The following is a 55421-nucleotide window of genomic DNA, read 5'->3' on the forward strand; positions in this document are numbered from 1 at the left end:
AGCGACGGTGCCGAAGCCGCCAAGTGGGGCGGCTAGCAGCCGCATAGCCGGACCAGAGACAGACCTAGATGAACTCGACGCCCAATGCCGTCGAGCTGACGGTCGACCAGGCGTGGTTCATCGCGGAAACCGTTGGGGCGGGCAGTTTTCCGTGGGTGCTCGCCATCACCATGCCCTACCGTGATGGCGGGCAACGAGCCGCGTTTCTCGATCGTCAGCGCGACGAGCTGACCCGGATGGGGTTGATGACGCCGGATGCGGTCATCAACCCGAGCGTCGCCGGCTGGATCAAAGTGGTGTGCTTCCCGGACCGATGGCTCGATCTGCGGTACTTGGGACCCACCCGCCCCGACGGCGCCGGCGACATGCTGCGCGGCATCGTGGCGCAGCGCGCCGGTAAGACAGTGGTCGCGCTGCGCAGCGCGCAGCTGGTCACCTTCACGGCGATGGACATCGACGACCCGCGGGCGCTGGTCCCGGTGCTGGGGGTCGGTTTGGCGAACCGGCCGCCGGCCCGGTTCGACGAGTTCAACATGCCCACCCGCGTCGGGGCCCGGGCCGACGAGCGGCTGCGCGCCGGTGCTCCGCTAGCCGAAGTCCTTGACTACCTGGGCATCCCGGCTTCGGCGCGACCGGTGGTGGAGTCGGTCTTCGCCGGATCGCGCAGTTACGTCGAGATCGTCGCGGGCTGCAACCGCGACGGCCGGCACACCACCACTGAGGTCGGCATGAGCCTGGTCGACACCGCAGCGGGCCGGGTCCTGGTCAGCCCGACCCGCGCGTTCGACGGCGAATGGGTTTCGACCTTCGCGCCCGGAACGACGTTCGCCACCGCCGTGGCGATCGAACAACTGACCTCCTACCTGCCGGACGGGGAGTGGTTCCCCGGGCACCGGCTGGCCCGAGACTTCTCCGCCCAGACCAGCTAGCAATTCACGACCCCAAGAGATGAATCAGAAAGAGAGCACGATGCTGCAGCAACGGCCCCCACACAGTTCGGTGGTCCAGTGACGGCCGGGACCGTCATGCCGATCGTTCGCGTCGCCATCCTCGCGGACAGTCGTTTGACGGAAATGGCATTGCCCGCCGAGTTGCCGCTGCGCGAAATCCTGCCTGCGGTACAGCGTCTGGTGGTTCCCGCGGCCGGCAACGGGCATGCGGGTGAGTCCGCCGACGCCGGGGCGGCCACCCACCTGAGCCTGGCGCCGATCGGTGGCGCACCGTTCAGCCTGGACGCCAGCCTGGACACCGTCGGCGTGGTCGACGGTGATCTGCTGGCGCTGCAGCCGGTGCCCGCCGGTCCCGCGGCGCCGGGCATCGTCGAGGACATCGCCGACGCGGCGATGATCTTTTCGACGTCGCGGCGAAACCCCTGGGATATCAAACACATCCGTCGTGGCGCGCTGGCCGCGGTCCTCGTACTGACGCTGGTGGCGACCGGCTTGTCGGTCACCCACCGGGTCGCCACCGGGGCGTTGGCGGGTCTGGTCGCGGTCAGCGCGGTCGCCGCACTGATCGCCATCACCGGCCTGCTGACCACGACGCGTTCCCCGCGCACCGGGATCGCGTTGTCGATCACCGCGCTGGTGCCGATCGCGGCTGCGCTGGCGCTGGCGGTGCCGGGCCGGTTCGGACCCGCCCAGATCCTGCTGGCCGCGGCCGGCGTGGCCGCGTGGTCGCTGGTCGCCCTGATCGTGCCCAGCACCGAGCGGGAGCGCGCCGCGGCATTCTTCACCACGACGGCGGTGGTTGGTCTGGCGGTGGCATTGGCGGCCGGTGCCGAATTGCTCTGGCACTTACCAACTCTGACGATCGGCTGCGGGCTGATTGTCGCGGCGCTGTTGATCACCATTCAGGCGCCCCAGCTTTCGGCGCTGTGGGCGCGGTTCCCGCTGCCCGTCATCCCGGCACCGGGTGACCCGTCGCCGGCTCCGCCGTCGCTGCGGGTGCTCGAGGATCTGCCGCGGCGGGTGCGCATCGGTGACGCACACCAGAACGGATTCATCGCCGCCGCCGTGCTGCTCAGCGTCGCCGGTTCGGTGGCCATCGCGTTGCGTCCCGAGACGCTGAGCGTCGCCGGCTGGTACGTGGTGGTGGCGACCTCGCTGGCGGCCACGCTGCGGGCCCGGGTGTGGGATTCGGCGGCCTGCAAGTCCTGGCTGCTCGCGCAGCCCTTCCTGGTGGGCGCCGTGCTGCTGGTGTACTACACCGCGACCGGCCGATACGTCGCCGCCCTCGTGACGGTGCTGGTGCTCGCCGTGCTGGTGCTGGCGTGGGTGGTGGTGGCCCTGAACCCGGCCATCGCCGCGCCGGACAGCTACTCGCTGCCGCTGCGTCGCCTGCTGGGCTTCGTCGCGGTGGGTCTGGATGCCTCGCTGATCCCGGTGATGGCGTTCCTGGTGGGGCTGTTCGCCTGGGTGCTCAATCGATGATGCGTGCCGGATCAGCCTGCCTGGCAGCCAGCCTGCTGGCCTTGCAGGCGGGCCTGGCGGCGCCACCGGCGCTGGCGGTGAGTCCGCCGGTGGTGGACGCCGCCGCGCAACCGCCCAGCGGTTCCCCGGGACCTGTGCAGCCGATGGAACAGCGCGGCCAGTGCAGCGTCTCCGGGGTCATGCCGGGCACCGACGCGGGCAACCCCACCCCGAGTCAGACGTCGCTGAATCTTCCGGCGGCCTGGCAGTTCTCCCGCGGTGAAGGTCAACTGGTCGCGATCATCGACACCGGGGTGCGGCCGGGGCCGCGGCTGACCAACGTCGATGCCGGCGGTGACTTCGTGGAGTCCACCGACGGCCTGACCGACTGCGACGGGCACGGCACCCTGGTCGCCGGGATCGTCGCCGGCCAGCCCGGTGACGACGGCTTCTCCGGGGTCGCTCCGGCGGCCCGGCTGCTGTCCATCCGGGTGACATCGGCCAAGTTCTCGCCGCGCACCTCCGGCGGTGATCCGGCCGCGGCGCGCGCCGCCATCGACATCGAGGGGCTGGCGAGGGCCATCGTGCACGCCGCCGACCGCGGCGCCCGGGTGATCAACATCTCCGCGATCACCTGCCTGCCCGCAGATCGCCCGGTCGACCAGGCCGCGCTGGGCGCGGCGATCAAGTACGCGGCGGTGGAGAAGGACGCGGTGATCGTGGCCGCCGCCGGCAACACCGGGCCGACCGGCTCGGTCGCGGGCGGAACGTCCTGCGACTCCAATCCGCTGACCGACCTGAGCCGGCCCAACGACCCGCGCAACTGGGCGGGCGTCCGGTCGGTCTCGGTGCCGTCCTGGTGGCAGCCGTATGTGCTGTCGGTCGCCTCAGTGGGCTCCGACGGCCGTCCGTCGAAGTTCACCATGTCCGGACCGTGGGTGGGGATCGCCGCACCCGGTGAGAACATCGCGTCGGTGAGCAACGGTGACGGTGGCGGCCTGGCCAACGGGTTGCCCGACGACCACCAGCAGCTGATCGCGCTCAGCGGCACCAGCTATGCGGCCGCCTACGTCTCGGGCGCGGCGGCATTGGTGCGCGCGAAGTATCCCGGACTGCCGGCCGGCGAGGTGGTGCGCCGCCTCACCGCAACCGCGCAGAACGGTCCCCGAGACCCGTCCAACGTCGTCGGCGCCGGCACCCTGGATCCGGTAGCGGCCCTCACCTGGCAGTTGCCCGAGGGACCGGCGAACCCGCCGCCGTCGGTGCGGCCGGTCACCGTGCCGCCGCCACCGGCCGCCGAGGACACCACCCCCCGCAACGTCGCATTGACCGGAGCCGGCGTGCTGACGTTGCTCGTCATAGTCACCGCCGCAACGGTGGCGGTAGTGCGCCGCCGAAAGGAGCCCACCCCGTGAGCCGACTCACCGGATCCACCTGGAAGCCGGGCAGTGGCCGGATCACCCTGGCCCTGCTGGCCGCGGTGCCCGCCGTCATGGCCTATCCCTGGCAGTCCTCCCGTGCCTACCTGCTGATCGGCATTGCCGTCGTCGCACTGATTCTGCTGTTCGGCCGCTGGCGCGGGCTGTACTTCACCACGATCCTGCGTCGCCGGCTGGCGATCCTGCTTCGGGGCGGCGGTCCGGCGCCCGACCCGGACGCCGACACCCGCACCACGGCCCTGCTGCGGGTCGGTCCGGGCCCCTCGGAGTCCGACGCGCTGCCGTTGCCGCTGATCGCCGGTTACCTGGACTGCTACGGCATCCGCGCGGACAGCATCCGGATCACCAACCGGGACACTGCCTCCGGCCGCCGGGAGACCTGGATCGGTCTGACGTTGTCCGCCGTGGACAACCTGGCGGCACTGCAGGCCCGGTCGTCGCGGATCCCGTTGCACGAGACTGCTGAGGTGGCCGCCCGCCGCCTCGCCGACCACCTGCGCGAAATCGGGTGGGAAGCCGCCACGGTGGTGCCCGAGGACGTTCCGGAACTGCTGCCCGCGCCGGCCGGGAAGGGAACTCGCGAGACGTGGCGTGCGGTGCAGCTGGGCGCATCGGATTATGTTGCAGCATACCGGGTTACGGTTGACGGTGAGCTGGCCGAGGTGTTGAGCGAGGTGCGCGCGCAGGCAGCGCGCGAGACCTGGTCGGCGCTGGAGATTGCGCGCGGCGGCCACGGCAGCCCGTACACGGTTGCCGCGGCGTGCGCGTTCCGGACCGATCAGGCGCCGGGCAGCGCGGCACCCGCAGCCGGATTGACCCTGGAACGCGGGAACCAACGGCCGGCGCTGGCGGCCCTGGATCCGCTGTCCACGCAGCGCCTCGCCGGGCACACCGAAGAACCCGCCGACCTGCTGGCCGGCTTGGCCTGGACCACGCGGGCCGCCGGCGCGCACCGCGCGCCCAACAGCGAGGCCGCCACCCAGGTCATCGCGGTGGGGCGCAACTGACGGCTCAGTCGTACATGAACTGGTGCAGGAACGGCGTCATCCGGCGCAGGTAGTCCAGCTGGCTGACGTGCAGCACGTGGCTGCCGGGGAACCAGTGCAGCGCGCACCGGTCCCAGTGCTCCCACAGCGCCACCGCGTGCTCGGGCGGTGCCATCCGGTCGCCCAGGCCGGTGATGATCATCCGGCGGTTCTTGGGCAGCAGCGGCTGGTAGTTCAGCGGACCGTGATAGGCCAGGCCGGCGCTGAGTTCCGCGCGGCTGATGCCGGTGAGTCGCAGACCCAGGCCCATGAGGGTGCTGGCCGGGAACCATTCGGCGAACAGATCGCCGGGTGTGACGACGGGGCAGTTGGGGATGACGGCCTCGAGCCGGTCGTCGACCGAGGCCACCAGGGCCGACGTGTAGCCCCCCAGTGACAGTCCGGTCAGCGCGATCCGCTCGACACCGGTGCCCTGCAGGTAGTCCACGACCGAGCGAAAGTCGTGCACCGCCTGAGCCATCGCCTCGGCAAAGCCACTCAGCCCGCCGGCGAAGTAGCCGTAACCGCTGAAAGGTGAACATCTTTCGGCCCGTTTGCCGTGAAAAGGCAAGGTGTACAACAAAACATCGTAACCGGACCGGAAATACCAGGGCAGCGAGAAGAACAGTCCGTTGAACACGTACGACGAACCCATGAAGCCGTGGATCACGCACAGCGTCGGTCGCGGCCCGTCGTCGTGCCGCCAATGCTGGGCGTGCACGATGTTGTTGGCGGACAACGCACTCCACCGCTTGCGCAGCGCGGGGTTGACGGCCCGGAAGCTGCTGGGGAAAGCGATGTTGTCGATGGTGGCCAGCGCGACCCGTTCGGCGAGCCGGCTGGGCTGCCGTCGCACGTTCTGCGGCGGTGCCGCCGGCGCCGGGAACGACTTGCGTGGATCCTGCTCGGCCCCGAGTTCGGCATAGAACCTCAGGTTGCTGCGTTCACCGGCGGAATTGACGCGGCGCAGGTTGGCGCTGACCACGGCCGGCGCCACCGTGGTGGCCAGCAGCGAGGACGCCGCGGTGCGCAGCGCCACATCGCCGATCGCCGAGGCCTCCACCACCAGGCGCTGGCGCAGCGAGAGTGCCGAGCGAGCGGGCAGTCCCTCGACCGTGGCGTCGGCCCCGGGCACATCGGGAACCGGGACCGGCGGGCTGATCGGATCCGCCTCGGCGGTCACCTCTGGGATCTCGGACATCTCGCCGATCGTAACTCGGGCGCGGTCGGTGACCGCGGTGGGAAACGACCCCGTTGATATCGACAATTTCCCCCCGGCTGCTGCGATGTGTGGTGGGGTCCGGTAATACGGTTTGTCTAAGACACACCCGGACACGCTCGACGGTGTCGATCAGGAGGACCGATATGTGGGATCCCGATGTCTACCTGGCTTTCGCCGATCATCGCAGCCGTCCGTTCTACGACTTGCTGTCCCGGGTCGGGGCCGACCGGGCCCGCCGGGTGGTCGACCTGGGTTGCGGTCCCGGTCATCTGACCCGCTACCTCGCCAAACGCTGGCCCGGCGCGGTGATCGAGGCGATCGACAGCTCCCCGGAAATGGTGACGGCCGCCCGGGAACGCGGAATCGATGCCACCACCGGCGACCTGCGCAACTGGAAGCCCCAGCCCGACACCGACGTGGTGGTCAGCAATGCGGCCTTGCACTGGGTGCCCGAGCACTCCGAATTGCTGGTCCGGTGGACCAAACAGCTGCCCTCCGGATCCTGGATCGCCGTGCAGGTGCCGGGGAACTTCGAGACGCCGTCACACGCCGTGGTGCGGGCCCTGGCGCGTCGTGAGCCGTACGCAAAAATCATGCGGGACATCCCGTTTCGGGTGGGTGCCGTGGTGCAGCCGCCGTCGCACTATGCCGATCTGCTGATGGACGCCGGTTGCCGGGTCGACGTCTGGGAGACCACCTACCTGCACCAGTTGACCGGTGCGCACCCGGTTTTGGAGTGGATCACCGGCACCGCGTTGGTGCCGGTGCGCGAACGCCTGGACGACGAGGGCTGGGAGCAGTTCCGCGCCGAACTCGTCCCGCTGCTGGACGACGCATACCCGCCGCGGCCCGACGGCACGACGATCTTTCCGTTCCGGCGGGTGTTCCTGGTGGCCCAGGTCGGTGGCGCCGCCCGCTCAGGTCGTTAGCCCGGGCTCGACCTCGTCTTCGATGCCGCGGTCCACCGCGATCGCCGACCGGCTGGTGGCCGGGGTGCGATGGATCTGCAGGTAGGTCTCGGTGTATCGCTCGGCGATGCGGGTGCCGGCGAAGTCCGACGGAATCACGTCACCGGTGCGCTGACGCCAATCATGCAGCCGAACGGCGAGATCCGCCGCGATGGAATTCCGTTCGCCGCCGCCGTTCGCCCCGGCCAGCAGGTTCGTGGTCTCGGTGGGATCGGCTCGCAGGTCGTACAGTTCGCGTTCCGGGCGGGGTGCGGTGACCAACGGGGCGATGGCCAGTCCCGACGGGCTGGCCTCGATGTCCCACGGCAGATCCAGCAGCGGGCGCGGGACGTAGTTCTCGATGTAGCTGTATTCCTTGGTGCGGATGGCCCGAATGGGATCGAACGAGTCGTGGTAGGTCTTCGTGGTGTACACGTGGTCGCGCACCGGTGCGTGCGCGTCCGCCGCGGTCAGCGCATCGGCATGTGAGATGCCGTCGATGTCGGCGGGCGCGTCGACACCCAGCAGACCCAGCAGGGTGGGCAGCAGATCGACGCCGCTGAACAACTCGTCGTAGACGCGCGGAGTCACCGCCGTCCCGGTGGGTGGCCGGACGATCAGTGCTATGCCGGTACCCGCGTCGTACAGGGTGGATTTCGCCCGCGGGAACGCCGGGCCGTGGTCGGTGAAGAACACCACCCAGGTGTTGGTGTCCAGCCCGGTGTCGGCAAGCGTGTCCAATATCGTGCCCACCGCGGCGTCCGCGGTGCTGATCGACCCGTAGAAATCGGCGAGGTCCTGCCGCACCTCGGGTGTGTCGGGCAGGTAGTCGGGTAGTTCGACGGCCGCGCTGTCCGCCGGCTCGTACCGGTCGTGCGGGTAGGGCCGGTGCGTTTCGAAGAACCCCGCCGTGAGCAGGAAGGGCCGCCCGACGGTGTCGGCGGTACGGTCCCGCACCCACTCGTGCAGCCACTGCCCGACCTTGTCCACCACGTACTCGCAGTAGGAGTTGGATACGTCGAACTCGTCGAACCCCAACCGCTTGGGATACGACGTTTCGTGCTGCATGCCGAAGAGGGCTGAGTACCAGCCTGCTTCGCCCAGGAATTGGGGCAGGGTGCGCACGTCGCCGCGGTATTCCCAGCCGTGGTGCGCCAGGCCGATCAGGCCGTTGCTCTGCGGGTAGCGACCGGTGAACAGCGACCCGCGCGACGGCGAGCACAGTGGCGCGGTGGCGTGCGCCCTGGTGAACAGAATGCCCTCGGCGGCAAGGCGATCCAGCCGCGGACTCGATACGTCCGGGTGGCCGTACACCCCGAGGTGACGTCCCAGGTCGTGCCAGTGCACCAGCAGGATGTTCTGCCGGTTCTGTGCTGCGTGCGCCTCGGTCAACGTGGCCTCACCCTCCTGCCGGCCCTTCCACGGGCAGCGCCGGACTCCATTGGTTCACTGCGACGAACTCGTGCAACGGGCGCGCCACCGCCCAGCGGTCCAGTTCCAGCGCGGGCCGGTCCGGGAACTCCGGTACCGGTCCCAGGCACAGGATCGCCACCGGTTCCGCGCCGGGGGGCATCTGCAGCAGCCCGGCCAAGCGCTGCGGGTCGAACAACGACACCCAACCCATGCCCAGGCCTTCGGCCCGCGCCGCCAGCCACAGGTTCTGAATCGCGCACGAGGCCGAGGCCAGGTCCATCTGCGGCAGCGTGCGCCGGCCGAAGATGTGCGCGGCCCGTCCGTCGGGCAGCGCCACCACCAGCAACTCAGCACAGTCCAGGATGCCCTCGACCTTCAAGGCCAGGAACTCGGCTTCCCGCGGGCCCAGTGCCGCACCGGTGAGTACCCGTTCCGCCTCGACCAGCGAGTGAATGCGCCGGCGCAACCGGTCTTCGGTGATCCGGATGAAACGCCACGGCTGCATCAGGCCCACACTGGGGGCCGCGTGCGCAGCGTGCAGCAGCCGGGTCAGCACCTCCTCGGGCACCTCGCCGCCGGCCACGAAGCGGCGCATGTCCCGTCGCTCGGCGATCGCGCGGTATACGGCACGGCGTTCTGCCACGGTGAACGCGTGATCGGTCACCCCGCCATCGTAGGAACTATGGGCTGTAGCTGACGCCCACCGCGCGGAACACGTACTCGGGTGGCACGTCGAACGCCAGCGACCGCCGGGGCAGCCGGGCCAGCACGTCCTCGCCGATGGTGTCTTTGAAATGCAGCGAGAGATGCCCGTGGAACCGCTCGTCGACCGCGGCGGTGTCCAGGTCGAATTGCAATCCCGTCGCGGAGATCTCCGCGGTCGCCGCTCCGCGGTCGGCCGCGTCCCAGCACACGTCCACCGCGCGTCCGGCGAGCTTGGGCACCACCGACAGCGTCGCCAGCACCCGCTGCGAAGTGAACGCCAGTGCGCCGACATAGCCGGCGACGCTGCCCTGGGACCGGATGCCCGGAATGGCGCCACTGAACCTCCTGGTCACCGGGATGCACTCGGCCAGGTGGAGCAAACCCTCGCCGTCGAGCTGAGCCCGTAGCTCGGCAGGCAATTTGCCGACGCCGAACAACTTACGAACAATCACGGCCATGACGCCAGTATGGGGCGGTTCCGTCAGGCCCGCATCGACCCTGGTGCCGGTGTCGCGGTGACCGGCGTGACGATCACCCGGCGTCTGTCGTGGCCAACTTGGCTGGCGGTGGCGGCGCTGGTCCTCTACGCCGCGCTGTGGGTCGGGCACCGCCGGCAGTGGGGCTGGCTGCACGCGTTCGACTGGTCGCTGCTCAATCCGGCGCACGAGATCGGCGTGGCACATCCCGGCTGGGTGTGGTTCTGGGCCGGGGTGTCCTTCGTCCTGGGGCCGGTCCCGCTGCGGTTGCTGGGATTCGCGCTGGCTGTCATCGCGCTGTCCCGGCGCCGGGCGCGCATGGCGCTGCTGCTGTTGTGCTGCGGACCGCTCAACGGGTTCGTGACCTTGGTGGCCAAGGGCCTGGCCGGCCGGCCGCGACCGTCGACGGCACTGGTGGTCGCCCGGGAGACGTCGTTTCCGTCCGGCCATGCCCTCGAGGCGACGGCCACCGTGCTCGCGCTGCTGACCCTGTTGTGGCCGATGTGCACACGCCGGCGGCTGCGCGTCGCCGCGGGCGCCGTGGGCGGTCTGGTGGTATTCACCGTCGGTGTGGCCCGGGTGGCGCTCAACGTGCACCACCCCTCGGACGTGATCGCGGGCTTGGCGTTGGGCTATGTGTATTTCCTGCTGTGCCTGTGGGTGTTTCGACCCGTCCGGCCGGGCACGGCCGAGCCGGTCGGGGATGCCGAGTCACGGCCGCGTGACCCAATCGGGCCTTAACCTTTACTTGACCCTTACCCGCGGCGGTCTGACGATGAAACGATGCGCCGACTGGTTGCTCTGCTGTGTGCTGCGGTGTGCGCCGTCGTGTGGGCCACGGGGTTCGCACAGGTCGCTGCGGCTGCCGGCAATCCGTGGTTCGCCAACTCGGTCGGCAACGCGACACAGGTCGTTTCGGTGGTCTCCACCGGCGGGTCCAACGCGAAGATGGACATCTACCAGCGCACCGGGACCGGCTGGCAGGCGCTGAAGACCGGAATCCCCACCCACGTCGGTTCGGCGGGGATGGCACCGCAGGCCAAGAGCGGTTATCCGGCCACCCCGATGGGGGTCTACAGCCTGGACTCCGCATTCGGCACCGCACCGAATCCCGGTGGCGGACTTCCCTATACGCAAGTGGGGCCGAACCACTGGTGGAGCGGCGACGACCACAGCCCCACCTTCAACTCCATGCAGGTGTGTCAGAAAGCCCAGTGCCCCTTCAACACCGGTGAAAGCGAGAATCTGCAGATTCCGCAGTACAAGCATTCGGTGGTGATGGGCGTCAACAAGAACAAAGTGCCCGGTGGGGGTGCTGCGTTCTTCTTTCACACCACTGACGGCGGGCCCACCGAGGGCTGCGTGGCGATCGACGACGCCACCCTGGTCTCGATCATCAAGTGGTTGCGGCCCGGCGCCGTCATCGCGATCGCGAAGTAGCACAACGCTTTCGGGTCAGTCCGCCGTATCGGCCCGGGCCCGGCCGGGTGTGACGTGGAACTTGAGGTCGGCCACCGACATCGTCGCCTCATAGGTGCGGTCGTAGCCGGTCGCGCTGATCCGCCATCCCGCGGCTGTGCGCCGGTAGGAGTCCCGGTAGAAAGCCGCACCGATCAGCATGAAGTCGAACTCGGCGACGATGACCCGGTCCTGCAGGTACCAGATGCCCGACGCGGTGTCACCCGTCACGGTGATCTCCGGATGCGTCACCCGGTGCTCGGTGACCACACCGGGCCCCATCGCCGAGCTCAGATACTCGACCAGGTCCGTGCGGTTGTCGAAGTGCAATTCCTTGCCCAGCGAGGACCCGTAGGCGCCTACGATGTCCTCGGTCATCGTGTCGGCGAACTCGGTCCAGTTCTTGGTGTCCATCGCGCGCAGGTAACGGTACTTGACCTGTTTGATCGCTTCGACGTCGGCGATCCGGGTTACCACGTCTTCTTCAAGGCTCACCTGGTCATTGCAGCACATCGCTGCCGTGCCGGTGCGGAGTCCCCGGTCCCGGTGGGTTCTGTCAAGGGTGCCGCTCATACCTTTTCGATGACGACACGGCTACGAGGCTATACCAATGAGGTTGGTGCCGAACCATATTCGGTCGTCGCGGATATGGTTGACGCGCTGGCCACCGACCCTGTCGACGAAAGTATTCGCCATATGTTCGACCCGCTGGGGTTGTCGATCGGGACCATGAACTTGGTCGCGGCGGTGAACGGGAAGTCCCCCGTGACCCGTCGTGCCGTGCTCACCCTGTATCCACACTGCGCCCCGAAACTTGTTCCGCCCGAGGCGGATTCGAGCACGCCCGCGCTGGGCATCCCGATGAGTAGCTTCGTGGAACGCATCGGCGATTCGGTCGCGCTGCTCGCACCGGACGGCTCTGCGCACGACCCGGACCTGTTGACGGTCGAGGCGCTGGAGGCCATGGTGGTCGCGATCGGGGCCGATTCCAGTTGCGCGGAGATTGCGATCGCCGTTCCCGCGCACTGGAAGCCGAGCACCGTGCAGGCATTGCGCGACGCACTGCGAACGCACGTCGGCTTCGTCCGCAGTGGGATGGCCCCGCGCCTGGTGTCCGATGCGACAGCGGCGCTGACCGCGGTGAAATCGGAGACGGAACTACCGTCCGCCGGCATGGTGGGGCTGCTGGATTTCGGCGGCTCGGGAACGCAGGTCACCCTGCTGGACACCAAGGACGATTTCGAACCTGTCGGCGCCACAATGCGTTACGAGGATTTTTCCGGCAACCAGCTGGATCAGGCCCTGCTGCTGCACGTGATCGACACCCTCGGTCACCAGGACGCCGATCCGGGCAGCACCGCCGCCGTGGGTCAACTGAACAAGTTGCGGGTGCAGTGCCGCGAGGCCAAGGAGCGGCTGTCCGCTGATGCTGTTACCGAACTGGCCGTTGAGCTGGCCGGGTCCGATACCACTGTGGAGCTCACCCGGGACACGTTCGAGGACCTGATCCAAGACCGGCTGACCGGGTTCATCTACGCATTCGACGACATGCTGGCGCGCAACAACTCCTGCTTCGCCGACCTGGCCGCGCTGGTCACCGTCGGCGGCGGCGCCAGCATCCCGCTTGTGGCCCAGCGACTTTCGGTGCACACCCGGTTGCCGATCCTGACCGCCTCGCAGCCGGTGTGCGCCGCGGCGCAGGGTGCATTGCTGTTGGCCGACCGCGGCGACCTGCTGGACCTGCGGACCCGGACGTCGATCGGGATGCCGGCCAGGAATTCCGGGGCGATCGCGGCACTGGGCACCAGCCTGATCGACCGGCCGGCCGGCGACCTGCTGGTGATCGATCATGATGCGCTGACCGACCGCGAGCTGGCATGGTCGCAAACCGAGTTTCCGGAAGTGCTGACCCGGTTCGAGAAGGAGTCCTACGACGAGGACGGCCCCTGCTTCTCGATGCGGCTGAACGTGATCGACCCGCCCAGGGAACCGCCGTGGCGCCGCTTCCGGTTGTCGCAGGTGCTCATCGGGTTGTGTGCCGCGGTCGCTATGACCGCGATCGGCGGGGTCGCCATCACCTTGACCGCCATCGAACACCGGCAGGCGCCGCAGAAGGCTCCGGTGGTCCCCAGCGCAGTACCCACACCGCCATCCCCCAGCGCCACGCTGCCTAACCCGCTGCCGGCCACTCCGGTCGAACCCAGCCCGCTGCCGCCGCCCAGCCAGGCGGTGGTCCCCAGCCCGGTGCCGCCACCGAGTGCGGACACACCGGCGCCGCCACCACCGCCACCGCCACCCCCGGTGCCGTCGATGACCACCACCAGACCGGCGCCGGTAACCACCACCCGGCCGCCCGCGGCCACGACGCCGCTCACCACGGCGCCGGCCTTGGCGGCGGAGGCACCGAGTGCGGCCGAGGCGCCCAGCGCGGCGGAGGCGCCGAGCCCGTCGGAATCGCCGTCGTCGGTGCGGATGACCACCCAGTGGTTACACGTGCCGCTGCTGCCGGTCCCGATCCCGATTCAGGTGCCGGCCAACGGTGCCCCGCAGAATCAGGTCCCGCAGAACCAGGTCCCGCCGGACCCGGGTCCGCAGAACCCGTTCTCCTCCCCGGGCAGTCCCTAGCGGACGACCCTGCCCACATAGCCGTCCCCTCCGTGCGCGGGTAGGCTTTTAGCTGGCAAACTGCATATAGGCCAATTAAAACCGGTCGCTCCCACGTGGGGCGAAATGTTGTCGACGGCGGCCGCGCGGTGGGTGGTTCGCCTAGACCCTGTAACGAGCTCGACGGCTTGGAGGGGTTGGAGGGGTTATGGACATCGTCCTCGGGGTATCGATGGAGCCCTCGGCAGTCCGAATGCTGCTGATCGAAGGGGTCAACGCCGACGGCGTCACCGTCGAAGAAGAGAGCATCGAAGTCTCCTCGTCACCGGCGGCGCAAGCGGTCGACGCGCTGATCGGAACCCGTGAGGGCGCGCTCGAGGGTGGCTGCCGACTGACTTCGACCGGCGTCACCTGGACCGACCCCGGCCAGGTTCCCGCGCTGCGCACCGAACTCGCTGCCCGCGACATCACTGGCGTGATGCTGGTGTCTCCGCTGCTCGCCGCGGCCGCGCTGGCGCAGACGGTGGGTGCCGCGCTCGACTACCGCCACATCGCGATGCTGTTCGTCGAGACCGACAGCGCCACGCTGGCCGTCATCGACGTCGCAGACGGCTCGATCGTCGACCTGCACCGCCAGCCGTTACGCGAGTCCCTGGCAGCCGAGCTGGTGACGATGGTCGCCGGGCTCGACGGGCCGGGATCCCGCGCCGACGGGGTGTTCCTCGTCGGGTGCGGTGTCGACGTCGTCGCCGTCAAACCCACCCTGGAAGCGGTGACGTCGCTGGTGGTCAGCATTGCCGAGGAGCCGGAGATGGCACTGGCCCGCGGCGCCGCACTGGCTTCGGCGAACGCGCCGCTGTTCGCGGCGTCGACCGCGGCGCTGGCCTACGCGCTGGACCCGGGCACCGGTCAGGTGAACTCGCGCGCACTGACCCCCAGTTATCTCGATGTGTGTGCGATGGCCGGCGTCGACGAGGGTTCCCTGGCCTACAGCGCCGTGGACGACGCGGGCGACATCGAGCACGACCCCGCGGCGACTGGCCTGTTCGCGCGGCACCGGCCGCTGGCGCTGGTCAGTGGCGCGGCGGCCGGCATCGCCGCCGTGGTGGGCGGGATGCTGGTGATGTCGCTGGCCGGCGATGTGCGCCCGACCGCGGCGCAGGAGTCCGCCCCGCGCTCGATTGTGCAGACGCCGCCGCTGCGGGCACCGGCCACCGAGCTGCCGGCGCAGGTGCTGGCACCGGCCTCGAGTGCGCCTCCGGCCGCGGCGCCGCCGACCGAGGTGGCTGCACCGGCCCCGGCCGCAGCTCCGCCACCGGTCGCCGCGCCGCCGGTGCAGACGGTCACCAAACCTGCCCAGGCCCCGGTGAACATGGCGCCCCAGCCCCGCAGGCAGCCCACCCGCCAGGCACCCCCGCCGGTGCAGACGCCGGTGCAGCAGGCTCCGCCACCATCAGCGCCGCCCCCGGCCGCACCCGCGCCGCCGGCTCCGGCACCTGCGGCGCCGACGCCGGTCATGACGGCTTACCTGCACCTGCCGTTCTTCTCGATCCCGATTCCGATCAACCCGCCGCCCCCGCCGCCGGCCCCGCCGGCGCCGGCACCATGACGCCGGGCGGGCACGTGGCACAACCCGCCGGATGAGCGCAGACTGGGTGGTAACCCTTTCGACTTAGGAGGTCGCGTGAGCGGCAGTGGTTCTTCAGGTGGCGGATTCGGCTTCGACCCCGACGACTTCGACCGGGTGCTCAGGGAAGGTGCCGAGGGACTGCGCGACGCTTTCGAGCGCATCGGCAAATTCGTCGGCGGCCCGGGCGCCCGATCGGGCTGGTCGGCGCTCTTCGAGGATTTGTCGTCGTCGCGGCGCCCCCGCCCGGAGCCGGAGACCACCGGCGACATCGGTGACGGAGTGTGGGCGATCTACTCGGTGGATGCCGGCGGCGACGCCCGGGTCGAGCAGGTCTACGCAACCGAACTCGATGCACTGCGCGCCAACAAGAACAACACCGACCCCAAACGCAAGGTGCGGTTTTTGCCGTACGGCATCGCGGTCAGCGTGCTGGACGATCCGAACACCGACGACGCGGCCGGCGACTCGACCGACTGAGCCGGCGCTCAGCCCTGTTCGACCACGTTGTTGCTGCCGGACTTGCTGATCTTCGGCGAGCCGGAGTGGTAGGTGATCTTGTTGTTCAGTCCGGACGCGTCGATGGCGTCGGAGGTCTCGACGGTGACGATGTTCTGCAGGCCGGAGACCGTGACCGTGGCGCAGTGACCGGTGATTGTCACGGTGTTCGAGATGCCGCTGACGGTGATCTCGTTGCCGTCGCAGCTGACCGAGCGGTTCTCGTTGATTCCGGAGATGATGACCGGCTCGGCGGCCGGGACGGCCGCTGAGGACGTCGGTCCCGCGCTTGGTGCGTGGGTCTTGCCGGTGGGCGGATTGCCCCGCGTTGCGCCGGGCGCGGTGCTCACCGCCGTCGTCTCGGCCGGGCCGGCCGGTTCGCTCTCGGACACCTGACGGGCGACGTAGGCGGCGATACCGCCCACCAGGACCAACACGCCGAGCACGCCGACGGCGGCCAGAATCCAGAACCAGCGCATTCCGGACGACGTCCTGGGCGCGGTGCCGGGATACGGCGTGTTGTAGCCGTAGGGCGGCGGCATCGGCCCGGGTGGCGGCGGTGGATAGCTGTAGCCGCCCGCGGCGCCCGATTCGGATGCCCGCGCGGTGTCGGCCAGCGGTTGCTCCAACTCGCGGATCCGGGCTTCCGGATCCTCAGCTGAGTTCATGCCGAGATGCTCCCACACCCGCCGCACGTGGGAATAGGCTCGGCGGCGTGCCCGAGTTGCCGAATCGTCAAATCGTGTTGCGCCGCCGTCCCACCGGGCTGGTCCGGCCCGAGGACACCGAGCTGGTCACCCGCCCGGCACCGGAACCCGCCGCGAGTGAGGCGTTGCTGCGCACCACTTACGTCGGGCTGGACGCCGCGGTGCGGACCTGGCTCGACGACCAGCCCAGCTACCTGCCGCCGGTGCAGATCGGCGAGGTGATCCGCGCCGCCGGGATCGGCCAGGTCGTCGAAACACGTTGCGACGCTTACGCTGTCGGCGACATCGTCACCACGCTCACCGGCTTCCAGGAGTACGTCCTGATTCGCGACGACGTGTTCAGCACGCCGATCCCGGGTGAGGACAACCAACTGGCGATCATGTCCGTGTACGGGCCCACCGGTGCTACCGCCTACTTCGGGATGACCGACATCGGCCGGCCGCAACCCGGGGAGACGGTGGTGGTCTCGGCCGCGGCCGGCGCCACCGGTTCGGTGGCCGGGCAGATCGCCAAGATCGCCGGCGCCCGGGTGGTCGGCATCGCCGGCGGCCCGGACAAGTGCCGGGCGGTGGTGCAGGATTTCGGTTTCGACGCCTGCATCGACTACAAGAACGACGACCTGCCGACCGCGCTCAAACAGCACTGCCCGCGCCGCGTCGATGTCTACTTCGACAACGTCGGCGGACCGATCCTCGACGCAGTGCTCGGCAGGCTGGCCCCCAGAGCCCGGGTTGTGCTGTGCGGCGTCATCTCCAGTTACCTGACGGGGGAGCACCCGGGCCCGGCCAACTACGTGAACTTGCTGTCCAAGACCGCGCTCATGCAGGGGTTCAACGCGTTGGACCAGTGGGGGCGCTTCGACGAGGCCTTCGCCAACCTGCGTCAATGGGAGTCCGAGGGCCGCCTGAAGCACCGCCAGACCATCTTCGAGGGCATCGAGTCCTGCGTCGACGCGCTCAACGGACTGTTCACCGGGGCCAACATCGGCAAGACGCTGGTCAAGGTGAGCGATCCGGGCTGAGCCGGCCCGGGGTCGGCCGACACACCGTCGCTGACCTCCAGGTATTGCGCCACGCGTCGGCGGAGTCCGCGCATCGCCAGGCGGGCTGCTATCTTCCTTGCCATGCCTCAGATGGACCGTCGCCGCATGATCATGATGGCGGGATTCGGCGCACTGGCAGCCGCGATACCGGCTCCGGTCGCGGGAGCCAGCCCGTCCCGCCCGACACCGGCTGCGCCGGCCGCGGGCGCCTCCGGCGGCTTCATCTGGCACGACGAGTTCGACGGGCCGGCCGGCTCGGCGCCAGACCCGTCCAAATGGTCGGTGTCCACCAACCGCACGCCGATCAGGAACCCGGTCGGCTTCGACCAGCCGCAATTCTGGGGGCAGTACCGCGACAGCCGGCAGAACGTGTTCCTGGACGGCAATTCCAATCTGGTGCTGCGGGCCACCCGCGACGGCGGCGGGGTGTTCGGCGGTCTGGTGCACGGGCTGTGGCGTGGCGGCGTCGGCACCACCTGGGAAGCCCGGATCAAGATGAACTGCCTGGGGCCCGGTATGTGGCCGGCCTGGTGGCTGTCCAACGACGATCCCGGCCGCAGCGGCGAGATCGACCTGATCGAGTGGTACGGCAACGGCACCTGGCCCTCCGGCACCACCGTGCACGCCAACCCGGACGGCACCGCGTTCGAGACGCACCCGATCGGGGTGGATGGCGCCTGGCACAACTGGCGGGTCCGCTGGGACGTCACCGGCATGTACTTCTGGGTGGATTACACCGAGGGCGCGGCGCCCTACTTCTCGGTGCCGGCCACCGGTATCGAGAACCTGGACGAGCCCTTCAAGGAATGGCCGTTCAATGACCCGGGCTACACCGTGTTCCCAGTGCTGAACCTCGCGGTCGGCGGGTCCGGCGGCGGTGACCCCGCTGCCGGCAACTACCCGTCGGACATGCTGGTCGACTGGGTGCGGGTGTTCTAAGCGCCGGAATTGCTTAGGTAGAGGTTCCAGAGTCCGTCAGAGCCTTGGCGGCAGTCCCAGTGCGTGTACGCGCCGTCGTTGTGGGTGATCTCGACGTGCGGGCCGTCGGCCTGGCAGGCGGCCTCGGTGGCATAGCTGCCTTCCACCTGCACCTCGTCCGCATTGGCCAAACCCACCGCGGTGCTCATCAATCCGCCGGCTGCCACCAGAATCCCCGCGGCGATAACGGTCCTCATCAGTAGCCCCTTTCCGGAGTTCGTTGGTCGGGGGATTGCCCGAGCGGCGGCCGTCGAAACGTGAGCTACATCCGGTCATTCGAACGTATGATCGACCGATGGGCCGGCTGGCATCGATCGGGTACAACGGGCAGCCGTTGCGCGGCCCGTTCCGGGTGGTGCGCCCGCCCGTCGCGGTGTTGATCGACCTGACGGTGCTGTTCCCGCGCGAACCGCACCGGTCCGGCCGCTACCACCCGAACGGTCTGCAGCTGCACAAGGTGGTGGAGGGCCGGTTGAGCTGCTGGGGCATCTGCGAACAGGGCGACTGGTGGGGGTTGGTGACCTACCCGGTGGAGTTCGGCGCGAAGCGCAAGTCCGTGACGCACTGGGTGCCGGCCTGGACGTTGCGCCGCAAAGGCGCCTGACCGCGGCGCGGAGTCGACGTAACGCCGGCAGTTAATGTTGGCGTGATGAACCTGCGGCCCACGCGACCACTGCACAGCGTCAAACAGATCACCCGCGGGCTGGGCGCCCTGGACCGCGAATTGTTCGAGGCGATCGCCGAGACCCCCACGCCGTTGCTGGATTCCGCCATGCCCCCGCTGACCCGGGCGGCCGATCACTCCAAATTGTGGTTCGCCATCGCCGGTGTGCTGCTGGCGACCGGAAAACATTCCGCGCGGCGCGGCGCGGTCCGCGGTTTGGTGACCCTGGGCGCGGCCAGCCTGTTCACCAATCAGGGCGCCAAGCGAATCCGGCAGCGGCCGCGTCCGCGCTACGAGTCGGTGCCGTTGATCCGGCGGACGCGCCGCCGTCCGACCTCGAACTCGCTGCCGTCGGGGCATTCCGCCAGTGCCGCGGCGTTCGCAGTGGGGGTGGGTCTGGAGAATCCTCCGTTGGGCTTCGGACTGGCCATGCTGGCGGGTCTGGTCGGCCTGTCGCGGGTGGCCACCGGCGCGCACTACCCGGGCGATGTCGTGATCGGCTTCAGCATCGGGGCCGGTTTGGCCGTGACCGGCGGTCGGCTGATTCCGCCGATCGTCGAGGCTTCGCTGCCGAAGACCGAGCCGCTCCTGGTGTCGGTGCCGGAACGGCCCGACGGTGCGGGCGTGGTCCTGGTGGTCAACCCCGCGTCGGGCAGCGGGACCGGCGCGCGGGTGTTGGATCAGGTGCGCGCCGAGTTGCCGGCGGTGGAGATCGTCGAACTGGGACCCGACGACGACCCGGTCCAGGTGCTGCGCGACGCCGCCGAACGCGCCGAGGTGCTCGCCGTCGCCGGCGGTGACGGGACGGTGTCTGCGGGAGCGGCGGTCGCTGCCCAGACCAAGTTGCCGCTGGCGGTGTTTCCGGCCGGAACGTTCAACCATTTCGCCAAGGACATCGGTTGCGAGACGGTGGCTAAGACGGTGCGTGCGATCCGCCGCGGCACGGTGGCATGCGTGGATCTGATGTGCCTCAATGACAGCCAGATGGTGGTCAACACCGCCAGCATCGGCGCGTATCCCGCCTTCGTGCGCAGGCGGGAGAAGATGGAGAAGCGGATCGGCAAGCCGCTGGCCGGTTTCTACGCCATGTGGCGCACCCTGCGCAACGAACAACCGGTCCGCATCCGCTACGACAATAAGACGCTGCAGACCTCGCTGTTCTTCGTCGGCAATTCTCTTTATCTGCCAACGGGATTCGCGCCGGCTCGGCGTACCCGGATGGACGACGGCCTGATCGACGTGCGCATCCTGGAAACCGGTCGCCGCCTGGCGCGGACCAGGATCGTCGCCGCGCTCGCGCTGGGCCGGCTGCAGCGCAGCCCGCTGTACCACGAGATGCAGGTGCCGGAGTTCACCTTCACCGCCGTCGACGGTCCGACCGTGATCGCCCACGACGGTGAGGTGGGGCAGATGTACGACCAGGCCACCTTCATCTCCAAATACCGGGCGCTGCCGGTGTATCGGTCGCTGCGCTGAGCGTCATTCCGCCGGTTGACCGCCGTGGCGGCGGTAGGCCGACGGGGGCCGGCCCCACGCGCCGCGGAACGCCCGGGTGAACGAGCTGGCGCTGTCGAACCCGACCCGGGTGGCGACCTGCAGCACACTCAGCTCGGGATCGGCCAGCAGCGCCGCGGCCCGCATCAGGCGGGTCTGCTGCGTGTACTCGCGCCAGGTCATCTGCAGTTCGCGGTTACACAGCCGGCGCAGCGAGCGCGGCGACACCCCCGCCGCCGCGGCTGCGTCGTCAATAGTGATGTCTGCCAACGTATTACGAGTGTGCCTGAGCGCTGCCGCGAGTTGCGGATGACTGGTCGTCGGCACGCTGAACGGATGCTGCACCTCGAGCAGTTCGGCGAGTAGTTCGGCGAAGCATTGGAAGTACGCGTCCGCGACGTGATCTGACGACCTGCGATCGATGGGCCAGCGGCAGGCGTAGCTGATCATCTGCCGGAGCAGCGGCGAAACCGCCACGATCCCGGCCTCCTGCCGCGCCGGCCGCAGGTGCTTGGTGTGCAGGAAGATCGAGATGGACCGCACTCGAGTATCGATCGTGCTGATGTGCCCGAGCCCGGCGGGAATCCACGCAGCCTGCCGTTCGGACAGCACGTAGGCGCCCGCATCCGTCTCCACTTCCAGCACGCCCTGCACGACGTACTCCAGCTGGTGCAATTCGTGGGCGTGCCGCGGGGTCGTCACCCGATGGCCCTCGTAGACGAATGCGCCGGCAGTCGCGGCACCGCCCTGGCGCATATCCACCAGCACAGTGCTGTCCGCTGCGGAAACGTTCGTGTCCGTTCGTGCAGAGAAAGTCATCGCGGTCCGATGATACGACTGGAAGTCATGTCGACACCGTCATTCACACCAGCCGCCGGGGACCCGAAGTACACGAAGTACTACGACACCGTCGTAGCTCTGATGACCCGCGAGGGCCGCTGGCGCTCGGCCGCCATCGACCGGCTGGAGCTGCAGCCCCGTCACCTTGTGGTCGATATCGGTTGTGGCACAGGGTCATTGGCGATCAGGATCAAGCGGGTGCAACCGGCCGTGCGGGTAGTTGGGGTGGATCCCGACCCGCAGATCCTCGCCATCGCGCGGGACAAGGTGCGCAAGGCCGGCGTCGACGTCGAATTCGTGTCCGGCATGGGCGATCAGGCCGCCGAACTCGTCGGACCCGGCAGCGCCGATCGGGTGGTGTCCAGCCTGGTGCTGCACCAGTGCCCGGTGCCGATGAAAAAGGCCATCATCGCGAACATGTTCGCGATGCTGCGACCCGGCGGCGAACTGGTGATCGCCGACTACGGGTGGCAGCGCAGCGCGCTGATGCGGTTGCTGTTCCGGGGCGTGCAACGCGTCGACGGCAAGGCCGACACCCAACCCAACGCCGACGGCATCCTGCCGCAGCTGATCGAGCAGGCGGGCTTCGCCGACGTCGCCGAAGTGCAGGTGATCCGCACCGTGACGGGATCGCTGTCGATTTACCACGCGCGCCGCGACGGCTAGCCCGGGGTCCGGTCAATTGCCCGGTTTCGCTACTCAAATGGGCCGAAATGGGTAAAGATCGACTTAGCTGAACGCATGCGGGGGTGTGGTTCATGCGCTGTCCCGTCATCCCGCGAAAGGACCTCACCCATGAAATCGATCCTGCGAATCGTCGCTCCCGCCCTGGCGGCCCTCGCCACCGGCGCCGTGCTGGGTGCCCCGGCGGCAGCGGCCGACCCCAACAGCTTCCTGGACGAGCTGCAGACCAACAACGTCCACCTGCCCGGCAAGACACCGGCCCAGACCGTCGCTGCGGGCAACCAGGCGTGCAGCGATCTGCGCGGCGGTGCCTCGGTACTGGATGAGATGACCAAGGTCGAACAGAAGTACGGCTTCAGTCAGGGCACCCTGTTCGTCAGTGCGGCGACGACCAACCTGTGCCCCGACTTCGCCTCGCACTGAGCCCGGCCAACGGCAACCGGTCCTCATGCGCACGACCTGTTTTCGCAAGGTAGCCGTCACGCTCTGGATAGTGGCGCTGGTATGTACCGCCGGCTGCAACAAGGGCGGCACCAGCACACCGGCCAGTGGTTCGAGTTCGGGCTCGGGTTCGAGCTCGGGTTCCCGGCCCAGCGGCGGCAAGCCCGGCGCCGGCGGACCGTTGTTCGACGGTAACCAGCCCTTCACCAACAACATCAGCGGCGTCACAGTATCGGGACGAAGTGCCGCGATCATCGAGGCGCTGAATGGCATGGGCGGGTGGGGCAACGACAACAACTTCCAGATCGACTTCTCCATTCCGCTGTTCTTCGCCGATCGCAGCACCCCGCGCGTAGCGGTCGTCGGCGACGAGAACTACTGCGACGGCGGCCCGGACTGTGACAAGGTTCCGGCCAAGATGCCGGTGCCGGACAACGCCCACTTCGAGGGTTCGCCGAACATGTCCTGTGACGTGACGGGCAACACCGACGGCCAGAGCGACTGTCATCTGCTGGTCGCCGAACGGGACGAGCACAAGCTGTACGAGGTCTACCTGGGCAGCAAGAACGGCGACTCGATCACCGCGCACGCCTTCTTCGTGTGGGACCTGAAGAAGAAGTACCCGGAAACGCTGCGCGGCGACCAGTGCACCAGCGCCGACGCCGCCGGCTTCCCGATAGCCGCGTTGCTGCCCACCGCGGACGAAGTCGCCGCGGGCGCGGTCAACCATCCGCTGCGGTTCATCCTGCCCAATCCCCGGATGAAGGCTAAAGTCTACGTTCGTCCCGCGACGCACGCCGGCGGCCCGGACAGCGAAGACCCGAACGCTCCGCCGTACGGGGTGCGGTTCCGGTTGAAGGCGAACTTCGACGAGTCGCCGTTCTCGGCCTCGGAGAAGGTGATCATCAAGGCGCTCAAGACTTACGGCATGCTGCTGTCCGACGGCGGTCAGATTCCGCTGACCTTCGCCGACGACTCGAACAGCACCGCCAAGTGGGCCAACCTCGGGATCACCGACCAGTCCTTCAGCAAGATCGGGGTGGACAACTTCGAGGTGGTGGAATTGGGTCAGGAAGTTCCGCTCACCTATGACTGTGTGCGTAATCCCTGAGCTGAGACGAGTACGGGAATACTCAGTCGCGGCCGGTGTTGCGGCCGCACGCTGATGTGGTGTCCGATGATCTGGGCGGGATCAGGATCGCCACCGCGGCAGCCGGAAAAACGCGCGCCAGCGGGCAATTCGCCGCCGAAGCGGTGTGCCTGCAGACCGCCGCGCAATTCGGTGACGGTTCGACCGCGGTCCGGCTGCGGGAACTCGAGACCATCGTGGAAGGGCCCCGGGTCGGCACTGCCGCCCGCTTCGCCGGTGCGCTAGCCACCGGCAATGGAACCGAATTATCCTCGGTAGCACAGGAATTCGAGGCGATGGGTGATCTGGTCGCGGCGTTGGACGCGGCGGCACACGCGGCGCTGGCCTACCGGCGCCAGGATTTGCGCGGTTCGGCGCTGGGATGTTCGACGCGAGCCGAGGCGTTGGCCCAGCGGTGTGGTGGCGCGTCCACACCCGCGCTGCGGCAAGCCAGCATGCGTGTTCCGTTCACGCGGCGGGAGCACGAAATCGTGACCCTGCTGGGCGAGGGTTTTTCTAGTCGCGTGGTTGCCGAACGCCTGACCTTGTCGGTGCGCACCGTCGAAGGTCATATCTACCGGGCGATGGCGAAGACCGGTGTGTCAACCCGCGAAGAACTTGCGGCGCTACTGGTGCACCGATGAGCTTCGCCGCAGCTACTGCTCGTCGAGATACGCGTCGGCCCAGGCGCCGATGATGCGACCGGCCCGGCGGGCCTGCCCACGGGCGGTGAGCAGGTGATCGGAGCCCTCCAGCGAGACGAAGCTGCGCGGATGGCGCGCCAGGCGGAAGATCTCGCTGGCGTTTTCGATGTCGACAGTGTTGTCGGTGGGCGAGTGCAGGATCAGTAGCGGCATGCGCAGGCTGCTGATCTTGTCGTGCAGGTGAGCTGCGCGGACATCCTCGACGAAGTCACGCTTCAACGTGAGCGTCCGCCCGCCGACCAGCCACTCGGCGCTGCCCTCCGACAGGCACCGGTCCACCACGGCGTCGTAATGCTTCTCGACATGACTCGGGTCGACGGGTGCCGCGACCGTGACGACCGACCGCACGCCCGGTGCCTGCGCGGCCGCTGCCAGTACCGCGGCACCGCCCCAGGAGTGCCCCACCAGGATGTCGGCCGGGGTTCCGCGGTCAGCCATGAACTGGCATGCCCGGACGATGTCGTCCACCTTGACGGTGAACGAGCCGTCGCCCCAATCTCCTTCTGAGCCACTGAGTCCCAGCGCGTCGAAGCGCAGCATGCCTATCCCGTCGGCGGCCAGCTGCTTACAGATCCGCGCCGCGGCCGGGGACTCCTTGCCGAGGGTGAAGCCGTGCGAGAACACCCCCCAGCCGCGTACTTCCTGTTCCGGCTCGTCGATGATTCCGGCGAGGTTCGGCCCGGTCGAACTCGCGAACGTGACGCGTTCGCCCACCGTCAGACCCGACCCGGGATCGGCCGAAACGGCAGTTCCTCGACGCCGTCGCCGATGATCAGCGCGGCTCCCGGCGGAACTTCCCGCCACATGCCGGGCAGCTCGGTCAGCGGCTCGGAAACCACCACCCGGGCGTCGTCGCCGAAGTGTGCCAGCCGCTCGCTGTCCGGATAGAGCATGCGTACCGACTCCGGATCTTCGCTGACGAACAGCGTGTTGACCTCGCCCGCGCTGGCGTAGCGGACCGCATACAGTCGCGTTCCGTCGCTCACCCCCACCGTCATCTGCAGCGCCGGCTCGTCCACGCCGGCTGCGGTGGCGGCGTCCTCGACGAATCCCGCCATCCGGGCGATGCCGCCGAGCGGATCCTCGGTGAGGCCGAAGGTGAGAGCCAGGTGGAACATCAACTCTGAATCCGTTGAGCCGCCGATATTTTCGAACAGGTCGGGGCGGACGGCCAGCAGCAGCTCCCGACGCAGCCGCTGATAGCCGCCGACATGACCGTTGTGCACGAACAGCCAGTTGCGGTAGCGGAACGGGTGACAGTTGGTCTGCTGCACCGGCGTCCCGGTACCTGCCCGCACGTGCGCCAGGAAAAGCCGGGTGCGGATCTCGGTGGCCAGTTCCAGCAGATTGTCGTCGCCCCACGCCGGGGTGATGCTGCGAAACAGCGCCGGCTCCGGACGGTGTTCGTACCAGCCCAGCCCGGTGCCGTCCCCGTTGGGAATCTCCATGTTCGGCGCATTCCGGCGACTCTGCTCGATCAGCGACCGCTCCGGGTCGTGCAGCAACTCCCGGGGCGCGATCGGCTCACCCAGGTAAGCGACCCACCGGCACATCCGACCTCCCTACCGCGTCTCGCGGATAACTCTATGCACGAAAGCCAGCTTGCCGACCACCGCGGGGGCAATCTCGAACGGGTACAGCGGATTCTTGCCCAGCGGTGTTCACCCGATTCAGGCACAGCGACAACCACTTCCAATCCTCCAGCATCCGCAACCCGAACTCGGTCCGGCAGTCCGGGCAGTGTCGGGATTCGAAGGCGGCGTAGCTGCGGCAGGTCGGGCAGGCGAATGCGAGCATCCCGCTGTTAGGCGGACTTGACGGAGTCGGTCGCGAAGAACCCGTGTAGGGCGGTGGCGAGCTGGGCGCGAATGGGCGCACCGGAGACCACCATGTCGACCATGGACAGCGACAGGTGCGTGTGGCCGCGGGCCCGGATGAGCTCGGTGGGAACGCCAGCTGCGGCGAGCGCTTCGGCGTACGCGACGCCCTCGTCGCGCAGCGGGTCGAAATCCGCCACGACGACCACAGCCGGCGGCAACCCCGACAGATCGGCTGCGCGCAACGGTGCGATCCGCGGGTCGTCCCGTACCTGCGGGTCGGCGTAGCAGTCGAAGAACCACCGCATCATCGCGGCGGTGAGGCCGTAACCGTCGGCGTTCTCCAGATAGGAGGCGCGGGTCTGATCGGAGTCGGTCACGGGGGTCAACAACACCTGCCCGACGATCGCCGGGCCGGCTGCGTCGCGGGCGAGTTGGCTTACCACGGCGGCGATCCCGGCGCCCGCGCTCCATCCGCTCACCGCGAGCTGCCCGGGAATGCCGCCGAGTTCGGCGGCGTGCTCGGCGACCCATTGCACTGCGGCCCAACCGTCCTCGAGCGCGGCCGGAAATCGGTGCTCCGGCGCGTGTCGGTAGTCCACCGAGACGATCAGCGTTTCGCTGCGCACACACAGATCACGGCACAGCGGGTCGTCGGAAACGGAGTCGCCCAGAACCCAGCCGCCGCCGTGGAAATAGACGACGACGGGGTGCGGACCCGGGCTGGCCGGTCGGTAGAGGCGGTAATTGAGGATGCCCCCCGCGCCGGGCAGGGTTCCGTCGACGATCTCGCCGACTTCGGGGCCGGGCGGGCGGGCGAGGTTCATCTCGTCGAGGAAGGCACGCGCCTGCTCGGGCGGCAACGACTCCAGCGGCGGCGGATTCAACAGCGCCATCTGCTCGAGCACCATCTGAACGTCGGGCTGCAGACGGCGCACCACGCCGTCGTTGCACTGCACACCGGCGCTGCCGGATAACCGGAAACCCAGGTAGTCCCGGGCCACCACCTCGTCGCACGCCGCGCGGTAGAAGTCCACTCCGGCGGCGTAGGCCATGAAGGTGCGCGGCTTGCCCGGCACGTTGGCCCCTACGTACCACGAGTTACCTTGGGGGAAAAGCGTTATCGATGCCGCGTCGTCCGAATGCTGCATCCATCCGGCCTCGGCCAGCGCCGTGGGTTCGATCTGGTTCAGCTCGTGCTCGCGCAGATACTGCAGGACGTCGGCGACGAAGTCGACGTGCTGCTCGATCGACACCGCCATGTTCGACAGCACCGACGGGCTGTGCGGGCCGGCGATGAGGAAGAGGTTCGGAAATCCCTCGGTGGTCAGGCCCAGATACGTCGACGGACCGTGCGCCCACTTGTCTGTCAGGGTGAGCCCGCCGCGACCCACCATGTCGATCGCCGCAACCGCGCCGGTGATGGCGTCGAACCCGGTGGCGAAGACGATCGCGTCGAGCTCGAAAGTTTCGGTGGCCGTGTCGATTCCGGTCTCGGTGAGGCCGATTATCGGCTGGTCGCGCAGGTTCACCAACCGCACGTGCGGCAGGTTGAAGGTGTCGTAGTAACCGGTATCCAGACACAGCCGCTTCGCGCCGACCGGATAACTGGTGGGGCACAGCGCATCCGCTGTCTGCGGATCGCGCACGATGCCGCGGATCTTGTCGCGGATGAACTCGGCGAATTCCGCGTTGGCCAGCGGATTGCTCATCAGGTCGGCATAGAGGTTGAGGACTTCGAGCAGTTCTCCTCGCTGCCAGGCACTTTCGTACCGCTGCCGCCGCTCCTCGGCGGACACCGAGAACGCCGGGGTGATGGTGCGTTCGGCCGGTACCCCGCCGAAGGAGTATCTCGCGGCGTTGCGGTACGCCTCGTCGTCGGCCAGTTGGGCGAGCTTCTCCGGCGCAATCGGACCATTGTGGGCCGGGATGGAAAAGCACGGCGTGCGCTGGAAGACGGTCAGCTGTGCGGCCTGGGCGGCGATGAGCGGGATCGACTGGATGCCAGAGGATCCGGTGCCGACCACGCCGACCCGTTTGCCGGTGAAGTCGACGGGTTCGTGCGGCCAGCGACCGGTGAAATAGACCTGCCCGGTGAAGTTCTCGACCCCCTCGATGTCGAGGTCCTTCGGTACCGACAGGCAACCGGTCGCCAGCACCAGGTAGCGACAGGTGATCTGCTCGCCGCGGTCGGTGCCCACCCGGTAGATACCGGAGTCGTTGTCCCAGTGCGCGTGGGTGACCCGGGTGCCGAACTGCATGTCCCGGCGCAGGTCGTGTTTGTCCGCCACGTGGTTGAGGTAGCGCAGGATCTCGGGCTGGGTGGCGTACTTCTCCGACCACTGCCAGTCACGCGACCAGTCCGGATCGAAGCTGAACATGTAGTCGACGCTGGGGATGTCGACGCGGGCGCCGGGGTACCGGTTCCAGAACCAGGTGCCACCGATGTCGTCACCGGCTTCGATGATGCGCATCGAATGGCCCGCACGGCCCAGCCGGTACGCGCAGTACAGGCCCGCGAAGCCGGCGCCGACGACGACGACATCCACATCGGTGTGGCGTACATCACTCATGCGCCTATCATCGCTGCTCGCGCGCCATTTGTTTAGGGGTCTTCTCAGCGGCCCCTGCCGACGATGCCGGTTTCCCGTGCCGCGGCCAGCCAGTCGGGGAACTCCGTCATGACCTTGTCGTAGAACGCTGCGTCGCTCAGCGTCGTCACCTGCTCGACGGCGAAGAACCCCGCGTTGTCGATCTCGCGGCCGGTCAACTCGTCCAGTTTGTGCAGGAACGGGAAGTCGCGTTCGCGGCCGATCGCCATGAACTGGATGAACATCGGCAAACCGGAAGCGCGCAGCACGGCGTCCGTGGCGCTTTTGCGGTCGCTGTTGCCGCCGTCGGTGATGAAGGCGACGTAGGTGGGCAGTGTCGCGCCACGTCGCAGACCGGCGGCGATCTGTTCGATGGGCGGCGCGTACTTGGTCATGCCCCAGATGCCTTTGCGGTTGATGGCGCGGTCGGTCCAGCCCTCGCGGTTGGCCAGAGTGACCGGTTCGCCCTCGTGCACCCGGTGATCGAAGAGGATAGTGTCAACGGTGCCGTTGTCGTCGAACAGCAGGGCCATGGCCAGGAACCGGTCGATGAGTTCCTGGTAGCTGCCGTTGCTGAACAGCGGGCGTGACGAACCGGAGACGTCGAGCACCAAGATGACCTCGGCACGTTCGCCGAGGAAGCCGCGCTTCTCCAGCGAGACGCTGGCGGCGTCGAACTTCTTGAGCAGCACCGGCGACTTCTCCGATACCGTCTTGCGCAGGTTGATCTGCCGCTGCTTGTTCATATCGATGGTCGGTGCGGGTGGCGGCGGCTGGGAAGGTTCGTCGTCGATGGAGATGCCGAACGTCGTCGCGATGCCGGCCAGCCCCGAGTCGAAGCCCTGCCCGACGGCGCGGAACTTCCAAGCGCCCTGCCGGCGGTACAGCTCGCCGAAGATCAGCCCGGTTTCGGTGGTCAGCCCCGAGATGGAGTAGCTCGCTACCGGCTCCCCGCCGGAGGACACCTTGATCGACAGCCCGGGCAGCTGCGCGAAGGTCTGACGCTTGGCGGCGGCGTCGTGGATGGACGCCACGAACGCGACACGGTCGATGCCGGCTGGGACAGCGGCGGTGTTGACGACGAGGCGGTCGCCGCCGGTCGGGATCGAACCGGCGTGCCGAACCGACCCGTCGCGCGAGGCGGGCTGGTTGTAGAAGATGAGGTCGGCGTCGTCGCGCACTTTGCCCGCGGTGGTCAGCAGCAGAGCGCTGGCGTCGGCGTCGACGCCGGCCACGGCCTGCCAGCTGACCTCGACGACAAGTTCGGCGGTGGGCACTGGCGCGTTGGCGCCCTTGGTCAGCTCGGCCATGAACCCTCCGATTCGTCCGATCGTGGCTACAGCGTAGATGGGCCGAGCCCCGTCGCCCCGTCGGCGTTGACTCTGCGGCTGTGCCGACGAAGTGCTTGTCGACGCCGCCCTCAGCGCAGCGTCGACGGCAAGCCGGAGTATCCGAACACCTTCGCCAGCTGGCGCACGGCAGCGCGCCGCCCGTTGACGGTCAGCGCTCCGGTGGCGACCAACTCCGGAAATCGGGCCGGATTCATTGCCGCCGCAAGTGTTTCCGCCGATCCGACCAGCGTGACGTCCGGTTCGGCCGGTGCGGCGTCGACGACGGCGTGCTCGTCGATGTGCAGCGTGGTGGATCCCTCAGGCGTGACCAGTTGCAACACCAGATCGACCCCGGGCCGTTCGTCCCGCGCGTAGGCCCGCACCGCCCTGGCGAGCCATTGAGGGCGGACCAGGTCTTCTGGGTTGCGTGTCTCCAAAAGCCCACGGCCCCAACGCTCGAACGCGTTGATGACGTCCTCGAGTGCGCGGCCCGCGTCGGTCAGTTCGTAGACCTTGGCCGCCGCGGGTGGCGGTAGGGTGCGGCGCGAAACCAAGCCGTTCTTCTCCAACTCGCGCAGCCGCGCGGCCAGCATGTCCGTAGCGATCGGTGCCAATGCGTGCAGCAGATCGACGTAGCGGCGGGGGCCGTCGAGCAGCTCGCGCACCACCAGCAACGTCCAGCGGTCTCCGACCATGTCCAGGCTTTTCGCCAGCGCGCAGTGCTGGCCATATGACTTCGCCGCCACGGAACGATCTTACATTAGCTTTCAATATCCAAGTTGGGACTTGGTAATTCCAAGTATGCGGGTGTAGCGTCTACCGCGTGAGCCGCCCCCCTGCTGCAGATGGCAACTCGAAAACCGGCCTGATCGACGTCGACGCACGCCCGGCGCTGGAACACCTGCTCGACATTCGCATCGAGTTCGATCCGGTGCAGATCTTTTCCACACCCGTCGGCACCCGGTTCACCTATGTGGTCAAACACGGACGATGCGAAGGTCCCCGGATTGCCGGCGACATCCTGCCCGGCGGTGGTGACTGGATCCTGTTCGGCACCGACCGCATCGCACGCCTGGACGTCCGCGCCACCCTGCGCACCGATGACGGCGCGTACATCCACATGACCAACACCGGCAGGGTGGAGATGGATCGCGAGACCGCCGGACGATTCACCAGCGGCGAATTCATCCGCCACGACCAGATGATCGCCCGCTCGAGCCCGTTATTCGACACTGACGATGACCGCTACCGCTGGATCAACGCGATACACACCGTGGCGATCAATGAAGTGTCGCTCTCGGAAGTCCGCTACCGGGTTTTCGCGGTCCGATGAACCGGCTGCACGATCTGTACAGCCGTTACCTGGCCGCCTGGTCCGCCCGCGACGCCGACGCGATAGTGGCGCTTCATGCGAGCGATACGACGTTCTGGTTGCGCCACGGCCGTCGTCCGGTGACGGGGACCGCTGCCGTTCGCGACGCGTTCGCCGCGATGTTCGCCGTGTTGCCCCAGCTCGAATTCGACGTCCACCGCACGGAATTCGGTTCCAGCCATTGGGTTTTGGACTGGACGCTGAAGTGTGTGCTGCCTGATGGCGCCGGGGGAGGACGGGACGTGAGCTGGGACTGCATGGACCTGGTGACGGTGACGGACCACTGGCAGGTGCTGCGCAAAGACACCTTCGTAGACGGGGTCGCGTTCGAGCAGGCACTGACACCGGTGACGCGGAGGCGGCCGACGTAGCGTCACCGTCGCTCGGCCCCGGTGGTGACAATTCAACTGCCGACCAAGACACCTGGTCGAATGTTCGATACTGTGCGGCTACTCGACTGAGTTAGGTGAAGGGCGCCTCATGGTTGAAACGGGCTCGACCGACCGCAGCGTGAACCGTCGCAGATTCCTCACCGCGTCAAGCGCATTGGGCGTCGGTGCGGCACTCGGAGGTGCTGCCGCGTGGCCGGCTTTCGGCGACCCAGCCGCGTCGGGACCAGATTGCGGCGGCCCCAACGATGGCGGCGAACTCTATGCCGCCGTCAAGGATGCGCAACCCGGTGCCAAGACCCTGGCACTGGTCGACTTCCCCACAGCCAACAAGGACCGGGCGTACGGGTACGCGATCAAGACGGGGGCGAAAGGTCCGTGGGACTGGTTGTGTATCCCGCTGATTCGGGTTTCCGGCATCGAATGCGAGAAGTGCTGGAAGGGTCAGATGCTCAACCTGTGGCCCTACGCCGCAGCGTGGGTCAACAACGCACAGAGCAAACTCGCCGGCACCGACTGGGCTCTCGGCATCAACTCCGGGGACCCGCAGGCGCGGACTCAGAACCAGATGCACATCCACGTGACCAAACTGCAGAAGAATGTGCGCGACCAGATCACCGCCGCGGAGAAGAACAAGGTGCCCGTCGCCCAGAGTTTCGGCGACTGGCCGAAGAAGACGATCGAGCTCAACGGTCGACTGTTCCGGTGGGTGCATGTGAAGAATCTGGACCAACCGATCTTCGAGGAAGCCTTCAAAACGGTCGCACAGGGCCAGGCCGGTGAGATGAAGCATCAGTGCATCGCCGTCACCACGGCGGCATCCGGCGGGTTCTACATCATCAACAGCCAGGGGCAGCTCAGCACGCAGGGGCATCACCCGTTCGGCATCAAGACCATCGACGGTCTGTTGTATCGCCAGTAGCTCCAGGAGTACGGCCGGGCAGCCGTCACCAGAGATAGGTTGAGAGCATGAGTGCTGCCGGCATCGTCCTCGTAGCGCTCGCGATCGCCGTCGGAATCATCGGCATCGTGGTGCCGCTATTGCCGGGCACGCTGCTGGTGTTCGTCGCGATCGTGGTGTGGGCCGTCGTCGAGGACAACATCACCGCCTGGGTGACGCTGGGCGTGGTGGCCGCGTTGCTCGGTGCTGCTGTATTGATCAAATACGCCTGGCCCGTGAAGCGGATGCGGGCGGCCGACGTGCGCACGCTGAGTCTGGTGGCGGGCGCGGTGGGGGGCATCATCGGTTTCTTCGCGATCCCGGTGGTCGGCCTGGTGATCGGCTTCGTGCTGGGTGTCTACGTGGCCGAGTTGGCCGTCCGCGGAGACCAGCGATTGGCATGGACCTCGACGAAGCACGCCGTGAAAGGTGTCGCATTATCGATGGGCGTCGAGCTGGCTGCCGCACTGTTCGCCACCGTCGCGTGGGTGATCGGGGTGTTTCTCACGCAGTAAGCGCTTGCCGCCTTCACCTTCTTGCCAGGAAAAGTCGGCGGGACCGCCTTACCGAAGCGCGACACTCGACGGCTTGTCACGCTGCCGAAATTCGGCGGTCAGGTGCTCATCGAGTTGCACGGAGTTTGAACTGCACGTGTGGAGCCGATGACGGGAATCGAACCCGTGTATTCAGCTTGGGATCCGTCCGTCAATTGGAGTGCGCGCAAGGTTGGTCAAAGTGTTGTGGGGCGTGCGATCGACGTCTGATGCAAACTTCGCCCCGCAACTCGTCGATCTTGTCCTGATGCAGAGCCTCGCCCATGCGCTGTGTTTATTGCCTAGGGCGCAGCTGCGGTGATCGCGCGGTAGATCTCTCGGGCGACGTAGTATCGCCCATAGCTGCCATACGGGCCCTCAACTATGCCCAGCGCCAGCAGCTTCTTCACGGCAGTGTCTATGCCCTGCGGTGTCTTGTTGAAGCGCCGTGCGAGTGCTGGAACACGCACAATCGGAGTTTCGACGAGTGATTCGACGATGTCACGCGCAACCCCGCCTCGATACCCGCTGTCTTGGAGAATCTGCACGTAGTTGCGTTGGGCGTCGAGCATCAGATTGACGCGGCGCGCGGTGTCAATCGCGGAGGCCTCGACTCCTTGGGAAAAGAACCGTATCCATGAATCCCATTCACCTGTCTGCGAGACCCGCGCAAGCTCGTCCTCATACTCGCTTCGGCGGATTTCGAACCATGGTGAAACGCTCAGCAGCGGCTCTTGGAGCAGGTTGTCGACCATGAACTGGAGGACGATGAGTAGCCGTCCGATACGGCCATTGCCGTCATTGAACGGGTGCAGGGTTTCGAACTGATAGTGAGTCATTGCGGCAGCGATGAGTGGGTCTCGGTCGCCTCCTGCGGGTATCCATGCCACAAGGTCACGAACGGCGGTTTCAAGTCCGGTGCCCGGCGGCATTGGGACAAACCTTGCCGACTCGATCGTTCCGTCAGGGCTTCCGATCGCGACCTGGCAGCGTCTGATGCGCCCTGCGTCACGCGTCTCGGCGTCCGTTCCAAGGACGAGTTGCTGGTGGGCGTCCAATAGAAGGCTGGTCGTGACGGTCCGATGCTCGGCCACGTAATCGAACGCGACGTCCGCCGCATCCACGTAGTTGAGGACTTCCCTCAACGCGGCGCTTCTGTTCTCGTCGGCGCCGGAGTCGGCAGCCAGGACGTCATCGAGCGGCGCGAATGTACCTTCCAGCGCGGATGTGCTCTGCGCCTCTCGGCTCAACGTTGGTCGTCGGAGTATTCGAGGGTTGCCAACCTGACGTGATGCCTGGTCCAGGTGAGCGAGCGCCCGGCTAGCGCGGGTGACAGCCCGCCATGTGCCGCCTTGAAGGTTGGGCTCCGCCCCGAGCGGGTGAGCAACGTACGCGAAGTGATCGTAGGATCGCCCGTTTCGGCCGTCTGTACCGGAGATGGGCCAAAGGCTGCCGAGCGGGCTCGACGCAAACAGCTCTACCTGCACAAACCAAGTGTACCGCCTCACTGGTTGGTATTACATGCATGAAATTCAGTTCCATTTGGTTTTAGTTGACCAAAAACAACTGACGGCACCTTTCACTTGTTGATGAGGCGATGACAACAAGTTGAATTGGCGTTACCGGGGCGCCGATGCAGTTGCGCGGCGGCAGCGCGGGCCGCAGCAGGCGACGACGAGGGCTGGACGACGACGGGAAGGGTCCGGAACTGTCCGCACCCCGGCGGCGCCCAAAACGTCGACATCAGGGCGACGCGGGTTTCTGCCGATCCGGTCGGCAATCTCGGGTGTGCAGATCAGCCACAACTCGCTCATGTTCTCCGTCGTAACCAAGTCGAACCCCAGGACACCCGCGGCGAAGTCGCGGACGGCCCAATGTGTCAGTACCGCGGTCACGGTGACGTTCTCGGCGGCGGCTTGCGCCTCCCGCGAGCAACGCCGGCCCTGCTGGATTAGCCAGTCCGGCAGGTTCTCGGCCGCGGGGAATTCCGCAACCGTGGTGCCGGAAAGGACCGCCGTACCCCGGCGGTGATTTCCGGTCGGCCGTCCATCGGTTCCTGGCAGAGAAGGAGCCTGGGTGCGGCCATCAGTTCGCTCCCCATCCTTGCCCGCCGCGGCGTTCCAGGTCGCGTTGAGGCGGTTTTCGAGCTCGCCGGAGCCATGCCGGCGTCTTCGATCACGACGGCCGGCGCATTGCGGCTTGCTGGCGCCCTGATTGCCGGCCGGCGCAGCGGCGCCAACAGGACGCGCGTTGGCGCCGGCCGCGGCCGGATTAAGGTCGGCCGGAACGAACGTGTTCGGCCACGCCCCCGGCGCCTGCCGGCGAAGGGTTTCCTCCGCAATCTCGATTTGCTGTTCCCTGCTGGCGAGGTCGGCCCGCTCGGCGAACCGCTTGCCGCCCATCGATTCCCAGGTGAATTGCGTGAATTGCAGGCCGCCGAAGTAGCCGTTTCTGGTGTTCATCGCCAGTTGCCGCCGGACTCTTTCGCCGCGATCGCGTCCCAGTTCGCCCCCGCCTTACCTCTCGCGCTGGCAGCCGCGCGTCCGCCACCCCCGTCAAGACGTATTGCGGGCGCAAGGGTCCGGGACGCCCTCGCGGCTGCTGATCCCGATGGCGTGGTCGACGCCGAGATCGTGACCGAGGGCGCTCAACAGACCGATGCCTATCCGGACGACACCAGTCACCGACGATTCGCCGCCAGGCGAGCCGTTGGGCGGCAGTTTCGATCCGTTCGGTACAGGTGATTCGCCGCCCGACGAACTGTTGCCGCTCAATGAGGCCGTGATCCGCGCGGCTGCGATGAACAGCATGGCGACGGCGGGGCATGCAAAGCTGCACCGACCGCAGCGAGCGTTGCCGCCTGGCCGATCAGGATGAGTCGCAAATCTTTAGTTGTGAGACGACGTTCAGTTGTCGCAATGCCGACCGAAAAATCCTGCTCGGCATGTCTCACAAGTTGAATCAAAAGTATGTGTTCGAAAAACTGTATTTTGCGACTTATGAGACAATGGGACGATGACCGCACCCACCGCTACCGGCACCACGCTTGGCTATGTTCGCGTATCGACCGGACATCAGGCACTAGACGCTCAAGTCGATGCGCTGACATCCGAAGGTATTGCAGCAGAGCGTATTTACCGCGACAAACTGACTGGTATGTCCACCCGCGAGCGACGCCCCGGTCTAACAGCTCTGCTCGACTACGCCCGTCCCGACGACGTGATCACCGTGGTTGGCATCGACCGATTGGGCCGCAATGCTGCCGAAGTCATGACGACAATTCGAGACCTAAACGCACGCGGAATCGTGCTGCGTTCGCTGCGCGAGGGTATCGACACATCCAACGCCACTGGGCGCATGATTGCCGGGGTGCTAGCGAGCTTGGCTGAACTGGAATTGGAGCTAGGTCGCGAGCGCCGCAGTGCAGCGCGTGAAGCACGACGCGCACGCGGCCAATCAATCGGACGCCCGAAGGCGCTCGACGAATCCAAGGCTGCGTTAGCCCGGCGCATGCACGCGGCAGGCGAATCGGTTTCAACCATCGGCAGCACGCTCGGCGTCAGTCGTGCGACGGTGTACCGAGTGCTTGCGGAAACCGAAGGCGAGGCAACCATATGACCGACCCGGAGCAGGGGATTCGTCGCCAGCGAAAGGCGTTGCTTGACGTTGAGATCAAGACGTGTCGGCGTTGTGAGGGGTTGAATCGCCCTCGCGAAACCGAGTCAGCACCTGGCTGGGGCAATTTGGATTCGCCGGTCGCTATCGTTGGGCAGAGCCTCTGTGAACAGTGCATGGAGCCTCAGGAACCGTTCTACGAGGGGAGCGGAAGTCTGCTCAGCCGCAGTTTCGCCAGGGTTCCGATAAGAAAAGACAGACTCTTCATCACGAATGCGGTCCATTGCCATCCGCCCAAGAATCGTGAGTCGTACACCCACGAGATAGCGAACTGCTCGTCGTATCTATACCGCGAACTTGAGATCGTGCGCCCTAGCTTAGTTATTGGACTAGGTGACGACGCCAGCCGCGTCTTGACGTTTCTCTACCCGACTGCGCGGACGGTGCCGTGGCCGTTTGTTGCTCCTCGCAATGTCCGGTCAAAGCTCGTGCCCCGGCTATTCTTCGCAAAGCATCCCTCTTGGATCATTCGCAAACATGACGACGCCCTCGAAGAGGAATGGGTCGACAACGTGAGCGCAGCGTTGAAGTGGGCCATCGCTAAAGGGTCGCTGCGAGGCCAGCCGCCTGCTCGCGTCGAGCCCACGTGCGGAGGCATGGTGCCGGAAGGCATTGCAACTGAGGAAGGTTCGTAATGCACGTCCGTATCCGCAACGCACGTCCCCGCGTCAACGGCAAGCCGGTTGAGCGTTTCGAAGCTACCTGGATTGAAGACGGCACCCGGCACACCGAGACGTTCGATACCCGCGAGGCCGCACAAAAACAAGCTCGATGACGTGAAAACGCTTTTGTTGAAAGGTCAGTCACCGACAAAGCTGCGCGAGCTGGGATCGGCAACCTTCGCCGATGTGGCCGCGCAGTGGTTGGCTAGCCGCCACGATTTGAAGCCGCGCACCCGCGCCGAATACACAACCTGCTAGCCGACAAAACCAGAGCCCGGCGCACCAGTTCCGGTGAATCGACCGCCGATCTGTCGATTGCTTCGACGTTCGGTCACCGCCCGGTCAACGAAATCCGGCGCGCAGACGTGGCCGAGTGGGTGGGTGCGTTGACGAAGGCCGGCAAATCGGTGTCGACGGTGAGGCACCATTATTTCGTTGTGCGACAAGTGCTTTCGCAATGCGTGGCCGATGGCCGGATCATGGTCAACCCGACCGATCACGTGAGGTTGCCGACCGAACGCACCTTGTCAGGCGGCACGCCTGGTGTGGTCGATGATCTGTCGCAGTTCCTCACTGCGGCCCAAGTCTGCGCGCTAGTCGAAGCAACACCGTGGCCGTGTGCGGTGCTGGTGCATCGGGCGGCGTGGTCCGGTCTGCGTGCGGCCGAGCTAGCGGGTCTGTGCGTCGGTGACATCGCCTGGCCGGTTAACCCCAACGGCACGGTGTGGCTGGCCGTTGAGCGCACGGTGATCGACTCAGGCGGCGCACTGGTCTACGACACGACCAAGACCAAAGGTAGCGAGCGCCGGGTGCCGCTGACGGCGGCGACTGCGGACATGCTGCGTGACTACCTGGCGGGCCACCCACGCCGCGACGAGCCGACCGCGCCGTTGTTCTGTGCGGTGACGCTCAAGCCGTCGAAGCCGACCGGCAAGCGCGCCAGCAATGCGCCGTTGTCCGCTGCTGCCAAAGCGCAGCGCCAAGCCACCGCTCTGGCGGATTTGAGCATCGATGCAGCTACCGCACGCCTGGTGCTGGATTGGACGGGGTTACTCCGGCATCAGTCGTTTTATAAGTCGGTGTTTCGGCCTGCGGTGCTTCGGGCGGATCGGCTGGCCGGTGAAACGGTGATTCCTACGGAAATAACGTTCCATTCGCTATGACACACCTACGCGAGCCTTTGCGTCGCAGCCGGGATCGGAGCAGACAAACTGAGCCGCCGACTGGGCCACGCGAAGATCACCACGACGCTGGACATCTACACGCATCTCTTCCCCGACGACGACGCCAGCGGCGACATGGCCGCGTTGGAAGCGATGAACCAGCCAACCGCGCCGAACGTGGTGCCGATGCGGCGTCTGGGTTAGTGTCCTGGTCTGACCGACGATCTAGATTGAAGACATGATCGACTCTGAACGCGAATCTGATCCCATACTTGATGCCGAGTATCGAGAGCTTGTCCGGCTTCTCCACAAAGACACAATTGCTGCCGTCTCTCTTGTTGACGACTGGTGGAATCACCAGGCGTACATGGCAACGATCTCCGGCATGAATGGAAGAGCGGACGCCGCGGAGGTTGACCGCGTCGACAGGCAGTGGCGCGAAGAGATACGCCCCGCATTGCTACGCCTATTGAATGGGCATCCAGATCCCGCCGTGCGCGACGCCGCCGACTTCTTCAATACGCGCCTAGTTGGTGCGATGGTGTTGATGCACCGGCGGCCCGGTGACCCCGAGATGCCGGACAAGGAGCATGTCGACAATAAGACGCTGGACACTTTTACAATCCATCTGGTACATGACGGTTTAACGAAATTGCGCCGCGCCGCTTACCATGCACCGTTTCGTGTTCATCGCCCCGAGCCCGAATGGGAAGGGGTGCCTATTGGAAACTCGGAGGGGTTGCCCGAGGACATTATGGGTCGGATAGAAGAGCGCGGCGAGCACTACGAAGGGTAATCGCGCGGCAACGCAGAACCCGTGAGCCGGTGCGTCGACGCGTTTAATCGTCGTCGTATTCTTCCTGCAAACGCTCGCGTTCAGCATTGAGCGCATCCATAACATCGTCATCCAAACTGAGTGCCACCACGATTTGTTGGTCGGGCGCGGGTTGTTCGCCGTTGATCACCTGTTCGTGAAGATCGTTGACCATTTTCACATACTTATCGATGAATTCATCCAGATCGGACAACGGCCGATCTGTAATCTTCGCCATGAGCTTTACATAGTTCGTCACCGACGGGTGCGGCTGCGTACCGCGCAGGTCTGCGGCGATGTCTAGGAGTCGCTTGTAAACTGATATGAAACGCTCACCGAGATGGATGATCCGCTCGGGATCACCCGACTCACCTGGCGCACCGAACGCCGCGAGATGAACTTCTCGTGACAGAAGCCTTTCGAAATCATCGCTTAATCCCAAAAAATCGCTGAGGGTGTTGAGGTGAAGCTGGACGGCTTCACTCACTTCGGTTACGCGCTTTCCGTTGCGGGGAGCATAACCGATGGAATGATCCAGAATGAGCGGGCGAAGTTCCTCCCGTCCCTGGTACAGCACCGAGGCGTACAGCGCAAACTCCCAAACGGGGGTTTTTTGCGTAATTAAAGCTCGCAATTCTTCTTTCGTTCTCGCAACCTTACCGTGGTAGGGCACAAAGGCCTTGGCTCGTTTATCGCCCAGCTTATGCAAGATGCCGGTTGCGATTCCAGGGACACCTTCACGAATCGCTTCGATATAGATGACTGTTGGCGGCATGCCCGGTAGTTGAGTGTCGTCGATACGAATGGGGAGGACGTACTCGCTTCTTTCGATCAATGCACGTGCCAAAGCGGCGCGCCTTTCCGCGATAGGCCATTCTTTTTCTGCATACTTTTGACTAATGAACATCGCGACATAGCGTGACCGCTTCATATAGACATCTGTAAAATATTCGATGCCATTCTTGCCCCAAGCATCATATTTGTAGTCTTCGTCATAAAAGACGGTAATATCGGGTGCGGACTGCTGGACTGCTCGTACTATTTCCTCAACAAATGCGCGGTTTTCTCCGGCGAATGAAACCGCGATGTCGAAGTCGTACTGCGCCGCTCCGGGATCCGAGCTGCTTTCGTCGGTCGTTGGTCCCTGGGCCTCGGTGCTTCGATCGCTCATCGTCAACGTCTTCCTGCCGTGTGCCTGGTTGCGCCCTGGGTGCGGCCGCCGATAATCGCCGTTGCTTCCTGCCGTGCGTCCGGCCGCGCCCGACGTCCGTACACCCCTGCCGTAAGCCATCGTCGCACTTACCCCGGACGAACCCGGCGAGCGAGCAAACTCATTTTGGGCGAGTCTTGCGCGCGGTGAGCGATGAGACAGCGACAAGTCTCAAGTTTCGGTAAATAGTCTGTGCGCCTCAGCGGGCTATGACCTGCTCTTTCGTGGAGCCGATGACGGGAATCGAACCCGCGTATTCAGCTTGGGAAGTCGAACGGCGGCGTCTGGTCGGCTCTGTCGAGGTTTGCGCTGGTCTGCCGAGCTGGGCGAATCGTCTGGTCCTGTCCGCCCAAGTCCGGGGTTGTGGGCCTCAGTTGTGACATCGGTGTGACAACGAGGTGCTGATTTGCGAGGGGCGTTGGGGTGGGTCGGAAGGAGCATGACCCGCATCCGGTAGCAGTATGGTTCCCGGTCTGGCGACTTCGCCGCTCATCCGTCCGTTCGACCGGCAACTGAGGAGAAACATTCCGATGCGAGTGCTCGTCAGTCACGAGGACGACGACAGAGTCGGCGTTGACCTGCTTGGTCGCGTCGACGGACTCGAGGTCGTCATCTACGACCCCAGCGGGCCACTCTCACCTGAGCAGTGCGACGCTGCGATCCTGATCCCGCCGTACCGCAGCAGCCATCGCCCGATCCCGCTGTTGAAAGAACTCCGCGGCCTCCGCATGGTTCAGCTTCTGTCCGCGGGGGCCGACGAGTGGGCTTCTGACGTGCCGCCTGACGTCATCCTGGCCACCGCCCGCGGGGCACATGCCGGACCCGTCTCTGAGTGGGTGCTGTCAGCGATCCTGTGCCTCTACCGTCAGTGGCCGGCGCTCGTGGATTTCAAGCGGGAGCACACGTGGGCGCATCGTCGCGTTGCCGCCGACACTCTCGCTGGGAGCCGGGTGTTGATTCTCGGAGCGGGTGCAATTGGTGGGGCCGTCGCCGAGCGACTGCGGGCATTCGACGCTCTACCTGTCCTTATTGCCAGTCGGGAACGCGCCGGCGTGCTCAGCCCGGAAGCAGTGCCCGAGATTCTGCCGACGTGCGATGCGGTCGTTATTACCGCGCCGCTGACCGACTCGACGCAGGGCATGGTCGACGTGGCATTCCTCGGTGCACTCCCGGATGGCGCCCTGGTCGTCAACGCCGCCCGCGGCAAGATCGTTGACACCGACGCACTCGTAGCGGAGTTGCAGACTGGGCGACTGCGGGCGGCCCTCGACGTCACTGAGCCTGAGCCGCTGCCGGAAGACCATCGCCTCTGGGATTGCCCAGGCACGATCATCAGCCCTCACATGGCGCGGACCGTGCCAGGAACGAACGCCCTCTGCTACGCCGTGGCCGCAGAACAGATACGCACGTTCCTGAGTGGAGGATCGCCGTCGAACGCGGTGGTTGCCGGTAGCTGACGCGTTGCTCTTAGCGGGGAAGCGTGGCCCAGTGCGCGAATCAGCGAGTACATCGACGCAGCGAAGGATCAGGTCGCAGACTTCATCGCGCCGGGTGTCGTGGCCGGCAACGGCCTGGACGACGGTCCCCACTGACGCGCCACGAAGGCCGACCGCGCGAATTTGGACCCCGCCGCCACGTAGTGGTGGTGGGGCGGTTCGTATCGGAGGAGGGTTGAGGGCGCGGCGTTCCGGCTGATCGGTGCCGAAGCGCAGCAGCGGCAATTGGACCCGGAGAGCAGCAGGCGTGCTGCGGACCGCCGTTGTGGGCGACGAATGCTCGGCGCGATGGCGGAAACTTTGGCCGCAGGTATGAGATGGCAGGAGTTAATGAAGACGCCGCGCCGCGCGGCCGAAGCGGAGCGGCAGGCCGCAGCGAGTGCGGCGGGCGGCGCGCCAGCGCCGCCGTCTTGATCTCTGAGAGCGAAATTCGGCAGACAATCGGTTAATGCGTGCGGTTTGTTCGGTTAATGGTAGATGGGCCGATTCGAAGCTCAGTTGTTTAGCGTCCTGAACTGCAGTTTCAATATGGAACCAATTATTTTGTGCCGTCGGCTGCTCGCACTTTCTTGTGCTCGACAGCACTTGGGTGTGCTTTGCGTTGGCTGCTTTGAGGGGCGAAATTCGCCGCATAAGCCTCGAGGGTGGCTAGGTCGGGGGTTGTGGCCGTTTATGACGTGGAGATTATTGATGAGGTCTGGCGCAGTAGGAGTTCCGTGCCGCGGTCGATCCGCTCTCGGGCTTGGGCTGCGGAGAGTCGGTGGCCACTGAAGGCGGTGAGGTTGGCCAGCCAGACATCAGTGATGAGTCCGGCGAGGTCATGGTGGTGCTCGGTGACGGTGCTGCCGCCCAATGCGTGGGCGAAGAGTTGTTGCAGGATGTCGGCGGTCTGGGTGACGGTGGGCGCGGCGGTCGCGTCGGCGACCACCAGGGCGCGCGTGGTGGCTTCGGTCAGGTTAGGGTCGAGCTGCCATTCGACGTGCAGTCGTGAGGTCAGGGCTGCGACCCGCTGGGCAGGCGTGGTGTCGTTGTGGTGCCATGCGCACTCGGCGGCCAGTCGGTCGAATTCGCGGCGCAACACCGCGACCAGCAGGTGCGGTTTGGACGGGAAATACCGGTAGAGCGTCCCCACACCGATGCCGGCGACATCAGCCACCGCCCGCATCTGCACCGCGCTATAACCGCCGCAGGTCGCTGCATGCAGGGTCGCATCCAGGATCTCACTCGCGTGGGGTGCCTCACCGGCAGGTTGCGCCGCGGTCATGACGTCCCGGCACCGGTTGCGCGAGCCCGCCCCGAGCAGCCCGCTCTTGACGGCGGCCATGCACCATCGGCCCGACAGTCACCCATACCGAACCCCCGCTACGAGCAGTATCCCTGCGCTACCGTTCGTACCACAACGGTGGGCGGTGCGGCGCGAATCCCCGGGTTGCCGACGACGTCGGACCCGGCCGGGCCCGGTGGGGTTTATCGGGTGCGGGCGTGGGCGTGCAGGAAGTCGTCAACGATGTGTTCGCAGTCCTCGCGGTTGATGGCGCGTAGGCCGGTCAGGCGGGCGAAGGCGATCGGGCCGACGAGCTGGCACATGGCGAGGTCGACATCGAAGTCGTCGAGTTCGGCGGCGGCGGCCGGGCTTTGCAGCAGCTCGGCGAAGGGCTGTCGGTAATGGGCGACGACGCGTGTGCGTAGCGCGTGGCGGTCGTGCACCTCGTCGGGGCGCTCCGGTGTCGGCCCGAGGGCGACCCAGGCCAGCGTGGTGGCGTGCAAGGGTGCGTCCTGAAACAGGATCGCTTGCCGGCTGAGCAGTTCGATGAGCTGTTCGCGCAGCGAGCCTTGCGCCGGCGGCAGGCTGACCTGGGGCAGGAGCCGCTCAAAAGTGGCGGCCAGCAGGTGGGTGGAGCTAGTGAAGTGGCGGTAGAGCGTGGTTCTGGCCACTTTGGAGGCCTTGGTGACCGCCTCGATGGTGACCGCTTCGACCCCGCCGGCGCTGAGCAGCTTGGCCGCGGCGTCGAGCAGCCGGGTCCGGGACCGCGCCAGGCGTGGATCCACCTCGTCGCCGTCGATATCGACAGCACGTTCCTCCGCGCCTGGCTCCACCTGTTCACCGTAATCCTCGCCGCCTGGCGTCGACGCCGATACCGCGGACGCAAGGCTGGCATTTAGCGAAACGATACTGTTAGTATCGGAGCGATACCGTTAGTACCTGTATCGCCGTGCAGGCCAACACCGAGGGGGTAAGGCCATGGTGAATCACCAGCAACGCCGGGAGCTCATCCGGCGCCAGATCCAGGACCCGACCGCGGCGACGCCACTGACGCGGCGGCCGGCGCGGGCTGTCGGGCGCACCGGCGCGGTGGTGGCGCGGGCGGCCAAGCGGCTGCTGCCCGGCGTCTTGTTCGAGGAGGTCCGCCACGTTCGCCATGATCTGGCCAAGCTCGGGCACGCCCGGGTTGCGACCGCGGGTGATCGTGTGCGTCCCCGCCACTATCCGCCGCGGTCGTGTTCCTATCTCGACGACGAGCTGATGGGCCGGGAGATGTTGGACTGAAGCTGTCGCGGCCGCTGGGGGCAGGCCGCGACCGGCGGGCGGGCGTATTGCGCTTTGCCGGATGCCGCACAAAGATACCGATAGTACTGTTGCGATACCGACAGTTTCTTTATGCCGCCGGGGGGGCCGGGATGGTAATCAAGGGCTGGGGCGATGCCGGCGTGGCGACGTTGAGTCGCCCCAAGGAGCAGCGTGGCGCCGCGGAAGCGGCACAGGGCCGCGACACCTACAGTGAGCGCCTAGCGCGGCTGTCGGGTTTCGCGATCCGGCACAAAGCGTTGGTGATCGGGTCCTGGATCGCCGCCGCGGTGGTGCTGGCGATCCTTTTTCCGCAACTGGAAACGGTCGTCAAGCACCAGTCGGTGCATCTGATACCGCCCGGGGCGCCGTCGCTGCAGACCGTAGACCGGATGGGCTCGGCGTTCGGTGAACAAGGCTCCAAGACCACGATCTTCGTGGCGATGGAGGATCCCAGCGGGCTGACCCCGCAGGTTAAGCAGCGCTATGACACGTTGATCCAGCGGTTACGGGCCGACACCAGCCACGTCCGGCAGGTCCAAGACCTCCTGGCCGACCCGGTCACCGCCGCGCAAGCTCTCAGCGCCGACCGCAAGGCATGGTACGTGCCGGTGGGGGTGGCCGGAACCCTCGGTGATCCCAGCACCGCGGAATCGGTGCGGGCGGTACGCGGCATCGTCGCCGAGGTTTTCGGGCACTCACCGACCACCGTGCGCGTCACCGGCCCACCCGCCACCTTCAGCGATCAAATCGATTCCGCTGAACAGGATCTGATCCTCATCTCGGTGGCCACCGCCGGGCTGATCGCCATGATCTTGCTGCTGATCTATCGGTCGGTGTTCACCGCGATGCTGCCGCTGCTGGTGATCGGTATCAGCCTCGCGGTCGGGCGCGGGGTGCTCTCCGGACTCGGCGAAGCCGGCATGCCGGTGTCTCAGTTCACCGTCGCGTTCATGACGGTGATCCTGCTGGGCGCCGGCACCGACTACTCAGTGTTCTTGATCAGCCGCTACCACGAACAGCGCCGCCAACAGGTCCCCGCCCAGACCGCGGTCATCCACGCCACCGCCACCATCGGGCGGGTCATCGCAGCCTCGGCCGCCACCGTCGCGCTGGCATTTCTGTCCATGACCTTCGCCGAACTGAGCGTCTTCGCCGCACTCGGCCCGGCCTGCGCCATCGCCGTGATCATCGGGTTCGCCGCCACGGTCACTCTGTTTCCCCCCGTACTCGCGCTGGCCGCCCGGCGTGGGATCGGTGAACCCAACACCGACCGCACCCGCCGTTACTGGAACCGGATCGCGGTGGCCGTCGTACGACGCCCCGTGCCCCTGCTGGCCGCCAGCCTGATCTTCGTCCTAGCTCTGTGCGCAGTGGCGACCACCATGCGCATCAGCTACGACGACCGCCAAGGCCAAACGACCACCTCGGCCAGCAACGAAGGGTATCGACTGCTGGATCGCCACTTCCGCAAAGACATCGTGATCAACGAGTTCTTGGTCGTGCAGTCACCCACCGACATGCGCACCAGCCGAGGACTGGCCGACCTTGACGAAATGGCCTCCCGCCTCGCCCAACTGCCCGGTGTCACCAAAGTCTCCGGAGTCACCCGCCCCGGCGGTAAACGGCTCGAACAAGCCCAACTGTCTTGGCAGAACGGCCAAATCGGTGACCGGCTCGCGGGCGCGGTCAACGACGGCCAATCCCGCCGTAGCGATCTGGGCCAACTCACCAACGGCGCCGACCAGCTCGCCGACGGGCTCACCCAACTCGACACCACCCTGGGCACCGCGCTGACCCCGCTGACTGGGCTCTTAGGCCAAGCTCAAACCGCGGGCATCCAAACCCAGCGATTGCGGCCGCTGCTGCAACAGCTTTCTGCCACCGCACCCGCCGTCGATCACGCCATTGCCGCCGGGCCCGCACTACGCCACCAAGCCGAACAAGCCCAAACCGCCATCACCACCCTTGAGCCCCTCATCGCCGCGATCAGCAACTGGCCCGCGTGCGCCGCCGCCACCGAATGCGCCCAACTACACGACCAAGCCCAACTACTCATCACGTTGCGCGACAACGGATTCTTCGACCACCTCACCACCCTCGCCGACCTCTACCAGCCGGCCACCAACACCGGCGGCGGCACCCTCGCCGACGTCACCCGGCTCATCACCACCCTGGACACCGCCATGGGCGCCGCAGGCTCCGGCGACCTCGCCGCCAACATCGGACGCCTCCAAACCGGCGTCCACCAACTCGCATCCGGTGCTCACTCGCTGGCCACCGGCGTCCACACCCTCGTCGACAGCAACCTCGAAATGCTTTCCGGCATGGGAAAAATCGCCGCCCAACTCCAACAATCCGCACGATCAGCAACCGGATCCGACACCGCCAGCGGCTTCTACCTCCCTAACGACGCCTTCGACAACCAACAATTCGCCGACGTCGCCAAACACTTCCTATCCGCGGACGGCAAAACCGCCCGCTACGCCATCGAGTCCAGCTACGACCCCTACAGCAGCGACGCGATGACCCTGGCCTACCGACTCACCGAAGTCGCTGACGCAGCACGCCCCAACACCTCACTGGCCAACACCACCATCGCCGTCGCCGGATTTCCCGCCGTCAACTCAGACATTCAACGCCTGCTCTCCGCCGACTTCCGCCTGATGGCCATCGCCACCCTGCTCGTCGTCGGCCTCATCCTCATCGTCTTGCTCCGCGCCCTGGTCGCACCGCTCTACCTACTGGGCACCGTCATCCTCAACTACGGGGCATCACTAGGAATCGGCACCCTGATATTTCAATACGGCCTCGGCAAAGAAATCGCCTGGCCCGTACCACTTCTGGCGTTCATCATCCTGGTCGCCGTCGGCGCCGACTACAACATGCTGCTCATCTCACGACTGCGCGAGGAATCCACCCGTAACATCCGCGTCGGCGTGCTCCGCACTATCGCCAACACCGGCTCCGTCATCACCTCCGCCGGACTCATCTTCGCCGCCAGCATGTTCGGCCTCATGATCGGCTCGATAGCCATCATGATCCAAACCGGACTCATCATCGGCTGCGGCCTCCTCTTGGACACCTTCGTCGTACGCACCCTCACCGTGCCTGCCATCGCCACCCTGCTCCGCGAAACCAGCTGGTGGCCACAACGAAACCCACTGCGCCACAAACCCTCTCCAACCCGAACCTAGACACACCCACCGGAATCGACCATGACTACCGCCAACCCCACACCCCCCACCCTCAGAGACCGCCGCCGCACCGAACTACTCACCCACATCCAAACCACCGCACACCAACTCTTCGCCCAACACGGCTACGCCGCAGTCACTACCGACGACATCGCCGCCACCGCCGGCATCTCCATCAGCACCTACTACCGCCACGCACCCAACAAAGAACACCTGCTGACCGCCCCGATCCAACATGCCATCGCCGAAATCATCACCACCTACAACACCCGTCCGCCCACCGAAACAGCAGCCACCTCACTCATCCACCTCCTCGTCGACCACCTCGGCGAAACAGCCGGCCAGCACTCCCCACACTGGAAACACGCCCTGCAGAGCGCACCACACCTGCTCAACAGCTCAACACTGCTCAGCGACAACCAAACCCGCCAACTCACCACCATGATCGCAACCCGCATGAACACCGACCCCACCACCGACATCCGCCCCACACTGCTCATCCACACAGCCCTGAGCACCGCACAAACCGTGCTCCAACACTGGCTCAACAACACCACCACCAACCCACCGCTGCGCACCCAACTGCAGCAAGCCCTGCACATCACCCTCGCCGGATTCCACTAAACACACCGCACTACCCCGGCCCACACCCACCAGGCCATGTGGCCACAGCCTCAGCAGATCAACTGCCGTACACCAACCCACCTCGCCAGCGCACCCCGCCGACCCCCAAAAACCACCTACCCGCGTCGACCCGACCGCCCGCAAGGCCAAATCAATCTCAACGAGCCAACGCCATCAGATACCGACCCACAGTTTACCGAGGCAGTGGAGAACGAGCGCGGTGAGCAAATGCCTTACTGCTGCCCGGCCTGTGCTCGGATGGATTTGATGAAGCTGCGGGCCTGAACCTGCAAGGGTTGGCTGTCGGGGTCATTCTGGATCAGCGTATGCGGCACCGGCGGGGCGAAAGTGGTGTCGACGCTGGCCAGGTAAGTGGGCCAGTTCGCGAGTTTCCATCGGTCACGTGCTGCGGCCCGGCGTCGTAGGTAGAGGTTCATGGTGTCGGCCGCGCAGGTTACCCACACGATGGACAGGTCGGCATTGAGGTCGTCGGCTCGGGCCTGGGTGCGGTCGATCCATGCCCTGTCGGTGAGCTCGTGCAGGTAGGGCGCAGTGGAGACAATGGAGTTGCCGCACTCGATGTTCTCTTCGATTGCCGCGTTGAGTGCTTCGTACTCATGGGGACGAATCTTGTTCATGTAGGTGGGGGATTCGCGGTCATCCAGTGAAGCGCCAAGGTCTTCGAGCCAACGCTGGACGAGCGGCCGGGTGATGGTGTCCTTGTCGAGGATTGTCCATCCGGTCTGGCGGGCTAGGACGCGACCGAATTCGGTTTTTCCGCTGCCGGCGTAGCCGCCGACAAGGACTAATTGCGGGGTGGGCAGCTGCAGACTTTTGGGTGCTGCCGCAGTGTCGGGAGCGGTGATGACGCGTGCCGAGCGGTCCTTGCTGCGCACCAGGCCTTCGGCAGTAAGCAGGTCCATCGCTTGAGTGATCGTGAAGACGCTGACGTTCCACTGCGACGCGAGCTCGCGTGTGGAAGGCAGCCGTTCACCGTCGCGGAGAATGCCGGCCTCGATGTCGTTACGAACGGCTTGGGCGATCTGGCGGTGCATCGCCTGCCGGGGCGTAGTCGGTGAGGTCATGACCATCCGTCCATAGCAGTTGAGATGCCCGACAATATCAGCCGCGATCAGTTGAAAACCAATCGCTCCAGTGCCTCATGGGGCGATTCACATTTTTTCTGACCTATCGATGCATAACAGTTGACCACCAAAAATATCAGTTGATATGTTGTCGTGGTCCAAGTCACACAGACAGGAGAAAGCTGACATGGCGATACAAAAAGGGCACCGGTTCCCGATGCAACACACAGAAGCGTTCCCGAGAGGGTTGATGTTGCTGGGTCCGATCGGCCCGGACATGGAATTTGAGCGTCCGAATGTGCAGAAGGCTGATCCGGCGACAGGTCTGCGGCAGTGGGCTGGCGCAGTGTCGGACCCCGATGAGCCGAAAGCCAAACGGGCGAGCTTCGTGGTGACATTTCTGGCCGAGGTACAGCCAGTGCCATCCACGCCGGAGCTGTTGGCGGGCAGCGGAATTCGCATGATCGAACTGGAAGGCCTGACCGCCGAACCGCGGCGGATGGGTCAGGGCGAATACACCTATGTGGGCTACGTCTACAGGGCGACCGGCATCAAAGGTGACGTGAATTCACCTGCGCCCGTGAGTAAGTCGTCGTCAGCGCCGCGCGGCGAGACCGTGAAGGCGGGTGCGTGATGGCCACCGGCAACTCGAAACCGTCCGGCAACAGCGGTCAGAGTTCGGCCGACCAGCTGGTCGAAGACATATTGCTAATGCTGGCCAAGCTCGCCGTGCTGCTCGGATCGTGGACGGTGCGGTTCCCGGTGTTGAGTTTGCCGATCATCATGATCGCATGGGCGGGCGCCTGGTTCGGGTGGGGCGGCGGGCTGATCGTGGCCGGGGTATACGCCCTCATCTACATCGCGTTGGCGCTGGTCGACCCGGCCGGATTTGGCGCTGCATCGTGGCTACCGGTCCGCACGGCTTACCTGACCTGGTGGCGCTACAAGCACGCCTGGGCGCAGGTGTGCACCCTGCACGGGTTGACCGCCACGCTGGGTGAGCGGACCATGGTCCCGCGGCTGCGGTCGGTGCGCATCGGCACCGCCACCGACACGCTGAACATCGGCATGGTGACCGGGCAGACCGCGACCGACTGGGGCAAGCAAGCCGACGCCCTGGCCCACGCCTGGGGAAGCGGTCGCGTGACGGTGCGGTCCCTGCAGCCCGGCCAGCTCACGGTCACCGTGCACCGTGATGACACCCTCGCGGCTGCGGTGCGGCTGCCCCGGCCCACCGACGCGACACGAGTGCAGCTGGCGGCGGTGACGGTCGGGGTCACCGACACCGGCACGCCGTGGCGGCTACCGATCCAGGGTCATCACATTCTGGTCGCCGGCTCAACGGGGTCGGGCAAAAGCAGCGTGGTGCAGTCCCTGGTCGCCGGACTGGCCCCCGCTGTGCGGTCAGGCCTGGTGCAACTCTGTGTGATCGACCCGAAGGGCGGGATGGAATTCGCCCGCGGCGCAGGGCTGTTCACCGCGTTCGCCGCTGACCGCACCGAGCAGACCTTGGAGTTGTTGCGAGGCCTGGTCAAGTTGATGGATGGCCGCACCCAGCTGTTGCGTGGCCACACCCGCACCCACACGCCGAGCGTCGAGGACCCGTTGACGGTGGTGATCATCGATGAACTCGCCGCCTTGACCGCCTATGGCACCGACCGCAAAATCCGCGCCGAAGTCGACCAGCTGCTCGGGCTGCTGCTCTCTCAAGGTCGTGCGGTCGGGATCACCCTGATAGGCGCCGTGCAAGACCCGTCAAAAGAAGTGGTGTCGTTGCGCCAGTACTTCACTGTCCGCGTGGGACTGCGCCTGACCGAATCGAACCAAACCACGATGATTCTTGGGCAGGCGGCGCGCGATGCCGGGGCAGTGTGCGACGAAATCCCCGAGTCCACACCGGGTGTCGGCTACGTCATGGTGGACGGCACCGCCGAACCACAACGGGTCCGGGCGTTTCATGTCACCGACGACGACATCGACTATCTGGTCACACATTTCCGGCCACCGAAACGCCGCCGACTCCCGCGCCGGCCTGACACTGCTTCCTCGCAGGGCTGAGCCATGCCGACCCCCTCACCTGCACCGGTCAGCCCCCACGCACCGCCACCGCCCGATCACTCCGCGGACCCCTTGCCCCGACGAGAAACCGCCGCCGAACGGCGAGCCCGGCCCTCCTTCCACGAAATCGCCGTCGCCGCCGCACAAACTCACGGGGTGTGCGTCCGCCCGCTGGTGATGGGAACGGTCAACCTGGACACCGGCGCCACCGACTACGCGGCGGTGCCCTGCAAATCGACCATGGAATCGCAATGCGCCCCGTGCGCGAAAAAAGCGCGCGCACTGCGCATGCAGCAGTGCCGCGAAGGATGGCACCTCGACCACGAACCGGTCCAACCAGCCATTGAACCCACCGAGCAGCAATCCGAGCTGCTGCGCTCCCGCGCTGATCTAGTCGCCGCTTACCGCGACGCCACCACCGACCGCGACCACGACCACGAAGCCGTCGCTGAGCTGCGGGCCGCGGTCGGTGAACTCGACACCCAGCTGCGTGCCACCGGGATGCGCGGCACCCTGCCACCACTGGACCCCCCGCCCACCCCGTTGCGCACTCGGTCGACGAAACGCCGCCACGACGTGATCGACCTGCCGACCCGGCAGGTCCGCAAAAACACCATCGGCCAGCAGTACGTGGGTAAGTACCGGCCGTCGATGTTCCTCACGTTGACCTGTGACAGTTACGGGCCGATCCAGGGCGGCGCCCCGATCGATCCCGGCGCCTATGATTACCGGCGTGCGGCCCGCGATGCGATCCACTTCGCCGCTCTGCTGGACCGGTTCATCCAGAACCTGCGGCGCGTCCTGGGCTGGGACGTCCAGTATTTCGCCACCGTGGAACCTCAGAAACGCGGCGCCCCGCACGTGCACATGGCGCTGCGCGGCGCGATCCCTCACGCCCTCGTCCGCCAAGTGGCTGCCGCCACCTACCACCAGGTGTGGTGGCCGAACCACGACCAGCTGATCTACACCGATTCCGGCAGGCTGCCGGTGTGGAATCCGACCCGGTGCACCTTCATCGACCCCGACACCCACACACCACTCACCAGCTGGCAGGACGCCCTACAGGCCGTCGATGACGACCCCGATGCGAACCCGGCGCATGTGGTGCGCTTCGGGGAACAGGTGCACTCCAAAGGCATCCTCGGCGGCGGCACAGAGGCGGGACGGCACATCGGGTATCTGACTAAGTACCTGACCAAATCGATCGGTGAAATCATCACACCCACCACCGCCGCCCAGCATGCCCATCACGAGCGTTTGCACACCGAACTGGCGATAACCCCATGCTCACCGCGCTGCCCCATCTGGCTGCGTTACGGCATCGTCCCCAAGGGTGCATCATCGAAAATGGTTGCCGGGCAGTGCAAATCGAAAGCGCACCGTCGAAGCACCCTCGGGCTGCCGGGCCGGCGGGTCTTGGTGTCCCGGAAGTGGTCCGGTAAAACCCTGCCTGATCACCAAGCCGACCGGCACAAATTTGTTCGGCAACTGCTCGCCGACGCCGGCATCACCCCGGACGCGCGAGACAATGTTCTTATCTACCGCCTCGAATCCGGCCAACGCACCCCACCCCGCAGCGAACTCATCATGCGAGCCATCTCCCAAAGACTCACTTGGAAAGCCCAATACACCAACGCAATCGCCGCCATCGGACCACCCGAAGGACAGCGAATCGGAGCAGGCGCATCACCGGGGCCGGGAAGTCGTGGACGTTGAGATGCTACAACTACTAACGGAATCACAAGTGCGGCAGATGATTCCGATCGGTCACAGCAAGTATTACGAGTTGATCGGGTCCGGTGAGTTGAGGTCAGTGAAGATCGGCCGACGTCGGTTCGTCACGGAAACTGCTGTTGCGGAATACATTGCGAAACTCGATGCCGAGTCAACCGGTGACACGGCGGCGTGAAATGTCCCGACAACAACTGCCGCCGCAGATCAAGAAGCTGACCGTTCGCGACCGGCGTACCGGCAAAGACGCGGTTCGGTATCAACTGACAGTCGACGTGGGCGAGGACCCTCAGACTGGCCGACGTCGACAGGTTCGGCGGCGTTACCGCACCGAGAAGGACGCACGTCGTGCACTGAGCGAAATCAGCGACGCGGCTGAGAAGAAAGTGTTCGTGCCGAGGCGCACACTCACAGTCGGCGAGATGGTCAAGAACTACCTGGCGGGTCGACACGACCTGCGTCCCACTGCGCGCGACAAGAAGGCCTACGACCTACAGCCGCTGGTGGAGCGCTTCGCCGATGTTCTGGCCCAGCGAATCACCAAGACAGATATCGATACGCTGGTTCGCGATCTCGCCGAGGGCGGCACCATGACTGCAAAGGGCCGGAAGCGCAGACCGTGGTCATCAGCGAGTGTTAACAAAAGCCTCCAGGCGATCACCGGGGTATTCGCAGATGCGGTGTTCCAAGGGCTTCTGGCTCGCAACCCGGCTGAGCTCGTCAAGCCGCTGCCGTCGGCCCACAAAGACGTGGATACCTACAGTGTCGCTGAAGTCGACATGTTGCGCGCCAGCTTCGCCGGTGACCGCCTGGCCCATGCATACGAGTTGGCCCTGGTTGGGCTGCGTCGGGGTGAGATCGCGGGGCTGCGCTGGTGCGATGTCGACCTCAAGTACAAAACCCTACGCATCGTGAACAATCGCGTGTCGGCTGGTGGCAGCGTCAGTGAGAACGATCCAAAGTCGAAGGCATCTCGTCGTGAGTTGCCATTGCCCGATCGCCTGGTCGGAGTGCTGCGCGCTGCACGTCGTCGGCAAGCAAAGGAGAGGCTGCGCCTCGGGGTCGACGCTGGCCCGTTTGACTACGTCGTGTCCAACGAGGCTGGACTGCCGTATGCGCCCCCGGTCGTGTACCGGTACTGGGTGGCTGCCGTGAAGAAGGCCGGGCTGCGACACTTGAAACTGCACGGCGCGCGGCACACGGCCGCCACCCAGTTGGCACTCGATGGCGTCGCTCCAGCTGTCATTGCCGCGTGGCTCGGTCACACGGATGCCAGTTTCACGATGAAGCTCTATACGCACTCGCAGCCTGAGGCGCTCAAGTCCGCTGGTGACACTTTCGATCGAGTTGTGACATCTCGTGACACTCAGCAGGGGTAATCGAACAATTCGAACACTGTTGATGCTGGTCAGGGCGGGACACGCCGACTCGTGTCGGATGGCGGTCGTACAGTGACCTCAGTCGCTCGAACGCATGAGCGAGCCGCGCCGTGCCGAAGGAACCCTGCTGTAATGATGATCCCCGACTACGACCAGGCCGAGATTCTCTCGTTTGAGTGGGGTGACATGCAGCTGCTCTCCAAGATCGTGGGTAACACGGTTAACCCGCTGACGGGGGACCGCAACTTGTCGATGGTGCCCTATGAGAACTCCGTCCAA

The 55421-nt window shown here is 66.2% G+C and carries 57 protein-coding genes and 1 pseudogene (1 of these 58 running past the window's edge); 38 read left to right on the forward strand and 20 right to left on the reverse strand.

Annotated elements, in window-relative coordinates:
• Positions 1–68 precede the first annotated feature (68 nt).
• The 4 genes from AC5Y3Z_RS23335 (at position 69) to eccE (ending at position 4857) form a co-directional block, all read left to right on the forward strand.
• A complete protein-coding gene (locus AC5Y3Z_RS23335; protein WP_463828911.1) occupies positions 69–929 on the forward strand; it encodes an ESX secretion-associated protein EspG in 861 nt (286 codons plus the stop codon).
• Between the two features lie 96 nt (positions 930–1025).
• Positions 1026–2432, forward strand: coding sequence for a type VII secretion integral membrane protein EccD (gene eccD / locus AC5Y3Z_RS23340; protein ID WP_463828910.1), 1407 nt, complete (start codon positions 1026–1028; stop codon positions 2430–2432).
• Positions 2429–3826, forward strand: a complete 1398-nt coding sequence (gene mycP / locus AC5Y3Z_RS23345) for a type VII secretion-associated serine protease mycosin (protein ID WP_463828909.1) — start codon at positions 2429–2431, stop codon at positions 3824–3826. Before eccD ends, mycP begins: the two co-directional genes overlap by 4 nt.
• Entirely contained in the window at positions 3823–4857 is a 1035-nt protein-coding gene (eccE, locus tag AC5Y3Z_RS23350; protein ID WP_473140210.1) for a type VII secretion protein EccE, read from the forward strand. The genes mycP and eccE overlap by 4 nt, the downstream gene beginning before the upstream one ends.
• A gap of 4 nt (positions 4858–4861) precedes the next feature.
• On the opposite strand, the gene AC5Y3Z_RS23355 is transcribed toward eccE, so the two are convergent.
• On the reverse strand, positions 4862–6076 hold the full coding sequence (locus AC5Y3Z_RS23355) for an alpha/beta fold hydrolase (RefSeq protein WP_463828906.1): 1215 nt from the start codon (positions 6074–6076) through the stop codon (positions 4862–4864).
• A 164-nt stretch (positions 6077–6240) separates the two neighbouring features.
• On the opposite strand from AC5Y3Z_RS23355, the gene AC5Y3Z_RS23360 reads away from it, so the two are divergent.
• Entirely contained in the window at positions 6241–7026 is a 786-nt protein-coding gene (locus AC5Y3Z_RS23360) for a trans-aconitate 2-methyltransferase (RefSeq protein ID WP_473140209.1), read from the forward strand.
• Here the strand turns inward: AC5Y3Z_RS23360 and AC5Y3Z_RS23365 are convergent.
• Genes AC5Y3Z_RS23365 through AC5Y3Z_RS23375 form a run of 3 tightly spaced genes read right to left on the reverse strand, consistent with a single transcriptional unit; the run spans position 7015 to position 9620 of the window.
• The gene (locus tag AC5Y3Z_RS23365; protein WP_463828904.1) at positions 7015–8436 is read right to left on the reverse strand and encodes a sulfatase family protein; all 1422 of its coding nucleotides are present in this window, start codon (positions 8434–8436) and stop codon (positions 7015–7017) included. The genes AC5Y3Z_RS23360 and AC5Y3Z_RS23365 overlap by 12 nt on opposite strands.
• Before the next feature lie 7 nt (positions 8437–8443).
• The gene (bluB, locus tag AC5Y3Z_RS23370) at positions 8444–9121 is read right to left on the reverse strand and encodes a 5,6-dimethylbenzimidazole synthase (protein WP_463828903.1); all 678 of its coding nucleotides are present in this window, start codon (positions 9119–9121) and stop codon (positions 8444–8446) included.
• A 16-nt stretch (positions 9122–9137) separates the two neighbouring features.
• The gene (locus tag AC5Y3Z_RS23375) at positions 9138–9620 is read right to left on the reverse strand and encodes a hypothetical protein (RefSeq protein ID WP_473140208.1); all 483 of its coding nucleotides are present in this window, start codon (positions 9618–9620) and stop codon (positions 9138–9140) included.
• A 72-nt stretch (positions 9621–9692) separates the two neighbouring features.
• Between AC5Y3Z_RS23375 and AC5Y3Z_RS23380 the strand changes: the two genes are divergently transcribed.
• Positions 9693–10379, forward strand: coding sequence for a phosphatase PAP2 family protein (locus AC5Y3Z_RS23380; protein ID WP_473140212.1), 687 nt, complete (start codon positions 9693–9695; stop codon positions 10377–10379).
• A 42-nt stretch (positions 10380–10421) separates the two neighbouring features.
• Entirely contained in the window at positions 10422–11078 is a 657-nt protein-coding gene (locus tag AC5Y3Z_RS23385) for a L,D-transpeptidase family protein (protein WP_463828901.1), read from the forward strand.
• A gap of 15 nt (positions 11079–11093) precedes the next feature.
• On the opposite strand, the gene AC5Y3Z_RS23390 is transcribed toward AC5Y3Z_RS23385, so the two are convergent.
• Positions 11094–11609 carry a nuclear transport factor 2 family protein gene (locus AC5Y3Z_RS23390; RefSeq protein WP_473140211.1) on the reverse strand — a complete coding sequence of 172 codons (516 nt, stop codon included), beginning with the start codon at positions 11607–11609 and terminating at the stop codon, positions 11094–11096.
• Between the two features lie 183 nt (positions 11610–11792).
• Between AC5Y3Z_RS23390 and AC5Y3Z_RS23395 the strand changes: the two genes are divergently transcribed.
• The 3 genes from AC5Y3Z_RS23395 to AC5Y3Z_RS23405 all read left to right on the forward strand — a co-directional run bounded on the left by AC5Y3Z_RS23395 (position 11793) and on the right by AC5Y3Z_RS23405 (position 15807).
• A complete protein-coding gene (locus AC5Y3Z_RS23395) occupies positions 11793–13721 on the forward strand; it encodes an Hsp70 family protein (RefSeq protein ID WP_473140207.1) in 1929 nt (642 codons plus the stop codon).
• 187 nt (positions 13722–13908) lie between these two features.
• Positions 13909–15309 (forward strand): DUF7159 family protein, encoded by a 1401-nt coding sequence (locus AC5Y3Z_RS23400; protein ID WP_473140206.1) that lies wholly within the window; start codon positions 13909–13911, stop codon positions 15307–15309.
• Positions 15310–15384: 75 nt separating this feature from the next.
• A complete protein-coding gene (locus AC5Y3Z_RS23405) occupies positions 15385–15807 on the forward strand; it encodes an Rv0313 family protein (protein ID WP_473140205.1) in 423 nt (140 codons plus the stop codon).
• Positions 15808–15815: 8 nt separating this feature from the next.
• On the opposite strand, the gene AC5Y3Z_RS23410 is transcribed toward AC5Y3Z_RS23405, so the two are convergent.
• Positions 15816–16493 (reverse strand): DUF3060 domain-containing protein, encoded by a 678-nt coding sequence (locus AC5Y3Z_RS23410; protein ID WP_473140204.1) that lies wholly within the window; start codon positions 16491–16493, stop codon positions 15816–15818.
• A 47-nt stretch (positions 16494–16540) separates the two neighbouring features.
• Between AC5Y3Z_RS23410 and AC5Y3Z_RS23415 the strand changes: the two genes are divergently transcribed.
• Positions 16541–17554, forward strand: a complete 1014-nt coding sequence (locus AC5Y3Z_RS23415; protein WP_473140203.1) for an NADP-dependent oxidoreductase — start codon at positions 16541–16543, stop codon at positions 17552–17554.
• 102 nt (positions 17555–17656) lie between these two features.
• Positions 17657–18514, forward strand: a complete 858-nt coding sequence (locus tag AC5Y3Z_RS23420; protein ID WP_463828892.1) for a glycoside hydrolase family 16 protein — start codon at positions 17657–17659, stop codon at positions 18512–18514.
• Here the strand turns inward: AC5Y3Z_RS23420 and AC5Y3Z_RS23425 are convergent.
• Entirely contained in the window at positions 18511–18750 is a 240-nt protein-coding gene (locus tag AC5Y3Z_RS23425; RefSeq protein WP_463828891.1) for a hypothetical protein, read from the reverse strand. The two genes, AC5Y3Z_RS23420 and AC5Y3Z_RS23425, sit on opposite strands and share 4 nt — an antisense overlap.
• 98 nt (positions 18751–18848) lie before the next feature.
• Between AC5Y3Z_RS23425 and AC5Y3Z_RS23430 the strand changes: the two genes are divergently transcribed.
• Together AC5Y3Z_RS23430 and AC5Y3Z_RS23435 are read left to right on the forward strand one after the other, a co-directional pair.
• Positions 18849–19157 carry a hypothetical protein gene (locus AC5Y3Z_RS23430; protein ID WP_463828890.1) on the forward strand — a complete coding sequence of 103 codons (309 nt, stop codon included), beginning with the start codon at positions 18849–18851 and terminating at the stop codon, positions 19155–19157.
• A gap of 45 nt (positions 19158–19202) precedes the next feature.
• The gene (locus AC5Y3Z_RS23435; protein ID WP_473140202.1) at positions 19203–20693 is read left to right on the forward strand and encodes a bifunctional phosphatase PAP2/diacylglycerol kinase family protein; all 1491 of its coding nucleotides are present in this window, start codon (positions 19203–19205) and stop codon (positions 20691–20693) included.
• 3 nt (positions 20694–20696) lie between these two features.
• Here the strand turns inward: AC5Y3Z_RS23435 and AC5Y3Z_RS23440 are convergent, their stop codons facing one another.
• Entirely contained in the window at positions 20697–21530 is an 834-nt protein-coding gene (locus AC5Y3Z_RS23440) for a helix-turn-helix transcriptional regulator (protein WP_473140201.1), read from the reverse strand.
• A 27-nt stretch (positions 21531–21557) separates the two neighbouring features.
• On the opposite strand from AC5Y3Z_RS23440, the gene AC5Y3Z_RS23445 reads away from it, so the two are divergent.
• The 4 genes from AC5Y3Z_RS23445 (at position 21558) to AC5Y3Z_RS23460 (ending at position 24449) form a co-directional block, all read left to right on the forward strand.
• Positions 21558–22217, forward strand: a complete 660-nt coding sequence (locus AC5Y3Z_RS23445) for a class I SAM-dependent methyltransferase (protein ID WP_473140200.1) — start codon at positions 21558–21560, stop codon at positions 22215–22217.
• 129 nt (positions 22218–22346) lie between these two features.
• Positions 22347–22658 carry a DUF732 domain-containing protein gene (locus tag AC5Y3Z_RS23450; RefSeq protein WP_463828886.1) on the forward strand — a complete coding sequence of 104 codons (312 nt, stop codon included), beginning with the start codon at positions 22347–22349 and terminating at the stop codon, positions 22656–22658.
• A 70-nt stretch (positions 22659–22728) separates the two neighbouring features.
• Positions 22729–23787: a hypothetical protein gene (locus tag AC5Y3Z_RS23455; RefSeq protein ID WP_463828885.1), complete on the forward strand. Its 1059-nt coding sequence runs from the start codon at positions 22729–22731 to the stop codon at positions 23785–23787.
• A gap of 59 nt (positions 23788–23846) precedes the next feature.
• The gene (locus AC5Y3Z_RS23460; protein ID WP_473140199.1) at positions 23847–24449 is read left to right on the forward strand and encodes a helix-turn-helix transcriptional regulator; all 603 of its coding nucleotides are present in this window, start codon (positions 23847–23849) and stop codon (positions 24447–24449) included.
• A gap of 12 nt (positions 24450–24461) precedes the next feature.
• Here AC5Y3Z_RS23460 and AC5Y3Z_RS23465 read toward each other — a convergent pair whose 3' ends face one another.
• From AC5Y3Z_RS23465 to AC5Y3Z_RS23490, 6 genes and pseudogenes are all read right to left on the reverse strand, one after another.
• Complete coding sequence (locus tag AC5Y3Z_RS23465; RefSeq protein WP_473140198.1) at positions 24462–25223, reverse strand: alpha/beta hydrolase family protein; 762 nt, start codon at positions 25221–25223, stop codon at positions 24462–24464.
• A gap of 2 nt (positions 25224–25225) precedes the next feature.
• A complete protein-coding gene (locus AC5Y3Z_RS23470) occupies positions 25226–26062 on the reverse strand; it encodes a class II glutamine amidotransferase (protein ID WP_473140197.1) in 837 nt (278 codons plus the stop codon).
• Between the two features lie 9 nt (positions 26063–26071).
• Positions 26072–26219: pseudogene (locus AC5Y3Z_RS23475) on the reverse strand (putative zinc-binding metallopeptidase); the annotation flags it as partial.
• 94 nt (positions 26220–26313) lie between these two features.
• Positions 26314–28899 (reverse strand): flavin-containing monooxygenase, encoded by a 2586-nt coding sequence (locus tag AC5Y3Z_RS23480; RefSeq protein ID WP_473140196.1) that lies wholly within the window; start codon positions 28897–28899, stop codon positions 26314–26316.
• A 44-nt stretch (positions 28900–28943) separates the two neighbouring features.
• The gene (locus AC5Y3Z_RS23485) at positions 28944–30227 is read right to left on the reverse strand and encodes a VWA domain-containing protein (protein WP_473140195.1); all 1284 of its coding nucleotides are present in this window, start codon (positions 30225–30227) and stop codon (positions 28944–28946) included.
• A 110-nt stretch (positions 30228–30337) separates the two neighbouring features.
• Positions 30338–30994 carry a winged helix-turn-helix transcriptional regulator gene (locus AC5Y3Z_RS23490; RefSeq protein WP_473140194.1) on the reverse strand — a complete coding sequence of 219 codons (657 nt, stop codon included), beginning with the start codon at positions 30992–30994 and terminating at the stop codon, positions 30338–30340.
• Positions 30995–31071: 77 nt separating this feature from the next.
• Between AC5Y3Z_RS23490 and AC5Y3Z_RS23495 the strand changes: the two genes are divergently transcribed.
• The 4 genes from AC5Y3Z_RS23495 (at position 31072) to AC5Y3Z_RS23510 (ending at position 33464) form a co-directional block, all read left to right on the forward strand.
• Complete coding sequence (locus AC5Y3Z_RS23495; RefSeq protein WP_473140193.1) at positions 31072–31581, forward strand: DUF3237 domain-containing protein; 510 nt, start codon at positions 31072–31074, stop codon at positions 31579–31581.
• On the forward strand, positions 31578–31991 hold the full coding sequence (locus AC5Y3Z_RS23500; protein WP_473140192.1) for a nuclear transport factor 2 family protein: 414 nt from the start codon (positions 31578–31580) through the stop codon (positions 31989–31991). Before AC5Y3Z_RS23495 ends, AC5Y3Z_RS23500 begins: the two co-directional genes overlap by 4 nt.
• A 109-nt stretch (positions 31992–32100) precedes the next feature.
• A complete protein-coding gene (locus tag AC5Y3Z_RS23505) occupies positions 32101–32931 on the forward strand; it encodes a CDP-diacylglycerol diphosphatase (RefSeq protein ID WP_473140191.1) in 831 nt (276 codons plus the stop codon).
• A 47-nt stretch (positions 32932–32978) separates the two neighbouring features.
• Positions 32979–33464, forward strand: coding sequence for a DUF456 domain-containing protein (locus AC5Y3Z_RS23510; protein ID WP_473140190.1), 486 nt, complete (start codon positions 32979–32981; stop codon positions 33462–33464).
• A gap of 320 nt (positions 33465–33784) precedes the next feature.
• Here AC5Y3Z_RS23510 and AC5Y3Z_RS23515 read toward each other — a convergent pair whose 3' ends face one another.
• Both AC5Y3Z_RS23515 and AC5Y3Z_RS23520 read right to left on the reverse strand, forming a co-directional pair.
• A complete protein-coding gene (locus AC5Y3Z_RS23515) occupies positions 33785–34969 on the reverse strand; it encodes a Fic family protein (protein WP_473140189.1) in 1185 nt (394 codons plus the stop codon).
• Positions 34970–35101: 132 nt separating this feature from the next.
• Complete coding sequence (locus AC5Y3Z_RS23520) at positions 35102–35944, reverse strand: transglycosylase family protein (RefSeq protein WP_473140188.1); 843 nt, start codon at positions 35942–35944, stop codon at positions 35102–35104.
• A gap of 553 nt (positions 35945–36497) precedes the next feature.
• On the opposite strand from AC5Y3Z_RS23520, the gene AC5Y3Z_RS23525 reads away from it, so the two are divergent.
• The 6 genes from AC5Y3Z_RS23525 (at position 36498) to AC5Y3Z_RS23550 (ending at position 39778) form a co-directional block, all read left to right on the forward strand.
• Complete coding sequence (locus AC5Y3Z_RS23525) at positions 36498–37100, forward strand: recombinase family protein (RefSeq protein WP_473140187.1); 603 nt, start codon at positions 36498–36500, stop codon at positions 37098–37100.
• Positions 37097–37792: a uracil-DNA glycosylase family protein gene (locus AC5Y3Z_RS23530; protein WP_473140186.1), complete on the forward strand. Its 696-nt coding sequence runs from the start codon at positions 37097–37099 to the stop codon at positions 37790–37792. Before AC5Y3Z_RS23525 ends, AC5Y3Z_RS23530 begins: the two co-directional genes overlap by 4 nt.
• The gene (locus AC5Y3Z_RS23535; RefSeq protein ID WP_473140185.1) at positions 37792–37932 is read left to right on the forward strand and encodes a hypothetical protein; all 141 of its coding nucleotides are present in this window, start codon (positions 37792–37794) and stop codon (positions 37930–37932) included. Before AC5Y3Z_RS23530 ends, AC5Y3Z_RS23535 begins: the two co-directional genes overlap by 1 nt.
• A gap of 1 nt (position 37933) precedes the next feature.
• Positions 37934–38077: a hypothetical protein gene (locus AC5Y3Z_RS23540; protein WP_473140184.1), complete on the forward strand. Its 144-nt coding sequence runs from the start codon at positions 37934–37936 to the stop codon at positions 38075–38077.
• Positions 38078–38256: 179 nt separating this feature from the next.
• Positions 38257–38982 (forward strand): site-specific integrase, encoded by a 726-nt coding sequence (locus AC5Y3Z_RS23545; RefSeq protein ID WP_473140183.1) that lies wholly within the window; start codon positions 38257–38259, stop codon positions 38980–38982.
• Positions 38983–39220: 238 nt separating this feature from the next.
• Positions 39221–39778, forward strand: coding sequence for a hypothetical protein (locus tag AC5Y3Z_RS23550; RefSeq protein WP_473140182.1), 558 nt, complete (start codon positions 39221–39223; stop codon positions 39776–39778).
• Between the two features lie 43 nt (positions 39779–39821).
• Here AC5Y3Z_RS23550 and AC5Y3Z_RS23555 read toward each other — a convergent pair whose 3' ends face one another.
• The gene (locus AC5Y3Z_RS23555) at positions 39822–41087 is read right to left on the reverse strand and encodes a TIR domain-containing protein (RefSeq protein ID WP_473140181.1); all 1266 of its coding nucleotides are present in this window, start codon (positions 41085–41087) and stop codon (positions 39822–39824) included.
• 380 nt (positions 41088–41467) lie between these two features.
• Here AC5Y3Z_RS23555 and AC5Y3Z_RS23560 point away from each other — a divergent pair, with 380 nt between their 5' ends.
• On the forward strand, positions 41468–42463 hold the full coding sequence (locus AC5Y3Z_RS23560) for an NAD(P)-dependent oxidoreductase (RefSeq protein ID WP_473140180.1): 996 nt from the start codon (positions 41468–41470) through the stop codon (positions 42461–42463).
• 709 nt (positions 42464–43172) lie between these two features.
• On the opposite strand, the gene AC5Y3Z_RS23565 is transcribed toward AC5Y3Z_RS23560, so the two are convergent.
• Both AC5Y3Z_RS23565 and AC5Y3Z_RS23570 read right to left on the reverse strand, forming a co-directional pair.
• A complete protein-coding gene (locus AC5Y3Z_RS23565; protein ID WP_230589182.1) occupies positions 43173–43826 on the reverse strand; it encodes a TetR family transcriptional regulator in 654 nt (217 codons plus the stop codon).
• 143 nt (positions 43827–43969) lie between these two features.
• Positions 43970–44599, reverse strand: coding sequence for a TetR/AcrR family transcriptional regulator (locus AC5Y3Z_RS23570; protein ID WP_051754198.1), 630 nt, complete (start codon positions 44597–44599; stop codon positions 43970–43972).
• A gap of 145 nt (positions 44600–44744) precedes the next feature.
• Here AC5Y3Z_RS23570 and AC5Y3Z_RS23575 point away from each other — a divergent pair, with 145 nt between their 5' ends.
• The 3 genes from AC5Y3Z_RS23575 (at position 44745) to AC5Y3Z_RS23585 (ending at position 48889) form a co-directional block, all read left to right on the forward strand.
• Positions 44745–45050, forward strand: coding sequence for a hypothetical protein (locus tag AC5Y3Z_RS23575; RefSeq protein ID WP_036443973.1), 306 nt, complete (start codon positions 44745–44747; stop codon positions 45048–45050).
• 131 nt (positions 45051–45181) lie between these two features.
• Entirely contained in the window at positions 45182–48265 is a 3084-nt protein-coding gene (locus tag AC5Y3Z_RS23580) for an MMPL/RND family transporter (RefSeq protein WP_036443976.1), read from the forward strand.
• A 21-nt stretch (positions 48266–48286) separates the two neighbouring features.
• Positions 48287–48889 (forward strand): TetR/AcrR family transcriptional regulator, encoded by a 603-nt coding sequence (locus AC5Y3Z_RS23585; protein WP_036443979.1) that lies wholly within the window; start codon positions 48287–48289, stop codon positions 48887–48889.
• A gap of 233 nt (positions 48890–49122) precedes the next feature.
• On the opposite strand, the gene AC5Y3Z_RS23590 is transcribed toward AC5Y3Z_RS23585, so the two are convergent.
• Positions 49123–49980: a P-loop nucleotide/nucleoside kinase family protein gene (locus AC5Y3Z_RS23590; protein ID WP_473140179.1), complete on the reverse strand. Its 858-nt coding sequence runs from the start codon at positions 49978–49980 to the stop codon at positions 49123–49125.
• A 181-nt stretch (positions 49981–50161) separates the two neighbouring features.
• On the opposite strand from AC5Y3Z_RS23590, the gene AC5Y3Z_RS23595 reads away from it, so the two are divergent.
• From AC5Y3Z_RS23595 to AC5Y3Z_RS23620, 6 genes are all read left to right on the forward strand, one after another.
• Entirely contained in the window at positions 50162–50608 is a 447-nt protein-coding gene (locus AC5Y3Z_RS23595) for a hypothetical protein (RefSeq protein WP_036444018.1), read from the forward strand.
• The gene (locus AC5Y3Z_RS23600) at positions 50608–52032 is read left to right on the forward strand and encodes an FtsK/SpoIIIE domain-containing protein (RefSeq protein WP_036443982.1); all 1425 of its coding nucleotides are present in this window, start codon (positions 50608–50610) and stop codon (positions 52030–52032) included. The genes AC5Y3Z_RS23595 and AC5Y3Z_RS23600 overlap by 1 nt, the downstream gene beginning before the upstream one ends.
• A gap of 3 nt (positions 52033–52035) precedes the next feature.
• Positions 52036–53748: a replication initiator gene (locus AC5Y3Z_RS23605; protein ID WP_080712103.1), complete on the forward strand. Its 1713-nt coding sequence runs from the start codon at positions 52036–52038 to the stop codon at positions 53746–53748.
• 1 nt (position 53749) lies between these two features.
• Entirely contained in the window at positions 53750–53941 is a 192-nt protein-coding gene (locus AC5Y3Z_RS23610; protein WP_036443988.1) for a helix-turn-helix domain-containing protein, read from the forward strand.
• A 1-nt stretch (position 53942) separates the two neighbouring features.
• On the forward strand, positions 53943–55142 hold the full coding sequence (locus AC5Y3Z_RS23615) for a tyrosine-type recombinase/integrase (protein WP_036443990.1): 1200 nt from the start codon (positions 53943–53945) through the stop codon (positions 55140–55142).
• A 132-nt stretch (positions 55143–55274) separates the two neighbouring features.
• Positions 55275–55421, forward strand: the 5' end (the start) of a protein-coding gene (locus AC5Y3Z_RS23620) for a hypothetical protein (protein WP_230589185.1). Its footprint extends 795 nt past the window's final position; 147 of the gene's 942 nt are visible here — the first part of the coding sequence; it begins with the start codon at positions 55275–55277; its stop codon lies beyond the right edge, outside the window.

The organism is Mycobacterium sp. NGS61, from assembly GCF_059812325.1.

Coding starts and splice junctions, on each gene's coding strand:
- AC5Y3Z_RS23335 (WP_463828911.1), top strand. CDS start 69: ATGAACTCGACGCCCAATGCCGTCGAGCTGACGGTCGACCAGGCGTGG.
- eccD (WP_463828910.1), top strand. CDS start 1,026: ATGCCGATCGTTCGCGTCGCCATCCTCGCGGACAGTCGTTTGACGGAA.
- mycP (WP_463828909.1), top strand. CDS start 2,429: ATGATGCGTGCCGGATCAGCCTGCCTGGCAGCCAGCCTGCTGGCCTTG.
- AC5Y3Z_RS23355 (WP_463828906.1), bottom strand. CDS start 6,076: ATGTCCGAGATCCCAGAGGTGACCGCCGAGGCGGATCCGATCAGCCCG.
- AC5Y3Z_RS23360 (WP_473140209.1), top strand. CDS start 6,241: ATGTGGGATCCCGATGTCTACCTGGCTTTCGCCGATCATCGCAGCCGT.
- AC5Y3Z_RS23375 (WP_473140208.1), bottom strand. CDS start 9,620: ATGGCCGTGATTGTTCGTAAGTTGTTCGGCGTCGGCAAATTGCCTGCC.
- AC5Y3Z_RS23385 (WP_463828901.1), top strand. CDS start 10,422: ATGCGCCGACTGGTTGCTCTGCTGTGTGCTGCGGTGTGCGCCGTCGTG.
- AC5Y3Z_RS23390 (WP_473140211.1), bottom strand. CDS start 11,609: ATGTGCTGCAATGACCAGGTGAGCCTTGAAGAAGACGTGGTAACCCGG.
- AC5Y3Z_RS23395 (WP_473140207.1), top strand. CDS start 11,793: ATGTTCGACCCGCTGGGGTTGTCGATCGGGACCATGAACTTGGTCGCG.
- AC5Y3Z_RS23400 (WP_473140206.1), top strand. CDS start 13,909: ATGGACATCGTCCTCGGGGTATCGATGGAGCCCTCGGCAGTCCGAATG.
- AC5Y3Z_RS23410 (WP_473140204.1), bottom strand. CDS start 16,493: ATGAACTCAGCTGAGGATCCGGAAGCCCGGATCCGCGAGTTGGAGCAA.
- AC5Y3Z_RS23420 (WP_463828892.1), top strand. CDS start 17,657: ATGCCTCAGATGGACCGTCGCCGCATGATCATGATGGCGGGATTCGGC.
- AC5Y3Z_RS23425 (WP_463828891.1), bottom strand. CDS start 18,750: ATGAGGACCGTTATCGCCGCGGGGATTCTGGTGGCAGCCGGCGGATTG.
- AC5Y3Z_RS23430 (WP_463828890.1), top strand. CDS start 18,849: ATGGGCCGGCTGGCATCGATCGGGTACAACGGGCAGCCGTTGCGCGGC.
- AC5Y3Z_RS23435 (WP_473140202.1), top strand. CDS start 19,203: ATGAACCTGCGGCCCACGCGACCACTGCACAGCGTCAAACAGATCACC.
- AC5Y3Z_RS23440 (WP_473140201.1), bottom strand. CDS start 21,530: ATGACTTTCTCTGCACGAACGGACACGAACGTTTCCGCAGCGGACAGC.
- AC5Y3Z_RS23445 (WP_473140200.1), top strand. CDS start 21,558: ATGTCGACACCGTCATTCACACCAGCCGCCGGGGACCCGAAGTACACG.
- AC5Y3Z_RS23450 (WP_463828886.1), top strand. CDS start 22,347: ATGAAATCGATCCTGCGAATCGTCGCTCCCGCCCTGGCGGCCCTCGCC.
- AC5Y3Z_RS23470 (WP_473140197.1), bottom strand. CDS start 26,062: ATGTGCCGGTGGGTCGCTTACCTGGGTGAGCCGATCGCGCCCCGGGAG.
- AC5Y3Z_RS23480 (WP_473140196.1), bottom strand. CDS start 28,899: ATGAGTGATGTACGCCACACCGATGTGGATGTCGTCGTCGTCGGCGCC.
- AC5Y3Z_RS23485 (WP_473140195.1), bottom strand. CDS start 30,227: ATGGCCGAGCTGACCAAGGGCGCCAACGCGCCAGTGCCCACCGCCGAA.
- AC5Y3Z_RS23500 (WP_473140192.1), top strand. CDS start 31,578: ATGAACCGGCTGCACGATCTGTACAGCCGTTACCTGGCCGCCTGGTCC.
- AC5Y3Z_RS23505 (WP_473140191.1), top strand. CDS start 32,101: ATGGTTGAAACGGGCTCGACCGACCGCAGCGTGAACCGTCGCAGATTC.
- AC5Y3Z_RS23510 (WP_473140190.1), top strand. CDS start 32,979: ATGAGTGCTGCCGGCATCGTCCTCGTAGCGCTCGCGATCGCCGTCGGA.
- AC5Y3Z_RS23520 (WP_473140188.1), bottom strand. CDS start 35,944: ATGAACACCAGAAACGGCTACTTCGGCGGCCTGCAATTCACGCAATTC.
- AC5Y3Z_RS23525 (WP_473140187.1), top strand. CDS start 36,498: ATGACCGCACCCACCGCTACCGGCACCACGCTTGGCTATGTTCGCGTA.
- AC5Y3Z_RS23530 (WP_473140186.1), top strand. CDS start 37,097: ATGACCGACCCGGAGCAGGGGATTCGTCGCCAGCGAAAGGCGTTGCTT.
- AC5Y3Z_RS23535 (WP_473140185.1), top strand. CDS start 37,792: ATGCACGTCCGTATCCGCAACGCACGTCCCCGCGTCAACGGCAAGCCG.
- AC5Y3Z_RS23550 (WP_473140182.1), top strand. CDS start 39,221: ATGATCGACTCTGAACGCGAATCTGATCCCATACTTGATGCCGAGTAT.
- AC5Y3Z_RS23555 (WP_473140181.1), bottom strand. CDS start 41,087: ATGGCTTACGGCAGGGGTGTACGGACGTCGGGCGCGGCCGGACGCACG.
- AC5Y3Z_RS23560 (WP_473140180.1), top strand. CDS start 41,468: ATGGTTCCCGGTCTGGCGACTTCGCCGCTCATCCGTCCGTTCGACCGG.
- AC5Y3Z_RS23565 (WP_230589182.1), bottom strand. CDS start 43,826: ATGGCCGCCGTCAAGAGCGGGCTGCTCGGGGCGGGCTCGCGCAACCGG.
- AC5Y3Z_RS23575 (WP_036443973.1), top strand. CDS start 44,745: ATGGTGAATCACCAGCAACGCCGGGAGCTCATCCGGCGCCAGATCCAG.
- AC5Y3Z_RS23580 (WP_036443976.1), top strand. CDS start 45,182: ATGGTAATCAAGGGCTGGGGCGATGCCGGCGTGGCGACGTTGAGTCGC.
- AC5Y3Z_RS23585 (WP_036443979.1), top strand. CDS start 48,287: ATGACTACCGCCAACCCCACACCCCCCACCCTCAGAGACCGCCGCCGC.
- AC5Y3Z_RS23590 (WP_473140179.1), bottom strand. CDS start 49,980: ATGGTCATGACCTCACCGACTACGCCCCGGCAGGCGATGCACCGCCAG.
- AC5Y3Z_RS23595 (WP_036444018.1), top strand. CDS start 50,162: ATGGCGATACAAAAAGGGCACCGGTTCCCGATGCAACACACAGAAGCG.
- AC5Y3Z_RS23600 (WP_036443982.1), top strand. CDS start 50,608: ATGGCCACCGGCAACTCGAAACCGTCCGGCAACAGCGGTCAGAGTTCG.
- AC5Y3Z_RS23605 (WP_080712103.1), top strand. CDS start 52,036: ATGCCGACCCCCTCACCTGCACCGGTCAGCCCCCACGCACCGCCACCG.
- AC5Y3Z_RS23610 (WP_036443988.1), top strand. CDS start 53,750: ATGCTACAACTACTAACGGAATCACAAGTGCGGCAGATGATTCCGATC.
- AC5Y3Z_RS23615 (WP_036443990.1), top strand. CDS start 53,943: ATGTCCCGACAACAACTGCCGCCGCAGATCAAGAAGCTGACCGTTCGC.